62 protein-coding genes, 2 tRNA genes and 1 other RNA gene (1 of these 65 only partly in view) are annotated in these 57,098 nt (G+C 57.6%); 33 read left to right on the forward strand and 32 right to left on the reverse strand.

The annotated features are described in order from the left end of the window. The 3 genes from mraZ to rsmI form a co-directional block, all read right to left on the reverse strand. A protein-coding gene (gene mraZ, locus HCU74_RS15885) for a division/cell wall cluster transcriptional repressor MraZ (RefSeq protein ID WP_168451408.1) crosses the window boundary here: on the reverse strand, positions 1-274 show its 5' portion. The gene continues 170 nt to the left of window position 1, outside the view; the window shows 274 of its 444 coding nt (coding positions 1-274); the start codon lies at positions 272-274; its stop codon lies beyond the left edge, outside the window. A 271-nt stretch (positions 275-545) separates the two neighbouring features. Next, positions 546-916, reverse strand: an RNA gene (gene rnpB, locus HCU74_RS15890) — RNase P RNA component class A. A 44-nt stretch (positions 917-960) separates the two neighbouring features. Further along, the gene (gene rsmI, locus HCU74_RS15895) at positions 961-1,806 is read right to left on the reverse strand and encodes a 16S rRNA (cytidine(1402)-2'-O)-methyltransferase (protein ID WP_168451409.1); all 846 of its coding nucleotides are present in this window, start codon (positions 1,804-1,806) and stop codon (positions 961-963) included. A 48-nt stretch (positions 1,807-1,854) separates the two neighbouring features. On the opposite strand from rsmI, the gene HCU74_RS15900 reads away from it, so the two are divergent. Genes HCU74_RS15900 through HCU74_RS15915 form a run of 4 tightly spaced genes read left to right on the forward strand, consistent with a single transcriptional unit; the run spans position 1,855 to position 5,333 of the window. Next, entirely contained in the window at positions 1,855-3,798 is a 1,944-nt protein-coding gene (locus HCU74_RS15900; protein ID WP_168451410.1) for a penicillin-binding protein activator, read from the forward strand. Beyond that, positions 3,795-4,154, forward strand: a complete 360-nt coding sequence (locus HCU74_RS15905) for a YraN family protein (RefSeq protein WP_168451411.1) — start codon at positions 3,795-3,797, stop codon at positions 4,152-4,154. Before HCU74_RS15900 ends, HCU74_RS15905 begins: the two co-directional genes overlap by 4 nt. A gap of 13 nt (positions 4,155-4,167) precedes the next feature. Next, on the forward strand, positions 4,168-4,764 hold the full coding sequence (locus tag HCU74_RS15910) for a D-sedoheptulose-7-phosphate isomerase (RefSeq protein WP_345889700.1): 597 nt from the start codon (positions 4,168-4,170) through the stop codon (positions 4,762-4,764). Beyond that, complete coding sequence (locus tag HCU74_RS15915) at positions 4,761-5,333, forward strand: BON domain-containing protein (protein ID WP_168451412.1); 573 nt, start codon at positions 4,761-4,763, stop codon at positions 5,331-5,333. Before HCU74_RS15910 ends, HCU74_RS15915 begins: the two co-directional genes overlap by 4 nt. 50 nt (positions 5,334-5,383) lie before the next feature. Here HCU74_RS15915 and HCU74_RS15920 read toward each other — a convergent pair whose 3' ends face one another. From HCU74_RS15920 to zapE, 7 genes are all read right to left on the reverse strand, one after another. Continuing rightward, the gene (locus HCU74_RS15920; RefSeq protein ID WP_168451413.1) at positions 5,384-5,788 is read right to left on the reverse strand and encodes a ClpXP protease specificity-enhancing factor; all 405 of its coding nucleotides are present in this window, start codon (positions 5,786-5,788) and stop codon (positions 5,384-5,386) included. Between the two features lie 21 nt (positions 5,789-5,809). Continuing rightward, positions 5,810-6,457 (reverse strand): stringent starvation protein SspA, encoded by a 648-nt coding sequence (gene sspA, locus HCU74_RS15925; RefSeq protein WP_168451414.1) that lies wholly within the window; start codon positions 6,455-6,457, stop codon positions 5,810-5,812. A 96-nt stretch (positions 6,458-6,553) separates the two neighbouring features. Next, the gene (locus HCU74_RS15930) at positions 6,554-8,608 is read right to left on the reverse strand and encodes a ubiquinol-cytochrome c reductase (RefSeq protein ID WP_168451415.1); all 2,055 of its coding nucleotides are present in this window, start codon (positions 8,606-8,608) and stop codon (positions 6,554-6,556) included. Then, entirely contained in the window at positions 8,608-9,204 is a 597-nt protein-coding gene (gene petA / locus HCU74_RS15935; RefSeq protein WP_168451416.1) for a ubiquinol-cytochrome c reductase iron-sulfur subunit, read from the reverse strand. Before petA ends, HCU74_RS15930 begins: the two co-directional genes overlap by 1 nt. A 245-nt stretch (positions 9,205-9,449) precedes the next feature. Next, positions 9,450-9,842, reverse strand: coding sequence for a 30S ribosomal protein S9 (gene rpsI, locus HCU74_RS15940; RefSeq protein ID WP_168451417.1), 393 nt, complete (start codon positions 9,840-9,842; stop codon positions 9,450-9,452). Positions 9,843-9,855: 13 nt separating this feature from the next. Then, complete coding sequence (rplM, locus tag HCU74_RS15945; RefSeq protein ID WP_168451418.1) at positions 9,856-10,284, reverse strand: 50S ribosomal protein L13; 429 nt, start codon at positions 10,282-10,284, stop codon at positions 9,856-9,858. Between the two features lie 116 nt (positions 10,285-10,400). After that, entirely contained in the window at positions 10,401-11,507 is a 1,107-nt protein-coding gene (zapE, locus tag HCU74_RS15950) for a cell division protein ZapE (protein WP_168451419.1), read from the reverse strand. Positions 11,508-11,653: 146 nt separating this feature from the next. Between zapE and HCU74_RS15955 the strand changes: the two genes are divergently transcribed. Next, on the forward strand, positions 11,654-12,121 hold the full coding sequence (locus tag HCU74_RS15955; RefSeq protein ID WP_168451420.1) for a ZapG family protein: 468 nt from the start codon (positions 11,654-11,656) through the stop codon (positions 12,119-12,121). A gap of 24 nt (positions 12,122-12,145) precedes the next feature. On the opposite strand, the gene HCU74_RS15960 is transcribed toward HCU74_RS15955, so the two are convergent. Beyond that, positions 12,146-12,904, reverse strand: coding sequence for a Nif3-like dinuclear metal center hexameric protein (locus HCU74_RS15960; protein WP_168451421.1), 759 nt, complete (start codon positions 12,902-12,904; stop codon positions 12,146-12,148). A 137-nt stretch (positions 12,905-13,041) separates the two neighbouring features. Between HCU74_RS15960 and HCU74_RS15965 the strand changes: the two genes are divergently transcribed. Next, positions 13,042-14,100: a trypsin-like peptidase domain-containing protein gene (locus HCU74_RS15965; RefSeq protein WP_168451422.1), complete on the forward strand. Its 1,059-nt coding sequence runs from the start codon at positions 13,042-13,044 to the stop codon at positions 14,098-14,100. Between the two features lie 12 nt (positions 14,101-14,112). On the opposite strand, the gene hisC is transcribed toward HCU74_RS15965, so the two are convergent. The 6 genes from hisC to HCU74_RS15995 form a co-directional block, all read right to left on the reverse strand. Then, on the reverse strand, positions 14,113-15,174 hold the full coding sequence (hisC, locus tag HCU74_RS15970; protein ID WP_168451423.1) for a histidinol-phosphate transaminase: 1,062 nt from the start codon (positions 15,172-15,174) through the stop codon (positions 14,113-14,115). Next, a complete protein-coding gene (gene hisD / locus HCU74_RS15975; RefSeq protein WP_168451424.1) occupies positions 15,167-16,486 on the reverse strand; it encodes a histidinol dehydrogenase in 1,320 nt (439 codons plus the stop codon). Before hisD ends, hisC begins: the two co-directional genes overlap by 8 nt. Next, entirely contained in the window at positions 16,479-17,135 is a 657-nt protein-coding gene (hisG, locus tag HCU74_RS15980) for an ATP phosphoribosyltransferase (protein ID WP_168451425.1), read from the reverse strand. The genes hisD and hisG overlap by 8 nt, the downstream gene beginning before the upstream one ends. A gap of 31 nt (positions 17,136-17,166) precedes the next feature. After that, positions 17,167-18,432 (reverse strand): UDP-N-acetylglucosamine 1-carboxyvinyltransferase, encoded by a 1,266-nt coding sequence (gene murA / locus HCU74_RS15985; protein WP_168451426.1) that lies wholly within the window; start codon positions 18,430-18,432, stop codon positions 17,167-17,169. 69 nt (positions 18,433-18,501) lie between these two features. Next, positions 18,502-18,729 (reverse strand): BolA family protein, encoded by a 228-nt coding sequence (locus HCU74_RS15990; protein WP_168451427.1) that lies wholly within the window; start codon positions 18,727-18,729, stop codon positions 18,502-18,504. A 116-nt stretch (positions 18,730-18,845) separates the two neighbouring features. After that, entirely contained in the window at positions 18,846-19,535 is a 690-nt protein-coding gene (locus HCU74_RS15995) for an MlaC/ttg2D family ABC transporter substrate-binding protein (protein WP_168451428.1), read from the reverse strand. Between the two features lie 194 nt (positions 19,536-19,729). Here HCU74_RS15995 and HCU74_RS16000 point away from each other — a divergent pair, with 194 nt between their 5' ends. The 12 genes from HCU74_RS16000 (at position 19,730) to yjgA (ending at position 28,798) form a co-directional block, all read left to right on the forward strand. Then, positions 19,730-20,698, forward strand: a complete 969-nt coding sequence (locus tag HCU74_RS16000) for a KpsF/GutQ family sugar-phosphate isomerase (protein WP_168451429.1) — start codon at positions 19,730-19,732, stop codon at positions 20,696-20,698. A 3-nt stretch (positions 20,699-20,701) separates the two neighbouring features. Then, positions 20,702-21,223: a KdsC family phosphatase gene (locus HCU74_RS16005; RefSeq protein WP_168451430.1), complete on the forward strand. Its 522-nt coding sequence runs from the start codon at positions 20,702-20,704 to the stop codon at positions 21,221-21,223. Between the two features lie 2 nt (positions 21,224-21,225). Further along, positions 21,226-21,798, forward strand: coding sequence for an LPS export ABC transporter periplasmic protein LptC (gene lptC, locus HCU74_RS16010; protein ID WP_168451431.1), 573 nt, complete (start codon positions 21,226-21,228; stop codon positions 21,796-21,798). After that, positions 21,785-22,366 (forward strand): lipopolysaccharide transport periplasmic protein LptA, encoded by a 582-nt coding sequence (gene lptA, locus HCU74_RS16015; RefSeq protein WP_168451432.1) that lies wholly within the window; start codon positions 21,785-21,787, stop codon positions 22,364-22,366. The genes lptC and lptA overlap by 14 nt, the downstream gene beginning before the upstream one ends. Next, a complete protein-coding gene (lptB, locus tag HCU74_RS16020) occupies positions 22,366-23,091 on the forward strand; it encodes an LPS export ABC transporter ATP-binding protein (RefSeq protein WP_168451433.1) in 726 nt (241 codons plus the stop codon). Before lptA ends, lptB begins: the two co-directional genes overlap by 1 nt. 151 nt (positions 23,092-23,242) lie before the next feature. Next, a complete protein-coding gene (locus HCU74_RS16025) occupies positions 23,243-24,742 on the forward strand; it encodes an RNA polymerase factor sigma-54 (protein ID WP_168451434.1) in 1,500 nt (499 codons plus the stop codon). A 75-nt stretch (positions 24,743-24,817) separates the two neighbouring features. Next, the gene (gene hpf / locus HCU74_RS16030; RefSeq protein ID WP_168451435.1) at positions 24,818-25,105 is read left to right on the forward strand and encodes a ribosome hibernation-promoting factor, HPF/YfiA family; all 288 of its coding nucleotides are present in this window, start codon (positions 24,818-24,820) and stop codon (positions 25,103-25,105) included. A 48-nt stretch (positions 25,106-25,153) separates the two neighbouring features. Further along, a complete protein-coding gene (locus HCU74_RS16035) occupies positions 25,154-25,606 on the forward strand; it encodes a PTS sugar transporter subunit IIA (RefSeq protein ID WP_168451436.1) in 453 nt (150 codons plus the stop codon). Between the two features lie 13 nt (positions 25,607-25,619). After that, the gene (rapZ, locus tag HCU74_RS16040; protein ID WP_168451437.1) at positions 25,620-26,474 is read left to right on the forward strand and encodes an RNase adapter RapZ; all 855 of its coding nucleotides are present in this window, start codon (positions 25,620-25,622) and stop codon (positions 26,472-26,474) included. Between the two features lie 22 nt (positions 26,475-26,496). Continuing rightward, positions 26,497-26,766 (forward strand): HPr family phosphocarrier protein, encoded by a 270-nt coding sequence (locus HCU74_RS16045; RefSeq protein WP_168451438.1) that lies wholly within the window; start codon positions 26,497-26,499, stop codon positions 26,764-26,766. 125 nt (positions 26,767-26,891) lie between these two features. After that, the gene (mgtE, locus tag HCU74_RS16050) at positions 26,892-28,250 is read left to right on the forward strand and encodes a magnesium transporter (protein ID WP_168451439.1); all 1,359 of its coding nucleotides are present in this window, start codon (positions 26,892-26,894) and stop codon (positions 28,248-28,250) included. 23 nt (positions 28,251-28,273) lie between these two features. Then, on the forward strand, positions 28,274-28,798 hold the full coding sequence (gene yjgA, locus HCU74_RS16055; protein WP_168451440.1) for a ribosome biogenesis factor YjgA: 525 nt from the start codon (positions 28,274-28,276) through the stop codon (positions 28,796-28,798). A gap of 10 nt (positions 28,799-28,808) precedes the next feature. On the opposite strand, the gene HCU74_RS16060 is transcribed toward yjgA, so the two are convergent. From HCU74_RS16060 to HCU74_RS16085, 6 genes are all read right to left on the reverse strand, one after another. Further along, a complete protein-coding gene (locus HCU74_RS16060; RefSeq protein ID WP_168451441.1) occupies positions 28,809-32,591 on the reverse strand; it encodes a YhdP family protein in 3,783 nt (1,260 codons plus the stop codon). A 93-nt stretch (positions 32,592-32,684) separates the two neighbouring features. Further along, a complete protein-coding gene (rng, locus tag HCU74_RS16065) occupies positions 32,685-34,160 on the reverse strand; it encodes a ribonuclease G (protein ID WP_168451442.1) in 1,476 nt (491 codons plus the stop codon). After that, positions 34,157-34,723, reverse strand: a complete 567-nt coding sequence (locus HCU74_RS16070) for a Maf family protein (protein WP_168451443.1) — start codon at positions 34,721-34,723, stop codon at positions 34,157-34,159. The genes rng and HCU74_RS16070 overlap by 4 nt, the downstream gene beginning before the upstream one ends. Positions 34,724-34,739: 16 nt before the next feature. Further along, a complete protein-coding gene (gene mreD, locus HCU74_RS16075) occupies positions 34,740-35,222 on the reverse strand; it encodes a rod shape-determining protein MreD (protein WP_168451444.1) in 483 nt (160 codons plus the stop codon). Between the two features lie 3 nt (positions 35,223-35,225). Further along, positions 35,226-36,050, reverse strand: a complete 825-nt coding sequence (mreC, locus tag HCU74_RS16080; RefSeq protein ID WP_168451445.1) for a rod shape-determining protein MreC — start codon at positions 36,048-36,050, stop codon at positions 35,226-35,228. Between the two features lie 42 nt (positions 36,051-36,092). Then, positions 36,093-37,130 (reverse strand): rod shape-determining protein, encoded by a 1,038-nt coding sequence (locus HCU74_RS16085; protein WP_168451446.1) that lies wholly within the window; start codon positions 37,128-37,130, stop codon positions 36,093-36,095. A gap of 236 nt (positions 37,131-37,366) precedes the next feature. Between HCU74_RS16085 and gatC the strand changes: the two genes are divergently transcribed. The 4 genes from gatC to HCU74_RS16105 all read left to right on the forward strand — a co-directional run bounded on the left by gatC (position 37,367) and on the right by HCU74_RS16105 (position 40,981). Then, complete coding sequence (gene gatC / locus HCU74_RS16090) at positions 37,367-37,654, forward strand: Asp-tRNA(Asn)/Glu-tRNA(Gln) amidotransferase subunit GatC (RefSeq protein ID WP_168451447.1); 288 nt, start codon at positions 37,367-37,369, stop codon at positions 37,652-37,654. Positions 37,655-37,737: 83 nt separating this feature from the next. Then, a complete protein-coding gene (gene gatA, locus HCU74_RS16095) occupies positions 37,738-39,192 on the forward strand; it encodes an Asp-tRNA(Asn)/Glu-tRNA(Gln) amidotransferase subunit GatA (protein ID WP_168451448.1) in 1,455 nt (484 codons plus the stop codon). 11 nt (positions 39,193-39,203) lie between these two features. Further along, entirely contained in the window at positions 39,204-40,649 is a 1,446-nt protein-coding gene (gene gatB, locus HCU74_RS16100) for an Asp-tRNA(Asn)/Glu-tRNA(Gln) amidotransferase subunit GatB (protein WP_168451449.1), read from the forward strand. 41 nt (positions 40,650-40,690) lie between these two features. After that, on the forward strand, positions 40,691-40,981 hold the full coding sequence (locus tag HCU74_RS16105) for a PA4642 family protein (RefSeq protein ID WP_168451450.1): 291 nt from the start codon (positions 40,691-40,693) through the stop codon (positions 40,979-40,981). Positions 40,982-40,986: 5 nt separating this feature from the next. On the opposite strand, the gene smrA is transcribed toward HCU74_RS16105, so the two are convergent. Continuing rightward, positions 40,987-41,574: a DNA endonuclease SmrA gene (smrA, locus tag HCU74_RS16110; protein ID WP_168451451.1), complete on the reverse strand. Its 588-nt coding sequence runs from the start codon at positions 41,572-41,574 to the stop codon at positions 40,987-40,989. 55 nt (positions 41,575-41,629) lie between these two features. Here smrA and HCU74_RS20475 point away from each other — a divergent pair, with 55 nt between their 5' ends. After that, positions 41,630-41,836, forward strand: coding sequence for a cysteine-rich CWC family protein (locus HCU74_RS20475; protein ID WP_168451452.1), 207 nt, complete (start codon positions 41,630-41,632; stop codon positions 41,834-41,836). Here HCU74_RS20475 and HCU74_RS16120 read toward each other — a convergent pair. Continuing rightward, positions 41,833-42,207: a hypothetical protein gene (locus tag HCU74_RS16120; RefSeq protein ID WP_168451453.1), complete on the reverse strand. Its 375-nt coding sequence runs from the start codon at positions 42,205-42,207 to the stop codon at positions 41,833-41,835. The two genes, HCU74_RS20475 and HCU74_RS16120, sit on opposite strands and share 4 nt — an antisense overlap. A gap of 20 nt (positions 42,208-42,227) precedes the next feature. Beyond that, entirely contained in the window at positions 42,228-42,482 is a 255-nt protein-coding gene (locus HCU74_RS16125; RefSeq protein WP_168451454.1) for a hypothetical protein, read from the reverse strand. 153 nt (positions 42,483-42,635) lie between these two features. Here HCU74_RS16125 and cysZ point away from each other — a divergent pair, with 153 nt between their 5' ends. After that, positions 42,636-43,364, forward strand: a complete 729-nt coding sequence (cysZ, locus tag HCU74_RS16130; protein WP_168451455.1) for a sulfate transporter CysZ — start codon at positions 42,636-42,638, stop codon at positions 43,362-43,364. A 35-nt stretch (positions 43,365-43,399) separates the two neighbouring features. Here cysZ and rhlB read toward each other — a convergent pair whose 3' ends face one another. The 6 genes from rhlB to hemA all read right to left on the reverse strand — a co-directional run bounded on the left by rhlB (position 43,400) and on the right by hemA (position 49,621). Further along, positions 43,400-44,767 carry an ATP-dependent RNA helicase RhlB gene (gene rhlB / locus HCU74_RS16135; RefSeq protein WP_246864668.1) on the reverse strand — a complete coding sequence of 456 codons (1,368 nt, stop codon included), beginning with the start codon at positions 44,765-44,767 and terminating at the stop codon, positions 43,400-43,402. A gap of 86 nt (positions 44,768-44,853) precedes the next feature. Further along, positions 44,854-45,525, reverse strand: a complete 672-nt coding sequence (locus tag HCU74_RS16140; RefSeq protein ID WP_168451456.1) for an HvfX family Cu-binding RiPP maturation protein — start codon at positions 45,523-45,525, stop codon at positions 44,854-44,856. Between the two features lie 52 nt (positions 45,526-45,577). Next, positions 45,578-46,327 carry a HesA/MoeB/ThiF family protein gene (locus HCU74_RS16145; RefSeq protein ID WP_210425359.1) on the reverse strand — a complete coding sequence of 250 codons (750 nt, stop codon included), beginning with the start codon at positions 46,325-46,327 and terminating at the stop codon, positions 45,578-45,580. Between the two features lie 5 nt (positions 46,328-46,332). Continuing rightward, complete coding sequence (gene prmC, locus HCU74_RS16150) at positions 46,333-47,193, reverse strand: peptide chain release factor N(5)-glutamine methyltransferase (protein ID WP_168451458.1); 861 nt, start codon at positions 47,191-47,193, stop codon at positions 46,333-46,335. Next, on the reverse strand, positions 47,193-48,275 hold the full coding sequence (gene prfA / locus HCU74_RS16155; RefSeq protein ID WP_168451459.1) for a peptide chain release factor 1: 1,083 nt from the start codon (positions 48,273-48,275) through the stop codon (positions 47,193-47,195). Before prfA ends, prmC begins: the two co-directional genes overlap by 1 nt. Positions 48,276-48,349: 74 nt before the next feature. Further along, positions 48,350-49,621 (reverse strand): glutamyl-tRNA reductase, encoded by a 1,272-nt coding sequence (gene hemA / locus HCU74_RS16160; protein WP_168451460.1) that lies wholly within the window; start codon positions 49,619-49,621, stop codon positions 48,350-48,352. Positions 49,622-49,882: 261 nt separating this feature from the next. On the opposite strand from hemA, the gene HCU74_RS16165 reads away from it, so the two are divergent. The 9 genes from HCU74_RS16165 (at position 49,883) to HCU74_RS16205 (ending at position 57,098) form a co-directional block, all read left to right on the forward strand. Then, complete coding sequence (locus tag HCU74_RS16165) at positions 49,883-51,613, forward strand: tetratricopeptide repeat protein (protein ID WP_168451461.1); 1,731 nt, start codon at positions 49,883-49,885, stop codon at positions 51,611-51,613. A 1-nt stretch (position 51,614) separates the two neighbouring features. Then, positions 51,615-52,193: a lipoprotein insertase outer membrane protein LolB gene (gene lolB, locus HCU74_RS16170; RefSeq protein WP_168451462.1), complete on the forward strand. Its 579-nt coding sequence runs from the start codon at positions 51,615-51,617 to the stop codon at positions 52,191-52,193. Beyond that, positions 52,190-53,032, forward strand: a complete 843-nt coding sequence (gene ispE / locus HCU74_RS16175; RefSeq protein ID WP_168451463.1) for a 4-(cytidine 5'-diphospho)-2-C-methyl-D-erythritol kinase — start codon at positions 52,190-52,192, stop codon at positions 53,030-53,032. The genes lolB and ispE overlap by 4 nt, the downstream gene beginning before the upstream one ends. 7 nt (positions 53,033-53,039) lie before the next feature. Beyond that, positions 53,040-53,114: transfer RNA gene (locus tag HCU74_RS16180), tRNA-Gln, on the forward strand. Between the two features lie 485 nt (positions 53,115-53,599). Beyond that, on the forward strand, positions 53,600-54,535 hold the full coding sequence (locus HCU74_RS16185) for a ribose-phosphate pyrophosphokinase (RefSeq protein WP_246864691.1): 936 nt from the start codon (positions 53,600-53,602) through the stop codon (positions 54,533-54,535). An 88-nt stretch (positions 54,536-54,623) separates the two neighbouring features. Continuing rightward, positions 54,624-55,256, forward strand: coding sequence for a 50S ribosomal protein L25/general stress protein Ctc (locus tag HCU74_RS16190; RefSeq protein WP_168451464.1), 633 nt, complete (start codon positions 54,624-54,626; stop codon positions 55,254-55,256). 23 nt (positions 55,257-55,279) lie between these two features. Then, entirely contained in the window at positions 55,280-55,867 is a 588-nt protein-coding gene (gene pth / locus HCU74_RS16195) for an aminoacyl-tRNA hydrolase (RefSeq protein WP_168451465.1), read from the forward strand. Between the two features lie 4 nt (positions 55,868-55,871). Further along, complete coding sequence (gene ychF / locus HCU74_RS16200; RefSeq protein ID WP_168451466.1) at positions 55,872-56,963, forward strand: redox-regulated ATPase YchF; 1,092 nt, start codon at positions 55,872-55,874, stop codon at positions 56,961-56,963. Between the two features lie 58 nt (positions 56,964-57,021). Beyond that, positions 57,022-57,098: transfer RNA gene (locus tag HCU74_RS16205), tRNA-Met, on the forward strand.

The following is a 57,098-nucleotide window of genomic DNA, read 5'->3' on the forward strand; positions in this document are numbered from 1 at the left end:
CGCGCCCGTTACCGTCGAGTTCAAGTGGCGTGGCATAACCCAGCAACAATCGCTGCATACGGCGAGCCTTGCGATGGATATTCGGCAGTGCCTCTATTTTCGGCTGCAACTCCTGCCACTGCGGCTCGGGGTATATCAGCAGGCAACGCTCTTCAGTGTGCGCAGTAATCACAATTCGGCCCTCACAGGCAGACGCCAGGGCATCGCGAACTTTGGCCGGTATCGCCAATCGCCCCTTCGCATCCATAGTGATTGCAAAACTGCTTATAAACACACTAAGTCACCAAATTCCCACCAAACCCACTTGAACACCCATTCAAACCACAAAAAACCACTTTCCACCACTAAACGACACTATATGAACTGACAAGTCCCAGTGTCAAGGTGAACAAGCAGGTATCTGCAGGGATTTTTGGCGAAATATCGGCGAACATGCAGGGAAATGACAAAACACGCCACCATCAAAAGCATTCTATATGAGGAAAAACAAAGACATGAAAAGACCACTTAATGTAGTACATTAAGTGTCTATCATTGAGAGAGGAAAAATGAGTCGGCCTATAAGCCGGGTTCTGTCGTGGACGACCATTCATCTGGGACCTGCGTCACCGCAGACCTCAAGCAGCCTACCCGAATCCACCGCGGGTCGCGGCAAAGGATTCCTATTTGGCCTTGCTCCAGGTGGGGTTTACCCTGCCACGAACTGTTACCAGTCGCGCGGTGCGCTCTTACCGCACCATTTCAACCTTACCGGCAACCGAAGCTGCTTAGGCGGTATATTTTCTGCTGCACTAGCCGTAGGCTCTCGCCCCCCAGGCGTTACCTGGCACCTTACCCTATGGAGCCCGGACTTTCCTCCCGGCGCCGACAATAGCAAAGCTATTACCAACCACCGAGCGGCCGCCCAGCCGACTCAACTGTAAGAATAACCAGTAGTCCAGCAAGTAACAAGCCCCTTCGCTAGATTTTTATCGGATTATCCAAGCCATACTGATACAGCAGATTCTTTTTTCCACCATACAGCCGCGCCGCCAGCGCCGCCGCCTGTTTCATCGGCAGCTCCTCGCGCAAAATATCAAAGCCCTTGATGACTTCCGGGTCCAGCACATCGCGCTGGGCGTGATACCCTTCAATCAACACCACACATTCACCCCGCTGCTGATTGCGATCCGCAGCCACCCAGTCACGCAGCTGTCCTGCGGGCATACGCACAATGGTTTCGTAGAGCTTGCTGATCTCCCTCGCCAGCACGACCCGGCGATCATCCCCCATGCATGTCGCGATATCATCGAGGCACTCGAGCACCCTGTGAGGGGCCTCGTAGAAAATCAAGGTTCGCTCTTCTTTCACCAATGCATTTAACAATGTTTTTCGGGCCTGGGACTTGGCGGGAAGAAAACCTTCGAAGCTAAACCTGTCTGAAGGCAAGCCAGCAGCCGACAACGCCGCCACCAGGGCACATGGCCCCGGTATTGGGCACACACGAAAGCCCTCCGTCAGTGCCGCATCCACAAGCCGAAAACCGGGGTCGGAAATCAGCGGTGTACCGGCATCGGATATTAATGCGATACTTTCTCCGCTCCTCATAATATCCAGAAGACGGGAAGTCGCTTGCCTGTCACTATGGTCGTGATAGGCTGACATCGGCGTATCTATACCAAAATGCGCCAGTAGCGGCGCACTGCGCCGCGTATCTTCCGCGGCAATACGGGCCACAGTTTGAAGGACTTCTATTCCTCGGGGTACCATATCGGCCAGATTTCCCAAGGGCGTGGGCACAATATAGAGTGTCGGGGTTTGCTCCAAGGGATTCACCTCACTATGATTCGGCCAGCGAAGACTAACAACGGCGCAATGATGAAGACAAGACTTATTACCACCGCACTTTGTTGCGCTGTTTTGGCAGCCTGCTCCAGCCCACCGAGCCAGCCGACCCAGAATGACAATCAGCGACTGCAAACCTACCGGGATATCCGCCCTCAGCCTCAGCGCCCTCGCGTCCCGGCCAAGGACACATTCAACCCCGCTCTCGCCGACTCAACGCAAGTTGAAGAGTGGCTGGCCGCCGCCGAGTCAGCCGACCCTGAAGACGCCGCCGGTCTTCTGCTGCGGGCTTCCGAGGTATTGCTGCGCGATGGCGAGTTAGCCCGTGCAGATGATGTCGTCAGCCCTCTTTCCACCGAGGAACTGCCCCCGGAACAGGCGTTGCGGCTCGCCATGATACGAGCGCGCGTTCATCGCGGCCACGGAGAGTTTTCCGAGGCATTGGATCAGCTTTCCACACCGATTGTAGAGGGTGCCGTACTGGAGGCGCCGATCCGCACACAGCTGCAATTCAGTCAGCTCCGCGCCTCGCTGTTCGCGATCGAGGGCGATCATCTTTCTGCCGTTCAGGAGTGGATTTTTATCGACCCACTGCTGACCCCGGTACAGCAGAGCCACAATCGCGAAGCGATCTGGGCATCGCTGATGCAGATTCCAACCCAGACATTGATCGACCGCCTCGCCAGCATCAGTAATCGCGATTACATGGGCTGGCTGGAACTGGCGTCAATTGCCAAGGACAATCAGGGCGATATTGAAGCGCAGATACGCCAACGCAACGCCTGGCTGTCGCGATGGCCGACACACCCGGCTCGCAAAGACTTGCCGGGCGGCCTTGGCGAACTGGACGCATTGATCGTCGAGCGCCCGAACAAAATAGGCCTGTTACTGCCGGTCACCGGGCGCTATTCGGTATTCGGCAAGGCCATCAGAGACGGGTTCTTCGCCGCCTATCACGACGCCCGGAGTCAGGGTGCCCAGGTGCCGGTTATTCAACTGTATGACAGCGCCTCGCAAAACATTACCGAGTTGTATCAGCAGGCCCAGACGGACGGCAACGAGCTGATTATTGGCCCTCTGCGCAAGGGACTGGTCAGTGACCTCACAGCCGTCCATAACAAGGTGATGCCCCTGCCAACACTTGCCCTCAACCGTATCGACGGGACCGCCTTTCCCAGCGGCCTCTATCAGTTTGGCCTGAACCCTGAAGACGAAGCCATACAGATCGCCGATATCGCCCAGCAAAAGGGTTTTAAACGGGCATTGCTGATCACCCCCGAAGGCGACTGGGGAAACAAGGTTGCCGAGGCCTTCTCCCAGCGCTGGCAATCACTGGGCGGCACCGTTGTCACCAGCGCCAACTTCGACGCTCGGCAAAACAATTATTCAAAAAACATCAAGCAGGTCTTGCAGCTGGATCGCAGTGAACGCCGCCGCCAGCGTCTGCAACAGGTCATCGGTAAGCGGCCACATTTTGAACCCTACCGGCGCACAGACATCGACTTTATTTTCCTCGTCGCCAGACCAAATGAAGGCCGGGCAGTAATGCCCCTGCTCGCCTACCACTATGCCGGCGACATTCCGGTATTCGCCACCTCGCATATCTACCACGGCAATACCGACCCCTCCCGGGACCAGGATATTAATGGGGTGTACTTCGTCGATATACCCTGGGTGTTTAATCCCGATTCAGCCATTCGCCGCAATATTCGAGAAGGCTTGCGGGGTAGCGATGCCTACCAGCGCATGTACGCTCTCGGTGTTGATAGTTTTCGTCTGCACCTCCGGCTCAAGCAGCTGCGCCACGGCGGTGGTCAAGTCTTTGGTGAAACCGGCACCCTGAGCCTCAATGACCTCGGCCAAATTGAGCGCGAGCTGACGCTTGCACATATCGCCGAAGGCCGCGCCCAAACGGACATGGTGCCCCGCAAGGCAGAATCTGACCTGCCCGCTGGCGCCGCAGCAACCCGGTGACGTCGCGCCAGCAGCGCGGAGCGAGTGCGGAGCAAGCCGCCTGCGACTGGCTCCGCAAACACCGGCTACAGGTGATCGAGCAAAACTACCGCTGCCGGTTCGGTGAGATTGACATCATCGCCCGCGACCCCAGCCACCTGGTTTTCGTTGAAGTACGATTCCGCAGCTCTTCCCACTTCGGGGGCGGCGCGGCATCGATCAACTATCGCAAGCAGCAACGCATCATTCACACCGCCAGCGACTACCTGCGCCGACACAGCAGGCTAGAACTTCCCTGCCGCTTTGATGTCATTGAAGCATGGGAAGCGCGCGGGGAAATTCAGCTAAACTGGATACAAGACGCCTTTCAGCTATAGGAAATACACATACGTGGATCACGCCGAACAAGTTGTAGACCTGTTTCACCGACACATTGAAAGCTGCATGTACACCATGGAGGCGGTGAGCGAAGGGATTTCGGAAGCCAGCCAATGCATTGTGGAAAGCATGCTCCAGGAGCGTAAGGTGGTGTGCTGTGGTGAAGGTAGCAGCGGCCTGATCGCCCAGCACTTTGCTACAAACCTGCTGCACTACTTCCAGCACGAGCGCCCGGGCCTTCCCGCCCTCTGCCTCAATGCCGACAGCGCCACAGCCACCGCGATCGCCTCCCAGGCAGGCTACAACGACATCTACGCCAACCAGATACGCGCCCTCGGACAACAGGGAGACTGCTTGCTGCTTTGCTACCACGGCAGCAGCAACTCGAATACACTGCGCTGCGTTCAGGCCGCCCATGAACGGGATATGCGGGTCATTACCCTGTGCGGCCCCCAGGGCGGGGACGTCAGCGCTCTGCTACAGCCCGATGACATCGAACTGGCCTTTCCTGTTGACAACAAGGCGCGGCTCAATGAAATGCATCTGATTGCCGTGCACAGTATTTGCGAACTCATCGACACTCAACTATTCGGAACAAGCGCCCTATGATCGATAGAAAACTGCTGATTAGCGCCCTGCTCGTCGCCTTTCTCGGCACGGGCTGCACACAAATATTGACTGCCACCACTGAAGAACCCATCGAAGAGGACCCCGGCACTCGCAGTCTCGGGAGCTACATCGACGATGAAATCATCGAGACCAAAATCGGCGTCAATCTGCGTAAGGCCAACCCGGCCTTCAGTGACGCCCGGGTCGACGCCACCGCCCACAATGGCATCGTCCTGCTTACCGGGCAGGTGCCCAGTGAAGCCATGCGCCAACAGGCCTATGACATTGCCAACAAACTGAAAAAGGTCCGCAAGGTACACAACGAACTCACTGTCAGCGCCAATATTGCGCTGATGGCCCGCGGCAGCGATAGCTGGCTCAGCACCAAGGTAAAGAGTCGCCTCTCGCTGGACGAGCGGCTGGACGCCTCTCGCATCAAGGTTATCACGGAGAATGGTGTGGTCTATCTGATGGGGTTGGTATCCAAGGCAGAGTCTGACGTGGCAGCGACGATTGCGGCAGAAACCGGTGGCGTGCAAAAAGTCGTTCGTGTATTTGAGTACTACTAATCGACAATCGAACCCCAACAAAAAAGCCGCTGTGTTGGCAGCGGCTTTGCTTACTTGACGACCTTCAACGTCGGCTTGGTACTGGCAGGTTTCGGCTTGGTACCGCCACCGCCGCCCGCAGGCGGGCCATCGGGAGCGGGCTCCTCAGCATCAAACAACATTCCCTGGCCGTTTTCCCGGGCGTAAATACCCAATACCGCTGAAACCGGCACCCGAACTTCCTGGGCAACCCCACCAAAGCGGCCACGAAAGCCCAACTCGTCGTTACCGACATCCAGACCCACCACCGCCGACGGCGAGATATTCAGCACAATCTGCCCATCCTGGACGAACTGTTGAGGTACCTCCACCCCCTCCACCAGGGCATTGACCAGAATATACGGAGTGCAGTCGTTATCGACCACCCACTCGTATATTGCACGGATCATATAGGGCTTGCTGGAGGTCATTACCATTACACTGCGTCCTGTAAAACCTTAGCTACCCGCAGACTCACTGCGCAGTTCGCGTTCTTTTTCCGTGAGGCTTTCCTGGAATCCCGGGCGCTCAAACAGACGCTCCATATACTCAAGCAAAGGCTTGGACTGACGGCTCTGGGGGATCTCAACACCCAGTTGCGGCAAGCGCCACAGAATAGGCGCCAGGCAGCAGTCGACCAAAGTAAACTCTTCATTCATGAAGAAAGGCTTCTCGGAGAAGATCGGCGCAATCGTCAGCAGGCTGTCCCGCAGGTCCTTGCGCGCCTTGTCCAGCGCTTTCTGGGTTCCGCCAGCCAGAATCTCATCAACAAGGCGACACCAGTCACGCTCAATACGGTAGATATACTGACGACTTTCGCCCCGTGCGACCGGATAGACCGGCAGCAATGGTGGATGCGGAAAACGCTCGTCCAGATACTCCATCATCACCTTGGACTCGTACAGCGACAAATCACGATCCACCAGTGTTGGCAGACTGTTGTAAGGGTTGAGTTCAGAAACTTCTTCAGGCAGGTTTTCAGGGTCAACGTCGATAATATCGACGGTCACACCTTTTTCTGCCAATACAATCCTTACGCGATGACTGTAATGACTACTGGCATCAGAGAAAAATGTCATTGTAGAACGCTTGGCGACAACGCCCATGGAGCTTACCTCAAACAGTAAATCGATATGACAACAAACGGGCAGTCCCCTTAACGAAGCCGCCCGTTACATGCATAGACCTTTCAGGTCTATAAATTAGTGTACGTCTTTCCAGTATTCGCGGTTCAACAGGTACGCAAACACAAAGAATATGGCAATAAACGCCAGCACATAGATACCAATGCGCTTACGCTTCGCCTGAGCAGGCTCTCCGACATACTCCAAAAAGTTTACCAAGTCGTAAACGAGCTTGTCATATTCAGCCGGGCTCAAACGCCCCTCTGTGGAATAAGTGAAGCTGCCGCAGGGGTTGAGTGCATTGCCTTCATCGTCAAACAACACGTCTTCGCCGGTCAGCGGATCGCGCAGTATACCACCATTATCGGCATGAACCGGGCCGGGGGCACACTCGGGCATCCCCTGAAGTTCAGCCAGAACGTGAGGCATGCCCACATCCTTGAACACTTTATTGTTGACACCGTAGGGGCGCGAAGGATCCGCATGGAAGGTGCGCAGGTAGGTGTACAACCAGTCGGGGTTGCGCGCGCGCGCAACCAGTGTCAGGTCCGGTGGCGCCGCACCGAACCATTTCTTTGCATCGTCAGCGGCCATTGCATTGGTCATCAACGCACCGATTTTTGCCTCGCTGTCGAACTTCAGGTGCTGCTCGAACAGATCAGCGGGAATTCCCAGATCGTCAGCAGTGCGCTGGTAGCGCCCGTACTCCAGCGAGTGACAGCCCATACAGTAGTTCATATAGGTCTGTGCACCGCGCTGCAGCGACGGCAGGTCAGTCACATCGGTTTCAATTTCGTCACACTCAATGGTGCCGCAATTGAAGGCCGATTCTGCACCGGCCGCTTTCAATGGAATGATGGTCAGGGCCAACACCGCCGCCAACACCAGCATGCTCTTCCAGAAACCCATACCACCGTCGGTCACCCGAGTCGGCTCAGGCTTGGTCGCTTCCCACTTGGTCCAGAAAGGCATCAGCAGGAAGAAGCCGAAGTAGATCACCGAGCAGATGCGAGCCAGCAGAGTACGCGCTTCAGTCGGAGCCTTAACACCCAGCACACCCAGAATCAGGAAGGCAGCGGCAAAGACAACCAGGGCGATCTTGCTCACGCGGCCTTTGTAGCGAATTGACTTCACTGGGCTGCGGTCAAGCCACGGCAGCAGGAAGAGAATGGCGACAGATGCGGCAAAGGCAATGAAGCCAAGCAACTTATCCGGCACCGCCCGCAGTACTGAGTAGAACGGAGTGAAGTACCACACTGGCGCAATGTGCTCAGGGGTCTTGAGGCCGTTAGCGATCTCAAAGTTCGCGAACTCGATAAAGTAGCCGTTCATTTCCGGCGCGAAGAAAATAATCGCCGAGAATACGAACAGGAATACCGCAATCGCCGTCAGGTCATGAACCGTGTAGTAAGGGTGGAAAGCCACACCATCAAGGGGCACGCCATTGGCGTCCTTGTTCTTCTTAATTTCAACACCGTCCGGGTTGTTGGAACCCACTTCATGCAAGGCCAGCAGGTGGAGAACAACCAGTGCCAGCAGCACGATGGGCAGAGCAACCACATGGAGAGCGAAGAAGCGGTTCAGGGTGATACCGGAGATCAGGAAGTCACCACGCACCCACTGCACAATATCTTCACCCACGTAGGGGATTGCACCAAACAGGGAGATGATTACCTGCGCACCCCAGTAGGACATTTGTCCCCAGGGCAGTACGTAACCCACAAAGGCCTCAGCCATCAGCACCAGGAAGATAAACATCCCGAATACCCAGATCAGCTCGCGGGGCTTTTGATATGAACCGTAGAGCAATGCCCGGAACATATGCAGATACACGACCACAAAGAATGCCGAAGCACCGGTGGAGTGCATATAGCGGATGATCCAGCCGTATTCCACATCACGCATGATGTATTCAACTGAGCGGAAGGCTTCTTCCGCACTTGGCGTAAAGCTCATGGTGAGCCAGATACCCGTCAGCAGCTGGTTTACCAGCACCAACAGAGACAGCACACCAAAGAAGTACCAGAAGTTAAAGTTTTTGGGCGCGTAGTACTTGCCCATGTGGGTGTCCCATGCGCGCATAATCGGCAGGCGGGCATCAACCCAGTCGCGCAGGTCAACTAACATTTTCATTAGGCTGCTCCCTGGTCAACACCGATGACAATCACATTGTCACCTTCATAGGAATAGGGTGGAATCACGAGGTTTTGCGATGCTGGAGAACCGGCATAAACGCGGCCAGACAGGTCAAAACGAGAGCCGTGACAAGGACAGAAGAAGCCGCCTACCCACGCATCGCCACCCAGGTCAGGCACACCCACTTCCGGCCGGTGCTTCGGTGCACAACCCAGATGGGTACACAAACCCACCATCACCAGTACGTCGGGACGAATCGCGCGAGCGGCGCCTTCAATATACTCCGGCTGATCGGCACCGTCGGATTGAGGGTCTTTCAGGAAGGGTTTGACTTTTTCCAGCTCGTCAATCTGCTTTTGCGTGCGTTTCAGCACGTAAACAGGCTTTCCTCGCCACTCAACTACCACCATTTGGCCGGGCTCAAGCTTGCTTATATCAGCTTTAACCGGCGCACCAGCCGCCCGGGCTTTAGCGCTGGGGTTCCATGAACCCACAAATGGCGTTGCCACACCGACAACGCCGGCAGCACCAACAACCGAGGTAGCCGCGGTCAAAAAGCGCCGACGCCCCGTGTTTACGCCGTCATTACTCATGACGTTTCCCCCATAACATACGAATAATCAGACTGAACTCCCCTCAAGCCGGGAGGTCACAGCAAATTTTAAATGGGCCAAATAGTAATGGAATTCCGCCCCTACTGACAATCACTTAACGGCCGGCTCTCTCCGGAAAGCGGCTGGCGATATGTCAGGCAAAAAAAAACGCCCACAAATGCTGCTGGGCGTTTTCCGATAGCCGCCAAATAAGCGTCCTCCGGCCACGTAACGGGCCGCAGCGGTTAACGCTTGGAGAACTGTGGCTTTTTACGAGCTTTGCGCAGGCCGACTTTCTTACGCTCAACTTCACGCGCATCGCGTGTCACGTATCCTGCCTTACGCAGTTCGGCGCGAAGGCCTTCGTCGTACTGCATCAGCGCACGGGTAATACCGTGGCGAATCGCACCTGCCTGACCAAAGCTACCGCCACCGCTGACGTTAACCTTGATATCGAACTTCTCAACCATATCAACCAGCTCAAGGGGCTGACGAACGATCATACGGGCAACTTCACGACCAAAATACTGATCCAGTCCGCGGTCGTTAATTGAGATCGCACCGGTACCTGGCTTCAGGAATACACGGGCTGATGAAGTTTTACGGCGACCAGTGCCGTAGTATTGAGTGGCTGACATAGTACGCTTCCGATTAGATATTCAGTTCAACAGGCTGTTGCGCGGCATGTGGATGCTCTGCGCCAGCGTAAACTTTCAGTTTTTTAAACATTGCACGACCCAGTGGGTTTTTAGGCAGCATGCCCTTAACCGCGCCCTGGATCACTCGCTCTGGAGCCTTGTCAATCAGCTTCTCGAAGCTGATTGATTTGAGACCACCGGGATAGCCAGTGTGATGATGATACATCTTGTCTGTAGTTTTATTGCCAGTTACACGGATTTTCTCCGCATTGACAACCACAATGTAGTCACCGGTATCGACATGAGGCGTATACTCGGGCTTATGCTTACCGCGCAAACGGTGCGCAATCTCGCTGGCCAGACGACCCAATGTTTTATCGGCGGCGTCAACCACGTACCAGTCGTGAATGACATCGTTGGGTTTTGCACTTAAGGTTTTCATGAATCTCGCCTATGGGGACCGTACCGAACAAAGAGCGCGAATACTACATAAGCGCCAAGTGATTTTCAAGTGGAAAACGCAGCTTTTTCAGACCACTCGCCGACCACGCCACCCACTTATGGACGGTGCTCGCGGGACAGGTAGTCCTGTGACTGCATTTCCAGCAAACGACTTTGGGTACGTTCAAATTCAAAGTCCAGGCGCCCACCCTCATACAAGGATTCAAGTGGCGCCGCCGCAGACAATACCAGCTTTACATTGCGGTCGTAAAACTCATCGATCAAATTTATGAAGCGCCGGGCCTGATCATCTCGCCCCGCCCCCATCACCGGCACCCCGCTGAGCACCACCGCGTGGAACACTCGAGCCAACTCAATATAGTCATATTGGCTGCGCGGCCCGTCGCACAATTCGGCAAAATCAAACCACGCGACGTCGTCGGCAACCCGGCGGGCGCGAATTTTACGCCCCTCAATATCCAGCAGCTGGTCAACCACCGCAGGCTCCGGCGCCAGACTGTCGAAGCTGCGCAGTAAACTGGCCTCGGCGGCATCACCCAGCGGCTGATAGTAAAGCTCGGCCTGCTCCAGCGCCCGCAGCCGGTAATCCACACCGCCATCGACGTTCACCACCTGAACATTTTGTTTGATCAACGCGATGGCGGGCAGAAACCGCGCCCGCTGCAAGCCATCTTTATACAGCTGATCAGGCACAATATTTGACGTTGCCACCAGCACGACCCCGCGCTCAAACAGACGCTCGAACAACCCGGCCAGAATCATAGCGTCGGTAATATCCGAAACAAAGAATTCGTCGAAACAGATCACTCGGGCTTCGTCGGCGATGCGATCAGCAACCATCACCAACGGGTTCTTTTCCCCGGAGAGGGATTTCAACTCCTTGTGCACCCGCTGCATAAAGCGGTGGAAGTGGGCGCGAAGCTTATCCTCAAACGGCAGGGTATCGAAGAAGGTATCCATCAGATAGGTTTTGCCGCGACCAACACCCCCCCAGAAATACAAACCCTGTATCGGCGCCGGAGTCTCGCTGCGGGAAAAGCGGGAGAACAGCTTTTTCAACCCACCTCCCTGCCCTGACCTCGGCGCAGCAAGCAGCTCGTCATACAGTCGCTGCAGGCAATCTACCGCGTGAGCCTGAGCCGCATCATGGGAAAACTCCGGCAACGCAAGATCCCGCTGATAGCGCTCTTTCGGTGACAACATAGCCCTTCCCTCAAATTGAACGGCGGCAACTTTAGCGAGCCGACAGTAAATTGGCAATTTTTTCGCGGCTTTGGCTGAAGCTGAGCCATCCCCCGGTTATACTGTGAGCACTGCATGGAAAAGCCCATGCCTCTGGAGGAGAAAACGTGGACGAATTAATGACTTTGATTGCCGTGGGGCTGGTATGCCTGCTGGTAGGTGCAATTATTGGCTATTTTGTACTGGCGCGCATCAAGCCCGAAGAACAGAGCCGTGCCGCACTGGAAAAACAGTTCAATGAAATGCAAAAGCAACAACAGGACTATCAGCACCAGGTCAGCACGCACTTTGATCGCACCGCTGAATTACTGAATGACCTTGCCGAAAGCTACCGCAGCGTACACAACCATATCGCCGAAGGCGCCCGTCACATGCACGCCACCGGTATCAGCCCTCTGCAACCCTTACCCGAGGGCCGGCCTGTACTGGAAGCCAACCCCGCTACCAACAAACCCTCGCAACAGCCCCTCGACTACGCCCCCCGCCAACCGGGCAGCAAGGGTGCGCTGCACGAGGAGTTTGGTCTGGACAAATCAGAGGAAGACGTCAAACCCCCGATGGCCCCTCACCTCTAAACTCTCTCCCCAGCCAGCCCGCGCTCACGCCGGGTTGGCAATATCCACAAACTCATGCTCAATCCCAAGGCGCTCAGCCAGCACCTCACCCAGTGCCTGCACACCATAGCGCTCGGTGGCGTGATGACCCGCCGCGAAGTAATGCACACCAAGCTCCCGGGCGATATGAATGGTCGGCTCCGAGACCTCGCCACTCAGGTAGGCGTCCACTCCAAGCGCCGCCGCCTTATCGATATACGACTGAGCCGCTCCGGTGCACCAGGCAATTCGCTCAATCTTTTCGCTGCCGACGGCTTCCAATAGCGGCCTGCGACCCAACACCGACTCAATATGCTCAGCAAAAGCATTAGCGGTCATCGGCTTGGCCAACACCCCGACGTTACCCACGGGACGCGCAGACCCGTCCATACCCCCGGTGATACGAATCCCCAACAACTCCGCCAGACGAGCGTTATTGCCCAGAGCCGGATGCGCATCCAGGGGCAGGTGGTAGGCCAGCAAGCTGATCCCGTGCTTTAGCAAGGTTGTAATCCGTCGGCCTTTCATACCGGTAAGGCAGGGGTCCTCTCCCCGCCAGAAAAAACCGTGATGCACCAGCAGCACGTCGGCGCGACGCTCCACGGCGGCATCAATCAGCGCCTGGGAGGCGGTCACGCCACTGACAATTCGACTCACCTCCGGCCGCCCCTCCACCTGAAGACCGTTTGGGCAATAATCCTGAAATGCCTCCGGCTCCATGATTCGATTGGCCTGTTCTAACAGCGCGCTCAAGGTACTACTCACATTAACCTCTATGATTCAGCGTTGGATACATTCGTGGTAGGCTAGCACGACCCTTGGCTCGACCAAAATCGGCCGCCTTTTTCTGTATAGGTAACACTCATCAACAATCCGTCGCCCACCATCGCAGAGGCAAGCCGGTGAAGCAGCTTTCCCTACAATCCCTATTCTGGCCCAGCCTTTGTGGCCTTTTGCTAGGCCTGTGTATTCTCGCCTACCAACCCGCCAACACCACTGCACCCCAGGATTTCTCGGCCGCTGTTGAAGCTGCTGCCCCCGCCGTGGTGAACATCTACACCACCAAGGTGGTGCAACAGCGCCATCCATTGGCCAACGACCCGCTGTTCAAGCATTTTTTCAATCGCAACGGCAAGGTGCGCCAGCAATTGGAGCGCAGCCTGGGCTCCGGCGTGATCGTCGACGAACAGGGCTACCTATTAACCAACTACCACGTCATCAATGGGGCTGACGAAATTCTTGTCATGCTTCAGGACGGCCGCCAGGCGCTGGCAACGGTGATTGGCAGCGACGCGGACACTGACCTGGCAGTACTCAAGATCGACCTGGACAAGCTCACCAGCATCCGCGTCAGTGAGCCGGGCAAAGCCCGTGTCGGCAATATGGTACTGGCCATCGGCAACCCCTATGGTTTCGGCCAAACCGTCACCCAGGGCATTATCAGCGCGACGGGGCGCTACGGCCTCGGGCTCAGTCAGTTTGAAAACTTTATTCAGACCGACGCCGCCATTAACCCCGGCAACTCGGGCGGCGCTCTCATAGACACCCAGGGCCGCCTGCTCGGCATCAATACCGCCATTTACACCCAGAGCGGTGGTTCTACCGGTATTGGCCTGGCAATCCCCACCGACCTTGCTCTGCGCACGATGAACGACCTGATCCGCTTCGGCCGCCCGGTTCGCGGCTGGCTCGGCATAGAGGTAAGGCCAGTCGGCAACGGCACTAACGGCGTTGTGATTACCGGACTTGCAGACAAGGGGCCTGCACAACTGGCCGGCCTGCAGGTGGGTGATATTCTGACCGAGATCAACGGCGAACTGGTCGGCGACGGCCATGCCGGTATGCGGGTGATTACCGATACCCGCCCCGGCGAAACGGTCAAACTGGTGATACTGCGCAACGACGAGCGCATCAGGATCAGCACCGAAGTGGCCATGCGCCCCGGTCTACAGGGTAGCTAAACCGCCCTCGACTCAAGCGCCGAAAAAGCGGTCCAACGATTCCAGCAAAAGCTGATTCTGCTCCACGGTGCCCACGGTTATACGCAGAAAATTGTCGATACGACGCTGATTGAAATGCCGCACAATCACACCATCTGCGCGCAGCGCTGCGGCAATATCTGCCGCGGCCTCACTGCGATGTTCGCAAAACAGAAAGTTCGCCGCCGAGGGCAGCACATCGAAGCCCCGGGTATTCAGCTCACTCCGCAACTGCTCGCGATCGGCAATAACCCGGTCACAGCACTCGCGAAAATACGCCTCGTCACGAATGGCTGCTTCGGCACCGGCCAGCGCCACCCTGTCCAGAGGATAGGAGTTAAAACTGTTTTTGACCCGCTCAAGGGCCTCGATCAACTCCCGGTGCCCCACCGCCAGCCCTACACGCAGGCCCGCCAGAGAGCGCGATTTCGACAGGGTTTGAATTACCAGCAAATTGGGGTAGTCATTGACCAGTGTCACCGCCGACTCACCGCCGAAATCGACATAGGCCTCGTCGATAACCACAACGGTTTCATTGTTCACTTCAAGCAAGCGCCGTATATCCGCCAGCGCCAACAAACGCCCGGTGGGTGCATTTGGATTGGGGAAGATAATCCCCCCGTTAATCCCGGTATAGTCCGCCACCTGAATGGCGAAATCCTCATCCAGAGGAATCGCTTCACAGGGAATACCATACAGCTTGCAATAAACCGGATAAAAACTGTAGGTGATATCCGGGAACAACAGCGGCTTGCCGTGCTGAAACAGCGCGTGAAATACGTGAGCCAGTACCTCGTCAGAACCATTACCGACAAACACCTGATCCGCATCAAGCTGGTAGTACTCGGCAATACAGCCGCGCAAACTGTCTGCATTGGGATCGGGGTACAGGCGCAACCCGTCGCCGAGAACCTCCCGCATCGCCGCCAGTGCCTTTGGCGATGGTCCATAGGGGTTTTCATTGGTGTTGAGCTTGGTCAATTTATTCAGTTTGGGCTGCTCGCCGGGCACATAGGGCTGCAGATCCTTGACGATGGGACTCCAATATCTACTCATCGCTATCCCCCGCCATACGGTATTCAGCACTGCGCGCATGGGCCGTCAGCGACTCACCCCGGGCCAACACCGACGCCGTCGCCGCCAGAGTGGCGGCTCCCGCCGGTGAACAATTGATAATCGACGATCGTTTCTGGAAGTCGTAGACCCCCAGCGGCGACGAAAAACGCGCCGTGCCCGAGGTTGGCAGCACATGGTTTGGTCCCGCACAGTAATCACCCAGGGCCTCGGGAGTGTGCCGCCCCATAAATATCGCACCGGCATGGCGAATATCCGCCAGATATTGCTCGGGCTGATCAACAGACAACTCTAGATGCTCAGGTGCTATACGATTAACCAATGCGATAGCCTCATCCATGTCGGCAACGTGAATCATCGCGCCACGTCCCGCCAAAGACTGACGAATGATATCGACCCTCTCCATGTCGGGCAGCAAGCGCTCGATACTTACCGCTACCGCATCGAGAAAGTCCGCATCGGGGCTAATCAGCAACGATTGGGCGTCCTCATCGTGTTCCGCCTGGGAGAACAAATCCATCGCAATCCAATCGGGATCGGTCTTGCCGTCGCACACCACCAGGATCTCCGAAGGCCCGGCAATCATATCGAGCCCCACGCTGCCGAAAACCTGACGCTTGGCCGTGGCAACATAAATATTACCCGGACCGACGATTTTATCGACCCTGGGAATAGACTCGGTACCATAGGCCAAAGCCGCGATAGCCTGGGCACCACCTACGGCAAATACCCGGTCGACACCGGCGATCGCTGCCGCCGCCAGCACCATATCGTTGACAAAACCACGGGGGGTGGGCGACACCATAATCAGCTCTGCCACACCCGCGACCTTGGCGGGCACCGCATTCATCAGCACCGACGAAGGGTAGGTCGCCTTGCCCCCGGGCACATACAAGCCGACACGATCCATGCCGCGTACCTGCTGTCCGAGCACCGTGCCATCGGCCTCAGTGTAGCTCCAGGACTGCTGCACCTGTTTTTCGTGATAGTGGCGAATCCGCGCTGCCGCATTTTCCAGCGCCTCTCGTTGGGCGGCATCAATCCTCGTCAGCGCCGCCAGCAGCTGCTCCTGGGAGAACTCCAGCTCGGCCATTGCCGACACATCCAGCGCATCGAACTGACGGGTATATTCCAGCAGGGCCGCATCGCCACGCGCCTTTACATCCGCAAGTACATGTTGCACCGTCGATGCCACCGCGTCGTCCGAGACAGAATCCCAGGCGAGTAGCGCATCCAGAAGACTGTCGAAATCAGCCTGCCTGCTGCTAAGGCGGGCCATTAAAGGTTCAGGCATTCGCCACCTCCACCTGCCGCGCCTCAACGGCACGTGACAGATTACCAATGATTTGCTGAATGGTCTGGTGCTTGCGTTTCATCGCTGCGCGATTCACCACCAGTCGTGAACTGACATCGGCGATCAAATCCCGCGGCTCCATACCATTGGCGCGCAGGGTATTACCGGTATCCACGATATCCACGATCAAATCGGCCAGATCCATCAACGGCGCCAGCTCCATTGCGCCGTAGAGTTTGATCAGCTCCACCTGAATGCCACGCTCGGCAAAATGACGCCGGGCGACATTGACGAACTTGGTCGCCACCCGCACCCGCCCGGAAGGCAGGGCCTCTCCCACCCGGCCGGCGGTCATCAGCTTGCAGCGGGCGATATTCAAGTCGAGAGGCTCGTACATATCCTCAGCGCCGAGCTCCAACAGCATATCTTTACCCGCAATACCGATATCTGCCGACCCCAGTTTCACATAGGTCGGCACATCGGTACCGCGAATAACGATCAGCTGAATATGCGCATGATTGGTCGGAAAGATCAGCTTGCGACTGCTGGAAATATCCTCCAGCGGCTCGATCCCCGCCTCGGCCAGCAGTGGCAGGGTTTCCTTTAAGATACGTCCCTTGGTAAGGGCTATGGTAACGGGCTGATCCACGCGCAAAACTCCTGACTCTATACCGTTAACGCTAGCCTGCAATGCGACGAATGTCCGCACCCAGGGCTAGAAATTTTTCCTCAATACACTCGTAGCCGCGATCAATATGATAGATACGGTCCACAATGGTGTCGCCATCAGCAACCAAACCGGCAATTACCAGACTCGCTGAAGCGCGCAGATCGCTGGCCATGACCGGCGCCGCCTTCAAACGCTCGGTGCCGGTAATCATCGCGGTGTTGCCTTCCACGCTGATTTTCGCCCCCATGCGATTCATTTCATGAGCCTGAACCAGGCGGTTTTCAAATATCGTTTCCGTCACACGGGCCACGCCATCAGCAACGGCGTTCATTGCCGTAAACTGCGCCTGCATATCGGTGGGGAAACCGGGATAAGGCACTGTTTTGAAACTCACCGCTTTCGGGCGCTGCCCCTTCATGTCGAGATGAATCCAGTCGTCACCGGTTTCAATATGGGCGCCGGCCTCCTCGAGCTTGACCAATACCGCCTCCAGAGTGCGGGGGTCGATGTCCCGCAGACGGATGCTACCCCGAGTGGCAGCAGCGGCAACCAGATAGGTGCCCGCCTCAATTCGATCAGGCATCACTGAATAGGTACAGCCTTTGAGGGTATCTACGCCGTCTATCACGATCGTCGCACTGCCGTGACCACTGATCTTCGCCCCCATTGCAATGAGGCATTCCGCCAAATCGACAATTTCCGGCTCCCGGGCGGCGTTTTCCAGAATCGTCCGGCCGTCGGCCAGCGCCGCCGCCATCAACAGATTCTCGGTGCCACCAACGGTGACCATATCAAACAGAATATGTGCACCCTTCAGGCGGCCATTGGGACTGGTCGCTGTGATATAGCCCTCTTCGACATCGATATGAGCCCCCATCGCCTCCAGACCACGCAAATGCTGATCTACCGGACGGCTACCAATGGCACAGCCACCGGGAAAGGACACTCTGGCGTGTCCAAAGTGAGCCAGCAGCGGCCCCAGCACCAGTATCGATGCGCGCATTGTTTTTACCAGCGCGTAGGGTGCGGTGGTTTCCTTGGTTGTGGCGCCATTGATCTCTACACCGAGGCGCTCATCTACCAATAGCTCTGTGCCCATGCTCCGCAACAGGGCGATCATCGTTGTGATATCCTGCAGATGAGGCAGATTGCGAATCAGCACGGGTTCGCTGGACAGCAGGGTCGCCGCCAGAATTGGCAGTGCCGCGTTTTTTGACCCCGACACTCGAATTTCCCCGCACAGAGGTCCTCCGCCGCGAATAAGTAATTTATCCATGAAAGCTCCTGCGCTGTCGCACCGCGCCTGATTCAAAGCAAAATAGTAGTGGGGTCAGACCCCGTCGGGTTAACTGGCTTCGGCGGGCGTGAGAGCCTTGATATTGATGGCGTGGAGAGAGCCGTCTTTGATCCAGTCGTTGACCGCGGCATAGACCAGCTGCTGACGACGCACAGGACGCAAGCCCGCAAAGGCCTCGCTCACTACCTGCACATCAAAATGATTGCCTTCCCCGGAAACGTCGAACTCGCCGTCGGCGAAGTGCTCTTTGAGTCGTTCCAATATTTGTTCTTGCATACCCGCTAGGTTCCGTGAATCCGCTTAATCAGGCGGCGAATTGTACGCAATTGCAGCGGGATTGGCGAGGAGCGCGGCACGGGGCCGCGCAATCATCCCCGCCGGGAGGCGCGCAATCAGCCCGCCGCCTTTTCCATCACTTCCTGCGGTGCCACCGTCCAGTTGTCAATGACCTTGTCCAGATTGCCGTTATAGGCGATAAACGCCGCACGGAACTGGTTCTGGTAGATGCGGCCCAGGTTCAGGCCCTCAATCACGACATTGCGCAGCTTCCACTTGCCATCACTATCACGACGCAGGGTGTAAATCACCTCGTAGGGCTTTGCGCGCTCACCGTAGATATGTTGGCGCACACCGACACTGCCCGACAGATCAACATTGTCGCCCAGCGGCAGCACTTCAATGCGATTACCGTTAAAGCCCAGCAAGCCCTTGGCATAGGTATTAATCAGCCCGCTTTTGAAGTTTTCGGTAAAACGCTTCACGTTTTCCCGGAATTTCGCCCGCTCCTCCTCGGTTTTCAGGCTTTCGTAGTAGCCGCGGCTACCGTATTTACCCATTACCCCGCGGGCAAAACTTTGGAAATCAACGACATCATCCAGAATTTTCTCGATTTCACGGTTGTAGCGCGCCGGATCCTTGTCGATATAGCCCCGCGCCTCTTCAATTACCTTCATTACATGCTGGGTTGTGCCCACCACGACCTCGTAAGGCCCCTGGTTTGCCTTTGCATCGGCCGCGCTGGCCGCTCCTGCAACAACCAGCCACAACAATGCCGCAGTGGCTACTTTCACGAATTTAAGCATTATTCACTTCGCTCCGATTTATGTCCGATCAACGTCGTTGATCCGTATTCTATAGCTTCGACATCATACTACGTCATTCGCTCCGGAAGGGCCTGACTAGTAAACCTGTTAATTTGTCACATTGGAAATTATCATAGCGAACATTAGCGGCCGCTTAACGGGCCGCAAAACGATAAAAGGAACGCAGCTGCATCATGAAATCAACATACAGCGCCACCGCCCAGCGTGTTATCGCTATGGAACGGGACGCCGTTGGCACCCTCGCCACGCGTATCGACGACGCCTTCGACAAGGCTTGCGAGCTGCTGCTCAATTGTCGCGGACGGGTCGTGGTCACCGGCATGGGCAAATCTGGCCATATTGGCAACAAGATAGCCGCCACCCTCGCCAGTACCGGCACCCCCGCTTTTTTCGTGCACCCCGGTGAAGCCAGTCACGGCGACATGGGCATGATTACCGCCGGCGATGTAGTGATCGCACTGTCGAATTCCGGTTCTACGGCGGAGCTGGTCACCCTGATCCCACTACTCAAACTGCTGGCCGTGCCAGTGATTGCCCTGACCGGTAACCCAGCATCAGAGCTGGCCACCAGCGCCGACGTACACCTTGATGTGGGTGTCGAGGTCGAAGCCTGCCCACTCAATCTGGCCCCTACCTCAAGCACCACGGTTTCACTGGTCATGGGCGACGCCCTGGCCATTGCGCTGCTTGAAGCACGGGGCTTCACCGCCGATGACTTTGCCTTTTCCCACCCCGGCGGCGCACTGGGCCGCCGCCTGCTGTTAAAGATCGACGGCATTATGCACACCGGCGACGCCATTCCCCGGGTCGACGTCGGCTGTACACTGAGCACCGCACTGCTGGAAATGAGCAGCAAGGCACTGGGCATGACCACGGTACTCAATAGCGACGGCAGCCTGGCCGGCATCTTTACCGACGGCGATCTGCGCCGCGCGATAGATCGTGGCGTAGACATCCATCGCGCAGGTATTGACGAGGTGATGACCCGCAACTGCCGCACCGTTAAACCTGGCATGATGGCCGCCGAGGCCCTGCGCATAATGGAAGACAATAAAATCACCGTGCTCGTCGCGCTGGACAACGACGGCAAACCGGTGGGTGTTGTCCACACCCACGACCTGTTGAAAGCGGGAGTTGCCTGAGCCATGCAAACCGTTATTGAAAAAGCACGGCACATCACCCTGCTCGCGATGGACGTAGACGGCGTTCTCACCGACGGCAGCCTGTATTTCGGCAACAGTGGCGAAGAAATGAAGGCCTTCAGCATTCTCGACGGCTTGGGTATCAAGCTGTTGCGGGACGCTGGCATACGCCCAGCCCTCATTACCGGCCGCAGCTCCGACCTGCTGGCCCGCCGCGCCAAGGAGCTGAGCATCGACATTATTTACCAGGGACGGGAAGACAAGGCCACCGCACTGGAAGAATTGCGCAGCGACCTGAAGCTAGACTATAGCGAAATTGCCTATGTCGGCGACGACCTTCCCGACCTCGGTGCCATCCGCGCCGCGGGACTCGGAATTACCGTGGCGAATGGCCATCACTTTGTTGCCCGCCACGCCGACTGGCAAACCCGCGCCAGCGGCGGCAAGGGCGCAGTGCGGGAAATTGCCGAACTCATTCTAATGGCACAGGGCCAGCTCAACGCGGCACTCGAGAGCTATCTCTGATTATGGCAGCGCCCGGCTTTCGCATTACTGTGTCGTCGATTTTCTCGGTGCTGGCTGCCATCGCTGGCACGGTCATCTACCTGACCCAGTTCAGCGAAAGCGGCAAGCTCAGCCTCGCCGAGCGCTTTGACCCAAAACCCGATGTCGATTCTTACCTGGAAAATATCGAGGGACTGAAATACCGACCCGACGGCAGCGTTGCCTATCGCTGGCAAGCTCGCAGCGCCGAGCGCATGACGCTGAACGGCGAAGTCGTGCTGCACTCCCCCAACTACATCGGCAATATCGGTGCGCAGCGCCCGTGGACGGCCAAGGCAAACAACGGCAGACTGTCCCGCGATGGCCAGCAACTGGACCTGAGCGATAATGTCGTGGTCAAGGACCTGATCCGCGAAGCCGAAATTCGCACTGAAGCCCTGAGCATCGACCTCCAACGCAGCCTGGTCAGCACCGATCAGGCACTCAGCCTGAATTTACGTAACGGCACCACCCAGTCCGTCGGCATGACCGCCGACCTTGCCAATGAACGTATTGAACTGCTAGACCAAGTCAAAGGACACTATGAGCCATTATAAATACGCCAGCGGTCTGCTACTGGGCCTTTTGCTGAGTGCCAACAGCCTCGGCCTGCCAGAGGATCGGCGCCAGGCCATCAACCTCAGTTCAGACAAAGCGACCTATGAGAACAATCGCGGCATCTACACTGGCAATGTCAACATGTCCCAGGGCAGCCTGAAGATAAAGGCCGACAAGCTGATTATCGTCGAGTCTGACCGGCGAGTGGAAAAGGTCATTGCCGAAGGCAGCCCCGCGCACTTTGAACAGCAACCACGGAGCGACGAAGGCGTGGTAGTAGCCAGCGCGCAGCTGATTGAATACAGCCTCGGCGACGAGGAAATCCTGCTTCAGCGGGACGCAACCATACGCCATCAAGGCTCCAAAATCAGTGGCGACCGCATCGTGTACAGCGGCCGCAAGCAGATGGTTATCGCCGATGGCGGCAGTCGCGCTCTCAATGGTCGCGTGCAGATGACCCTGCAACCGCAAAGCAACCCCGAGGATACCCAGCAACCTGAAGCCCCCTCCGACCAAGCCAGCGAAGCCCCCGCCTCCAAGGCTGAAACGACGGAGCCAACGCCCTGATGCCAGTACTTCAAGCCAGTAATCTCGCCAAGGCTTACAAGGGCCGCGAGGTCATCAAAGATGTTTCACTGACCATCAGCAGCGGCGAAATCGTCGGCCTGCTCGGGCCCAACGGGGCCGGTAAAACCACCTGCTTTTATATGATTGTGGGCATCGTCAACGCTGACCGGGGTCGCATTATGCTCGACGACCGCGACTTGACCAGCCTGTCTATTCAGGGCCGAGCCAAGCACGGCGTCGGCTACCTGCCCCAAGAGGCATCGATCTTTCGCAAGCTTAGCGTGGCCGACAATATCATGGCCATTCTGGAAACCCGCCGCGACCTGAACCGCAAGCAGCGCCGGGAAAAGCTCGACGGGCTGCTACAGGAATTCCACATTACCCATATCCGCGATTCCCAGGGTATGGCCCTCTCCGGCGGGGAGCGCCGCCGGGTAGAAATCGCCCGGGCTCTGGCCACCGAGCCAAGCTTTATTCTACTGGACGAGCCCTTTGCGGGTGTTGACCCTATCTCCGTCAACGACATCCAGCAGATCATCCGCCACCTTCAGGCGCGAGGGATCGGCGTGTTAATCACTGACCACAACGTGCGCGAAACCCTGGACATCTGCGAAAAAGCCTACATCGTTGGTGAAGGGCGTATTGTTGCCGAGGGCAACGCCGAATCGGTGTTGAACAGCCAGATCGTGCGTGACATCTATCTGGGTGACAAATTCACACTCTAAACCTCAATTGATTAAAAAATCGGCACAGCAATTGCAGTGCGAAAGTATTGCAGCCAATTGCTGGCGGGACTACACTGAGACGGACGCCCCGCGCCAAACATCGGCGCAAGGGAACATCCTCCTAGCACGCTTGCTGTAGAAGTCACTGCCTATGAAACAATCGCTTCAGCTAAAAGTCGGTCAACAACTGACAATGACACCCCAGCTGCAACAGGCGATCCGTTTACTTCAACTTTCCACCCTGGATCTCCAGCAGGAAATCCAGTCTGCACTGGACTCAAACCCCCTGCTTGAAGTAGAGGAAGACGGCACCGCCGTCGATGCCGACAGCTCACTGCCCAGCAACAGCCAGAGCGCCGAAGCGCCGAACAAGACAGAGACCGAGACAGAGGTCGAGCCTAAAAGCGCCGACACCGACAGCGATTGGGCGGAACGCAACGACATTCCCGAAGACTTGCCCGTAGACAGCCAGTGGGACGACGTCTTCCAGAGCGCCCCCAGCACCTCCGGCAGTGGCAGTGGCGGCGAAGACAGTGACTACAACAACGACTATCGCCACGGCAGCTCCGACTCCCTGCAGGATCATCTGCGATGGCAGCTCAACCTGAGCCGCTTGTCAGATATAGACCGTCTGATCGCCGATGCCATCATAGACGCGATCAATGAAAAAGGCCGGCTCACCGTCAGCCCGGAAGACCTGGTCAGCGCCTTTGACGATGACAATGTCGAAATCGAAGAAGTGATGGCGGTTCTCCACCTGATCCAGCAGTTCGACCCACCGGGCGTCGGCGGTCAGGATTTACAGGAGTGCCTGTTGATCCAGCTTCGCCAATTGCCCCCGGACACCCCCTTCCTCAGCGAAAGCATACAAATTGTCAGCCAGCACATGGCTCAATTGGGCAACCGCGACTACAATCAAATTATGCGCCGCTGCCGACTTAAGGAAGAGCAGCTGCGCGATGTACTGCAACTGATACAAACCCTGAACCCAACCCCCGGGGACTCGATTGGCAGCGACGAAACAGAATACGTGGTCCCCGATGTTTTCGTTTCAAAGCGCGAAGGCCGCTGGCTGGTGGAGCTCAACCCCGACATCGCACCCAAAATTCAGATTAACGCCGGTTACGCCGCCCTCGCCCGACGTGGCAGCAATACCAGCGACAATGACTATATTCGCGACAATCTGCAGGAAGCCCGCTGGTTTATCAAAAGCCTGCAGAGCCGGAACGAAACATTAATGAAGGTGGCCACCAAAATTGTCGAGTATCAGCGCGGCTTCCTTGAGTACGGTGACGAGGCGATGAAGCCGCTCGTGCTGCACGACATCGCCGACGCGGTGGGCATGCACGAATCCACCATCTCGCGGGTAACCACCCAGAAATATATGCATACGCCACGGGGCATCTTTGAGCTGAAATACTTCTTTTCCAGCCACGTGTCCACCGACACCGGCGGCGAGTGCTCGTCTACGGCCATTCGCGCTCTGATTAAAAAACTGGTGGCCGCGGAAAATCCGCGCAAGCCATTGAGCGACAGCAAAATCACTGAATTACTCGCCGAGCAGGGTATCAAGGTTGCCCGGCGCACCATTGCAAAGTATCGGGAATCTCTGGTCATTCCGCCATCGAACGAGCGGAAGCGGCTGGTTTAGGGATCGCGCGGTCGCGCGGTCGTACACAACGCGCCGGGAGGCGCCGGATGTTTCTCAGCAATGAAGGAGCAAGATATGCAAATAACTGTCAGTGGTCACCATGTAGAGGTTACTCCGGCACTACGGGATTACGTGAACAATAAACTTGCCAAACTGCAGCGACATTTCGACAATATCACCAATACCGATGTTACCCTCACGGTAGAAAAGCTCAGACAAAAAGCGGAAGCTACCGTTCATGTGGCAGGGGCCGATCTTTTTGCCACCTGCGAGTCAGAAGACATGTATGCGGCAATTGACAGCCTGACTGACAAACTCGACCGACAGCTTATCAAACACAAGGAAAAAAACCTGGGGCGCTAGTCGCCCCGGCCAGTTTCCGGACACTCTCAACCCGGACCCAATCCGACAATGACATTAGACTCAATACTCAGCCCTGGACGTACCCATTGCGGTACGTCCGTTACCAGCAAAAAACGCCTGCTCGAACAGCTTGCCCAATTCCTCAGCGAGGACGACAGTCGGTTTAACCCCGACCAGCTGTTCAACGACCTGCTGGCCCGGGAAAGACTGGGCAGCACCGGTATCGGCCACGGCGTGGCAATTCCCCATTGCCGCAGCGAGCAGTGCACCGAAATCACCGGAATACTGCTGAAACTCACCGAAGCGATCGATTTCGAAGCGATTGACGACCAACCCGTGGACCTCGTTTTTGCATTGATTGTGCCGGCGGAAGCCCACGACGAACACATCAAGGTGCTCGCCGCCCTCGCCACGGCATTTAACAACGAGAGTTTCCGCCAGGCGCTGCGCAGCAGTCAGGACGACAGCACCCTGTATCAACGGGCCATCCAAAACCAGTAACAAAGGGGCGACAATGCAGCTCATCATTCTCAGTGGTCGATCCGGTTCGGGTAAAAGTACCGCCCTGCACCAACTGGAAGATGAGGGCTTTTACGCCATCGACAACCTGCCAGTGGCCATGCTGCCACAGCTGGTGCGCGAACTGTTGCAAAGCCCGCTGAAGCTGCATAAGAAAGTGGCGGTTTGTATCGACGCCCGCAATTCCCCTGATGAGCTATCCCGCTTTCAGGCCCTGTGCGAACAGGTACGGGAACACGCCACCCTGAGGATTATTTTTCTCGACGCCAACAACGACAAGCTCATCAAGCGCTTCAGTGAAACCCGGCGGCGTCACCCCCTGAGCAACGAATCACTGCCGTTGAGCGATGCCATTCGACTCGAACGGCTTCTGCTGGAACCCATCCTGCTTGAGGCCTCACTGACCATCGATAGCAGCGATATGACCGTGCACGATCTGCGCGCCTGTATCCGCGACCGAGTGCTCGGTGTCGATGCCAACCGACTGGCGGTACAACTGAAATCCTTTGGCTTTAAGCGTGGCCTGCCCATCGACGCCGACACGGTATTTGATCTGCGCATGCTACCCAACCCCCACTGGCACGAAGATCTGCGCAGCTTCACCGGGCGCGACGAGCCAGTGCGGGAATTTCTCGACCAACAACCTCCGGTACAAAAGATGTACGACGATATTCTTGGCTTTTTACGCCATTGGATACCGGAGATCGAAGCCAGTAATCGCAGCTACTTCACAGTTGCCATCGGTTGCACCGGCGGACAACATCGCTCAGTATATATGGTCGAAAAACTCGGCGAGGCCCTGCTTGATCTATCTCCGTCCCTGCAAGTCCGCCACCGCGAACTCCAGTAAAGGGCCGTCCTGAGAACTACCCATGCTAGAACAAAAAATAACCATTATTAATAAACTCGGACTGCACGCCCGTGCAGCGTCAAAGTTCGTTGCCACCACGGGTGCCTTCGCCGCGACCATTGAAGTGGGCGTGGGCGACAGGTTTGTTGATGGCAAAAGCATTATGGCGGTCATGATGCTCGCCGCCAGCAAGGGCACCGAACTGCACCTGCGCTGCGCTGGCGACGACGCTGAAGCCGCTATGAACGCGATTGTCACGCTGATTAACAATCGCTTTGACGAAGCGGAATAAATCGTTCTTTTATCACCATTTTTTCTCTGGGCAATTGTTGCGGGCCGCGGATTAAAGGATAATTCTCCCGGACAGAGCGTTCCTGCATTTCCGCCAGTGAGCGCGACCGCTACCCAGGGAATGTTATGGCCCAGTCGGCAGACAAGCATGAAACAGAGAGCCGCCTAGAGACCCTTAACGAAGCTCTCGGCTCCGGCGCGTTTCTGCAAATTCGCCGTATGCTCAACGGCCTTCCCCCCGTCGATGCCGCCCACCTGATTGAATCCACCCCGCAGAAAATCCGCGGCGTGCTCTGGCAGCTGGTCGATATTGAGAACGAGGGGGATATTCTCCAGCACCTGAACGACGAGGTGCAAAGCCAGTTCCTCAGTCAAATGGACGCCGAGGAAGTAGCGGCCATCACTGAAGGGCTGGAAGCGGACGATATCGCCGATATTCTCCAGCAGCTACCCGACCGGGTCATTCGCGAAGTACTCGACTCGATGGACCACCAGGACCGGGTGCGCATCGAGCATGTGCTTTCCTTTGACGAGGACACTGCCGGCGGTCTGATGAACACCGACACCATCACGGTGCGGCCCAACATCACCCTGGATGTCGCCATGCGCTACCTGCGCCGCCACGAAGAGCTGCCGGAAATGACCGACAGCCTGCTGGTGGTCAACCGCAACGACCAGTTCATCGGTGTCTTGTCGCTGCGCAAACTACTGGTGTCTGACCCCAGCGTTACCGTGCGGGAAATAATGGATACCGAGGTGGAGCCGATCCCCGCCAATATGTCCACCCGGGAAGTTGCCCAACTGTTCGAACGCCGCGACTGGGTATCGGCCCCGGTGGTCGATGAAAATCACTACCTGCTCGGCCGAATCACCATCGATGACGTCGTCGACGTTATCCGCGAAGAGTCCGACCATTCACTGATGAGCATGGCTGGTCTGGACGAGGACGAAGACACCTTCGCCTCGGTGTTTACCACGGCCCCCCGGCGCGCGATCTGGCTGGGCATCAATTTGCTCACCGCATTTATCGCCTCAGCGGTCATCAACCTGTTCGAAGGCACCATTGAAAAGGTCGTCGCCCTGGCCGTGTTGATGCCTATCGTTGCCAGCATGGGTGGTGTCGCCGGCACCCAGACCCTGACCGTGGTTATCCGTGGCATGGCCCTCGGCCATATCAGCCGCAATAACAGTCGCTGGCTGATTAATCGCGAGGTCCTGGTCGGATTGATGAACGGCGTCCTGTGGGCGGTCATCGTCGCAGCAGCGGCGAGCTACTGGTTTGACGATTACATTATCGGCGGGGTCATTGCCGCCGCGATGGTGATTAACCTGATTACCGCTTCGCTGGCCGGGGCGGTGCTGCCGCTGATCCTCAAAGCGCTGAAAATTGATCCGGCCCTAGCCGGTGGCGTGGTCTTGACCACCGTCACCGACGTTGTCGGGTTCATGTCCTTTCTCGGATTGGCGACCTATTTTTATCGCTGACCCCACCTTATAGAGCATCTGCTGTGACTGATTTCGACGACTCGCAACGCCCCAGTAAAACCGCCCTGAAAAAGGAAATGCAGGCCCTGCAGGACCTCGGTGCGCAACTGGTCAAGCTGAGTAATGCCGACCTGGCGAAAATGCCGATTACCGACCCCGACCTCGAAGAGGCGATCGCCACCGCCCGCCGAATCAAAAGTCACGAAGGTCTGCGACGGCAGATGCAATACATTGGCAAATTAATGCGCCTGATCGACAGCAGTGCCATTCAAGCGGCCCTGGAGGAACGCGAGCGCGGTCAGAAGGATCTCGCCCGCCGCTTTCATGAACTGGAAGGGCTGCGCGACCGCCTGCTCGAGGGCGGCGTGCCCGCCATTACCGAGGCCATGGAACGCTTTCCCGATGCCGACCGCCAGCGTCTGCGTCAGCTGTTACTGCAAGCAGAAAAGGAAAAAGCCGCGCAAAAGCCCCCCGCCGCAGCGCGCAAGCTGTTTCGGTATTTACGGGAATTGCAGGAAATTGCCAACGCCAACGAGGTCAACCGCTAGCCAACTCACTCTATTTAACCCGGTCGCTTTCCACGTCGAAGATTTTGCGAAAGGACAACTGAGGGTCCTGCACACTCCCTGAGAGGTCGTACACCGCGCTGGAAAAACTATCGACCTGCTCCTCGAACACCTTGGTGACCACATAGGCGCCGGCTGCAGCGGGCAAGCCACCCACCAACGCTGCCATCCACGGCAGATTACTGCCAACCGGCAGCGTCGCCACCAGGCGCATATCCAGTTGCTCGGAAATCAGGTCGATATTGCCCGTCATCTGGAAGCGACTCGACGGACCGACCACATTCAGCGGCGAGGTAAGGTGCATACTCCCGGTGGCGAAACCCAGCTCGCCACTGACATCATCAAAGTGAATGCCCTTGCCGAAAACATCGCGAAAATCAAATTTCAAACGGCGCACCAGGTTGGTCATATTGAACACGCTCAGCACCCGCAGCGTACCACTGGCGGCATCGGAGCTTTTCAAAAACCGGCCGTCCTTAAAGTGGAAACCGACCCGACCCTGGCTCTTGGCCATCGTCCAGGCGTCAGGCGAGCCCAGCCAGCCGATGTTCATATCAATGGTGCCGCTGCGGGTTTCCATCACCTTCTCATAGCCCAGCGAACGCAGGGTATCGCCGATGTCCTTGACGCCGAAACGCCCACGCAACTGGGAGCGCATCACACCGGTGGTGTCCCGCCACCAATGCAGACTGTTCTCCTGAGTGCCGCTGTCCAGCACGACCCCCATCACCTGCCCCCGCAAGGACAGGAAATGCGCTCCCTGTTCGTCGCTGCGCAGATTAAAGCCCAAACGCCCGTAATTGCGCGCACCTATCGTCAGCTTATCAACATCGAAGTCCACTGCGGGAAGGCTGCTCGGGTCCACCTGGCTCAGCGGTGCCGGGGCGCCGGGCTCTGACTTGGGCAAATCGGCAAGGTTGATCCGCGCAAAATACCCGGCGATGGGTTCACCCTCCGCCAGTGGGAAAAACACATCTCCGGCCAATTCGTCAGCCGCGAGATTTATGCTCCAGCCATTATCAGAACTCTGTGCCTGCAGCCGCAGATCGTTAAGAGGCAGCCCCATCACATCCGCCTCGGCAATGCGAATGCCCTCGACGACTATCGGCATCGACGATGTGCCACCGTGCTTTCCCGCTTGGCTGGTAAACCGCGTCAAGGTCGGCAGCCACTGGTCTGTGGTGGCAAAATCAAGCGCACCGACGATCGAGACAGCGTTATCCCGCAGCGTTGCCGAGGACGATTTACCCACACTCAGCGCAATGGCCGGGCGATCACCGCCAAGACGCGCACGCAGGCGAAACTCATCGCCCAACGACATGGTCAGCGGTGGATCAACATCGGCGAAGCGGTAATTCAATACCAAGGGCATTGGTTCCGAGGCGGCCTTGTAAATCGGTTGCGGTAGCTGGATACCCACACCGACCATATTGGAGGTCACCTTGACGCCCGGATTTTGCCCACCAGCGGCGAGCTCAAGACGCACCGCCGTGCGGCCGTCAAAGAATGTCAGCGCGGGTTGGTCCAGCCAACGCTGGACATCGCGCATATTGACAAAACCCTGAGCGTCCACCGATACCGCTGAACCGGATTGGTGGAGAATAGCGCGTATGGGCTCGCCAAAGAGCTTGGCGCTCAGCGACTCGCTGTTCAGTCCTGATTCGGTCTGGTAATGCACTCGACCATCAACCTCGGTCAAGGACAGGTTTAGCTCAGGGAACAGCAACAGGGGCAGGTTCACATCGGCAACAACATTGACCTGTGGCAGCGGCTCACCCTCCAGCGGCATTTCCAGATCAAAGCGAGTAGCAATGCGCCCCTCGCCACGCCAGCTATCAATGGCCTGCCCACTGAGATCACCGAGTGGAGATTGCCGGAATAATCGCTGCACTGCGGCAAAGGTGGGCGATGCCTTCGCCGAAACTTTCAGCGTTGACTGGCCGCTCTCCTCACTAATAAGTACGGCGACATCACTGGCGGCGATGCCACTGATGCTGACATCTTCGCCGCTGGCAAGCACCTCACCATTATCCAGCAGCAGTGTTGCTTTGCCCGCTTGAATTGCCGGCCAGTCGGGCTGAAAGCGCAAATTCAGGTCAGACACGGCCAGCTTCAACTGTACCGACCGGGAGTTCGCTCCCCCCCCCTCGAGGGCACCGTGGTAGATAAAATCAGCGCGATCGGCGCGGCCGGATTTCACGCTATCGGCAATCCAGGAGCGCAGCCCATCACTGAGGAAATAGGGAATAAATTTCTGCCCCTCGCCGAGATCGAGATCCTCCACCGCAACAGCCAAAGTCATTTGCGGCGGGACTTCGGCGTCTTTCTCCAGGGGCAGGCTCAGGCGAAGCAATGCCGAGTGCCGGGCATCACTGTTGCGCAGGGTAATCGGGCCGCTGTACAGACGCAGTCGCTGATCGGCAATCTCCCAGCGCAACTCCCCGCGGACATCGCTCAGCGCAAACGCCTCGTGGTAGACATTGGGAAAGTGCAGACTCATCTCGCTGCTGTCGATAAGCAGCTTACCGCCGTCGCGCTGCACGTCGATAAATCCCGACAAGCCGGATACCCCTGGTGCCCCATGCCACGGCTCCAGCGACAGGGCTTGCAGCTCACTCTGCAGCGAAAACGCTACTTCTTCCCGAGTATCCACCACCACCCGCGCATGGCGTAACTCGCCCTTGGCGCCGACGACTTTCAGGGTATTTTGCAATTCCGGGTGCAGCACACCGGCATTGGTCAGCAATTCGGCACTGGCGTGAAGATCGAGTTGCGGCAGGGCAAATCGCCAGCGATGGCGGTCAGGGTGATCCATCGACAAGCCACTGAGATCGATATGCTGATCTCGCCACAGAGCGGAAAACTCACTGAAGGCCAGTTGCCAGACACCCCGGTGGTGGCTGCCGCTAAAGCGCATTTCAACGTCGTTAAACACATCGTTGCTGCCCCAGGCAACACCGGCAGCCAACTCCGGGGCGCGCAGTATTCCCCGCAAACTTAAACGCCGCCCCTCTCGCCAGCGAAACCATATTTCACCACTGGCTTCGCTGTTGGCCAGCCCCTCGTGCTCAAACAGGGGAGCCAGTGAGGTCATACTGGCCTGATCCACCACGGCGTAGGTGTTGGCAGAGAATTCCTCGTCGCGGGGATCGCCTCTGGCTTCGCCGAGGAAGCGAATATCACCGCCACCGTCGGTACTGATCCGACCATAGCTACGGCGAAAAAAACCGTCACCCACCCAGGAGAAATCTTCGATCCGAGCAGAGGTTTTACGACCATCGGCAAAATGCAGGTTCAGGTGCAACTCATCCATGTCGGCGCGACGCACCGCTAACACGAGATCGATCAAGGGATCGATGCCGACCTCATCGGAACCGGCAGACAAGCCCGGCAACGACCAACGACCCTCGGCATTCTGCTCGAGGTAGAGTTCCAATTTGCCGAGCCTTAACTGGCTCAATCTGGGGCCAACCCCGAGCAGACTGCTGACCGGATCCAGCTCGACAGTGACGCGATCCAACACGATTGCCCCACCGGCAATGGTCAGATCCGCAGCGGAAATAATAGGGGATAATCCTGACCAGTTCCCCGTCAGTTGACTCACTGAAAGTGGAATTTCGGTCATGTTCTGCACGTAATCCATGATCTCGTGCTGGTAACGAGCCACCAGACCGATGTACTGCCGCCCGAGACTGGCGTACAGCGCCAACAGTACCAGCACCAGCAGCGCACAGGCCCAAAGCAATTTGTACACTCGGCGAAGGAACTCAGCCACCACAGTCACCCGATAGCAATAACGCAGACAGCGCGATGGCCGGCAGGCACTGTGTCAACACAGCGAACCAGCGCTCCCGCGGTCAACGCGCGATCACAGCAGAATGACATCAAACTGTTCCTGGGTATACAGAACTTCCACCTGAAACTGGATACTTGCCCCGATAAACTCGGCCAGGTCGGCGACGTTTGCCGATTCTTCGTCGACCAGCCGGTCAACCACTTCCTGCGAGGCCAACACCAGCAGGCTTTTGCTTTCGTAGGCCCGGGCCTCGCGCAGAATCTCACGAAACACTTCGTAACACACCGTTTCAGCGGATTTCAGCGAGCCGCGGCCGTGGCAGTAACGGCATGGCTCACACAGCACGTGCTCAAGGCTTTCCCGAGTGCGCTTGCGGGTCATTTCCACCAACCCCAGTTCAGACACCCCGGTAATGCTGGTCTTCGCGTAGTCTTTTTCCATCACCCGCTCAACCGCGCGCAGCACTTGCCGCCGGTGCTCGGGGTCTTTCATATCGATAAAGTCGATGATGATAATGCCGCCGAGATTGCGCAATCTCAGTTGCCGTGCAAGGGCAGCGGCCGCTTCGAGGTTGGTTTTGAAAATGGTTTCTTCGAGATTGCGATGACCGACAAAAGCCCCGGTATTCACGTCGATCGTTGTCATCGCCTCGGTTTGATCGATAATCAGATAACCGCCGGACTTCAGTTCGACCTTGCGCCCCAGCGCCCGCTGTATTTCATCTTCGACACTGTACAGGTCGAAGATCGGCCGTTCACCAGGGTAATACTCGAGCTGGCTGCGAATCTCCGGGAGGTAATCCTTGGCGAATTCGTCCACGCGCTGAAAACTTTCCCGGGAGTCTATACGAATTTTTTCCAGCCCGGGCCTGACCAGGTCGCGCATGGTGCGCATGAATAGCGGCAAATCCTCATAGATAATACAAGGTGCCTTGTCGCGATTCATCCTCCGCTCCACCGCCAGCCACAAGCGGCGCAGAAAGGCGACGTCCGCCGCCAGCTCTTCCTCCCCCGCTCCCTCCGCCGCCGTGCGCAGAATATAGCCGTCCTCAGCGGCAGGGTTTTTCTCCTCTTGACCCTCGCCGAGCACCCGCCCCATTAACTCCCGCAGGCGCTGGCGCTCTTCTTCATCGTCGATACGGTGGGACACCCCTACGTGGGCCGCTCCCGGCATATAAACCAGGTAGCGCGAAGACACCGACAGACGCGTGCTCAGACGTGCGCCTTTTGTTCCCATCGGGTCCTTGGTTACCTGCACCGTGAGCTGCTGGCCTTCGCGGATTTTGGTGCGAATATCGGCGTGCTCGCCACCCGGCTGGTCCAGCGCGGCAATATCAGAGGCGTGAATAAAACTGGTACGCTCCAGACCAATATCGACAAAAGCGGCTTGCATACCCGGTAGCACACGCACCACCTTGCCCTGATAGATGTTACCGACGATTCCCTTCGAGCGACTGCGCTCGATATACACTTCCTGTAAAACGCCGTTTTCCACCACAGCGACCCGGGTCTCTGCTGGCGTCACATTAATCAGTATTTCTTCGCTCATCTGGAAAACCCTACCTGTTTCAGCAGGTCTACCGTTTCATACAGGGGTAAACCGACAACACCGCTGTAGCTGCCGTGGATGCGCTGGACAAAACAAGCGGCATGGCCCTGAATACCATAACCACCCGCCTTGTCATCTGCCTCGCCGGTGTTGAGGTAATTATTGATTTCGGCGTCGCTCAACGAGGCGAAAAACACCTCCGTCTTGGATATCGCCACTCGCAGCGCCTCGCCGTAATGCACACTGACCGCGGTCATCACCTCGTGACTCCGCCCGCTCAGCCGCCGCAGCATCATCGCAGCATCACCCCGGGAGCTGGGCTTGCCCAGAATTCGCCCATCGACGATTACCGCCGTATCTGCCGCCAACACGCAATCATCCGCTGCGCAGAGGCGACTGACCTCGCGACCTTTGGCAATTGCCATCCTCGCCACATAGGCGTTGGGGGCCTCCCCAGGCAGCACCGACTCATCAATGTTTGCCGCACGTACAGTGAAGCGTAGACCAATCTGCTGCAAAAGGTCTGCACGGCGGGGTGAGGAAGAAGCAAGAATTAAACGCATTCAGGGCCTGTTAACACTATGACATCAGATGCCGCTGACACCATGACAGCAGCGGCCGTACCAGCAACCACATCAGCGCGGTGGTCAAGGTCGGAAGAAAAATCAACCAATGGGTGTGCGCTACGCCATTGATATTTTGCGCCCATTGATCGACCAGAATTCGAAACAGCTCCAGCAAACCGATCAGAGCCGCTTGCTTGCGCACACTGAACATTCGCAACTGCTGATAGGATACTTGCACGATGTAGGCAATCACCGCCAGGGAAAACGCATTCTGCCCAATAACGACCCCGAGCAGTATGTCCTGAATAAAACCGCATACCCAGCACAGTACAATACCCACGTGCTCGGGAACAGCCAACAACCAGAACATTAATATCAGCAACAGCCAGTCGGGACGGCTCCAGGCAAGACTGTCATGCAGGGGATAAATAGCCGCCAGCAAACCCAGGATAATACTGACGGCAATGACCCAAAGGCCGTGATGGGTGGACTCCATTGCTCACTCCACCTCCGGGCGCTCACTGAAAACCAGCAGCACATTGCGGCTGCGATCCAGCTCCGCCATGGGTCTAGCACGCACCTCAGCAAAGGGCTTACCGGGGTCTATGGCCACCTGGGTAACTTCGCCCACCGGATACCCCGACGGAAAACGTCCGCCCAGACCCGAGCTGACCAGCAAATCTCCCACCTGAATATCGGTGGTCGCCGCCACGTGGGCCAGATTCAGCTCATCAATACGCCCGGTGCCCTCGGCAATTGCCCGCAAACCATTGCGGCTCACCCGTACAGGAATCGCATGGGCGCTGTCGGCAATCATCAGCACACGGCTGTACATCAGGCCAACATCGATAATCTGGCCGAGCAAGCCCTTGGCGTCGATGACCGGCTGCCCCACAAAAGCGCCGTGACGGCTGCCCTTGTCCACCATCAGCATATGCCGATTGGGGTCCGAGGCAACGGCGATCACTTCAGCAACCACCACGGTATCGTTTACCCGCTCGGCGGAATTCATCAATTCCCGCAGTCGGACATTTTCCGCGCGCAGCTCGATATATTTTTGTAATTTGGCGTTGAGAATCAGGGACTCGGCACGCAGGGCCTGGTTTTCTTCAATCAGCTCCTTGCGGCTGCTGAACATGCCACGGCTCTGCTCGCTGATTCGGGCAGGCACGTCGACCAACCAGTAGAACGGCACCGACAGGGCCGACAGCTGGGTGCGCAAAGGCGCCAGGACTTCCAGCCGGGAACCGACCAGAATCAAGACCAGGGACAGGCCACCCAGTAATAAAAGACGGCCCCCTGAGGACGGGGGCTTGGAGAACACCGGTTTAATTGCCGCATCCTCCTGCTGCCACGCAGCTCATTGCTATTCCGCAGAAAGGATGTCGAGGTGATGCCGATCGATCATTTCCAGGGCTTTACCGCCACCCCGGGCAACACAGGACAAGGGGTCTTCGGCAATGATGACCGGCAGCGCACTCTCATCGGCAATCAACTGGTCGATGCCGCGCAGCAGGGCGCCACCACCGGTTAAGACGATGCCGGTTTCGGCGATATCCGCCGCCAATTCCGGTGGTGATTGCTCAAGCGCGCGCTTCACACCCTGAATAATCACCTGCAACGGCTCCTGCAGGGCTTCGAGAATCTCGTCGCTGTTCAGCGTAAAGCGGCGGGGAATTCCCTCAGCCAGATTGCGTCCGCGCACGTCGATTTCACGCAACTCGCTACCGGGGTAGGCACAGCCGATTTCCTGCTTGATCCGCTCAGCGGTCGCATCACCAATCAAACTGCCGTAGGTGCGACGCACATGGGTCACAATCGCCTCGTCAAAGCGGTCGCCGCCCACCCGCACCGAGTCGGAATACACCACACCATTCAGGGAAATAATGGCAATTTCGGTCGTTCCACCACCGATATCCACCACCATCGAACCCGAGGCTTCCTCGACTCGCAGTCCCGCACCAATCGCGGCCGCCATAGGCTCTTCGATCAAACGAACCTCACGGGCACCGGCGCTGAGCACCGACTCGCGAATGGCCCGACGCTCCACCTGGGTGCTCTTGCAGGGAACACTGACCAACACTCGGGGGCTTGGGCGAATGAAACTATTCTGATGCACCAGTTTGATAAAGTGCTGGAGCATTTTTTCGGTAACCTGGAAGTCGGCAATAACGCCGTCTTTCAGCGGACGAATCGCGGTGATATTACCCGGCGTTCGTCCCAGCATCCGCTTGGCTTCAATGCCGACGGCTTCAATGGTTTTCTGTCCGTTGTGGACACGGATAGCCACCACCGACGGTTCGTCCAGGACGATACCCTGCCCACGAACATAAATAAGAGTGTTAGCCGTTCCCAGATCTATCGACAGATCGTTGGAGAACATGCCACGAATTCGTTTCAACATGTGCGATTATCACCTTGTACGGTTTTGGTTAGGACAAAACCGGCTGGCAGGGCAGATTTCCTGTAGAAAACAGTAAGAATTACCCCAAGATTAAAAACTTTGCCACTCTATCAATGGCAGGGATTCAGGGCAAGGCGCAAATATGATAAGTTTAGCGGCTTTTCTTAGACAGGATCCGGGCAATGCCCCGATCTGCGTTGCGGCGACTTGACGCCGCACTCCAACCGGGACACGCAATGAGTTTAGCACACAGCGACATCGCCAAGCTGGCCAGATTGGCCCGCATTCAAATTGACGACAGCAGCAGTGAAGAATTGCTCGGTCGAATCACCGACATCCTGGGCATGATCGACACCATGCAGGCTGTTGACACCAGCGCGGTCGAGGCAATGGCCAATCCCCACGACGCCCACCAACGACTGCGCGCCGACGTCGTCACCGAGGAGAATCAGCGCGAACGCTTTCAAGCCATCGCTCCGGCTACGGAAAACGGCCTCTATCTGGTGCCCAAGGTCATCGACTAACCGGCTACCGCTGCTGCTGACCGCAGGCCTGAAAAACCGGCGCTGCATACTACGCCGCGTCACCCAAAAAGAGAACACACCCCATGCCAAGTTATACGGTTGCCGACATTATCCGCGGCCTCGATGCCGGTGATTACTCCAGCGAAGAAATCACCCGCCAGTATCTCGACGCCATCGCCGCCCGCGACGGCCAATACAACAGCTTTATTACCGTCACCCCCGAGTTGGCCATTGCCCAGGCCCAGGCTGCTGACAACGCCCGCGCCAGAGGCGAGTCCTCCCTGCTCGGCGGCGTGCCCATCGCCCATAAAGACATTTTCTGCACCGACGGCATTCGCACCAGCTGCGCATCGAAAATGCTCGACAACTTTATCGCCCCCTACAATGCCACTGTCGTAGAGAAAATGGCGGCGGCCGGTGCGGTTACCCTGGGCAAGACCAACCTCGACGAATTCGCCATGGGCTCCTCAAACGAGACCAGCTTTTACGGCCCGGTGCGCAATCCCTGGAATCGCGACTGCGTACCCGGTGGCTCATCCGGTGGCAGTGCCGCGGCAGTTGCCGCGGGCCTGGCCCCCGCTGCCACCGGCACCGACACCGGCGGTTCGATTCGTCAGCCCGCGGCACTCTGCGGACTGACCGGCCTCAAGCCCACCTATGGCCGGGTCTCCCGTTACGGCATGATTGCCTTCGCCTCCAGTCTCGACCAGGGCGGCCCGATGGCGCGCACCGCCGAGGACTGCGCCATTCTGCTGCAAACCATGGCGGGCTTTGACGAGCGCGACAGCACCAGCATGGATGTAGCTATTCCCGACTACCGGGCCGCGCTGGACACCGATATGCGCGGCCAGAAAATCGGTATTCCCAAGGAGTATTTCAGCGCCGGCCTCGACCCCGCCATTGGCGATGCCGTGCACGCGGCCCTCGCCGAGTACCAGAAAATGGGCGCGGAATTGGTGGATATCAGTCTGCCCCACACAGAGCTGGCTGTGCCTTGCTACTACGTCATCGCGCCCGCCGAGGCCTCTACCAACCTGTCGCGCTTCGACGGCGTGCGCTACGGCTACCGCTGTGAAAACCCCAGTGACCTCGACGACCTGTACACCCGCAGCCGCGCGGAAGGCTTTGGCGACGAAGTCAAGCGCCGTATTCTGGTTGGCACCTACGCCCTGTCTGCCGGCTTTTACGACGCCTACTACCGCAAGGCGCAGCAGATTCGCCGCCTGATAAAGCAGGACTTTACCGACGCCTTCCAGCAGGTAGATATCATCGCCGGGCCGACCACCCCCAACCCGGCCTTTGGCCTGGGCGAAAAGGTGAGCGACCCGGTCACCATGTACCTTGAGGACATCTACACCATCGCGATCAACCTCGCCGGGCTACCCGCTCTGTCTCTGCCCGTCGGTCTGTGCGATGGCAAACCCGCAGGCCTGCAACTGATCGGCCGCGATTTCGACGAAGCGCGCCTGCTCGCCGCCGCCCACCAATATCAGCAACGCAGCGACTGGCACAGCCGCCGCGCGCCGGACTGCGACTGAGGAGCAACAACATGCAATGGGAAACTGTCATCGGGCTGGAAGTACACGTTCAGCTGACTACGAAATCGAAAATTTTCTCGGGTGCCAGCACCGCCTTTGGCGCTGAGCCCAACACCCAGGCCTGCGCGGTTGACCTGGCCCTGCCCGGCACCCTGCCGGTACTCAATGAGCAGGCGGTCAAGGACGCCATTCTGTTCGGTCTGGCCATCGACGCTGACATTTGCCGCGACTCGGTCTTTGAGCGCAAGAACTACTTCTACCCCGACCTGCCCAAGGGTTACCAGACCAGCCAGATGGACAAGCCTATTGTCGGCCCCGGCGTGGTGGAAATTGGATTGGAAGATGGCAGCACACGCCGTATCCGGGTCCACCATGCCCACCTTGAAGAGGATGCGGGCAAGTCACTGCACGAGGACTTCTCGGGCATGAGCGGCATCGACCTGAACCGCGCCGGCACGCCGCTGATCGAAATCGTCTCTGAACCCGATATGCGCAGCGCCGAAGAAGCCGTGGCCTATCTGCGTAAAATCCACTCCATTATTACCTACCTCGGCGTGTCCGACGGCGATATGTCCCAGGGCTCAATGCGCTGCGACGCCAATGTCTCGGTTCGACTGAAGGGCGAGGAGGAGTATGGCACCCGGGCGGAAATCAAAAACATCAACTCCTTCCGCTTCGTCGAGCGCGCCATCAAGGTTGAAGCCCAACGACAAATCGACCTGATCGAAGACGGCGGCAGGGTGGTACAGGAAACCCGGCTGTACGACAGCGACAAGAACGAAACCCGCTCCATGCGCAGCAAGGAAGAAGCCAACGACTATCGCTACTTCCCCTGCCCCGACCTGCTGCCGGTGCATATCGAACAGTCATTGATCGATCAGCTGCGGGACACCTTGCCGGAGCTACCCGACGCCAAGCGCCTGCGCTTTGAACAGCAATACGGGCTGTCTACCTACGACGCCGCGCTGCTCACCGCCGAACGCTGCATCGCCGATTACTTTGAAACCGCCGCAAGCACTGCCGGCGATGCCAAACTGGCGGCGAACTGGGTCAATGGCGAATTATCCGCTGCACTGAATCGCGACAATCTGCACCTTAGCCAAAGCCCCGTCAGCGCCGAGCAGCTCGGCGGCCTGATCCAGCGAATCCGCGACAACACCATCTCCGGCAAGATTGCCAAACAGGTATTTGAGGCTCTGTGGAATGGCGAGGGGGACAGCGCCGACGCGGTGATTGAAAGCAAGGGCCTCAAGCAAGTCTCCGACAGCGGCGCACTGGAGGCCATGATCGACGAAGTGATTGCCGCCAACCCTGCCCAGGTTGAACAGTACCGCGCCGCAGACGACGGCAAGCGCAAGAAACTGATTGGCTTTTTCGTCGGCCAGATTATGAAAGCCTCCAAGGGCCAGGCCAACCCTGGCATGGTCAACCAACTTCTCGGCAAGAAACTGGGCTGAGCCCCCTTGCCCCATAGCATTTGAAAGCACAGGACAGAACGATGAAAAAAGACAAAGAAAAGGTATTGGACGAAGTCTGGACCGAAGATCGCGTACGGGAGTTTCTCAGCGTAGAACCCAAGGCCGGCACCAACGCCGACTTCCACAAGCTATTGAAAGCCTATCAAAGCATGCGCGCCGACGATTTTGAGTTATTCATTGGCATGTTCCTGGAAAGCGGCGGCGATATTAACGCCACCGACTCCGCTGGTCGCACGGTGCTCAGCTATGCTCGCGAACACCGCAACTCCACCGAGTTCGTGGCTGCGCTGGAGAAAAACGGCGCTGCCTGAGGCTGCTAACGCGACTCTGTGCGACCGCGACTCAGGCGGTCGCGATTCTCCTGCTTCTTGCGCTCACTCTTGCGCAACAACACATAGGCCGCCCCCGCGCCACCATGCTGGGGCTGCGCACTGCAAAATGCCTGCACTTCCTCCATCTCGGGTAACCAGAGGTTGATGTACGACTTCAGCACCGCCGCACCGGACTGGTTGTGGTGACCGCGTCCGTGGACAATGATCAGAGTGCGCAGATCCAGGCGCATCGCTTCACGAATAAACTCGAAAACCTGCACCCTGGCCATTTCCACTGTCACCTTGTGCAGATCCAGGCGCGCCTCTATGTCATAGCGACCCTGCTTCAATTTGCGAAACACACCGTGCTGCACCCCTTCTCGACGGTATTCCAGCACGTAGTATGGGTCTAAAAAGGGGATTTCAGCGGTGGACAAAAAATTTCGCGGCGCCCGGCTGGCCGTCGCAGCCTGACGGCGGGCCGCTATTGCCCAGGGCGAAGTACTGACCTTTTGCAGGGCGACGCGCTCCTCCTGGGGCAGACGTTGCACACCCTGCATCTCTGCGGCAAACAAGGCATCATCGTCACTCATTACATCCCCCTTGAAACTACTCTGCACCCCGTACGATATGCGCTATTATCCGCCAATGACGCAAACAACCGCAAACCCGCAACTCTGCCCACTGTGTGGTCAGGCTAATCAATGCGCCGTTGCCGCCAATCGGGACCCGGCAACCTGCTGGTGCATGTCTACACCGATCAACCGCACCGCCGTGGCCACGGCCCGCGAACAGCGACTGCCACAATACTGCCTGTGCCCTCAGTGCGGAACAGCCGCCCCGGCGCAAACCTAGTCGTAATCCGCTGCCAGCGCCTCGTAACGGGCGCAGGCCGGGGTGGAATTGTCGCTCGCTTCCAGCTCGGCGCAGCTCTGCTCGGCCAGCGAACGCATACACGCCGTCGCCGGCTGGTACAGAGGATGGCCGCTGGCGGACGCCACCCTGGAAAATTGCCCCTGCATGGTCATGCAGAGCTGGTCGATATGCTGCATGAGCATCGCTTCCATTTCCGGTGCCATCGCCTCTCCCGCGAGACTGGCTTTCGCGCACTGTTTACTTTTCTCGCACATTGCCGAGGCCGCTTCGAGAAAGGCATCGCTGTACACGCTCATGGGCGCCATCGCGATCAACAACACCGCCCACCATTTAATCCGCGCGCTGTTCATTTCAGCCGGCCTCCTGCCGCTTATTCCGCTTCCGGTACGATTTCCACTATGACCTTGCCACCATCGGCATAGCGCTTAACGATGGCCTGCAGTACCACCGGCCCGCCGTCCTGCTCGACAACCGTCACCCGCGTACCCGGGGCGTAACGCTGGCTGCCGGGGTCCGCCGCGACCTCATCACCAATGGCCAGGCTCGCAATATTTACCGCAGTCAATGGCGCCGCTTGCAGCGTCACTGCCAACATCAACAGGATTCCACCCAGAACGTATTTCATGGCTCACTCTCACTCATATTAACAGGCGCCATCCACCGCCACGCCTGCTGCCAGTCTAGCAAGCTGTGGCCGTGCTGGGCAGCAGGAAATACTATTGGATGTTTGCCGGCGGCAACGTACCATGTGACCAACACCACAGTCAGGATCCCGACAATGAGCCAAAAAGCCCTGAGCGGCCCACAGTATCTCGCGCGCGGCTTTCAATTACTGCGACTGCCCGGTATCCGCCTATTTGTCGCCCTGCCACTGGCCATCAACACCTTGATTTTCGGCCTGCTGAGTTACTTTGCCGTGGGACGCTTTTCCCACTGGATCAACCAACTCATCGACTGGCTACCGGACTGGCTGGGCTTTCTCGAATGGCTGCTGTGGCCACTGGCGGTGATTCTGCTACTGGCCATTGTCATGTATCTGTTCAGCACCATCGCCAACATCGTCGCGGCCCCCTTCAATGGCCTGCTGGCGGAAAAGCTGGAGGAAATCCTGAGTGGCGAGGAAGTCAGCGGCCGCGAAACCTTCGTCTCGGCACTGGCCAGCTTTCCCCGAAGTATGGGCCGCGAGTGCCAAAAGCTGTTGTATTACGCGCTGTTTGCCATTTTGACGCTGATCGCCAGTTTTATTATTTCACCACTGGCACCAATACTGTGGTTTTGCATGAATGCGTGGATGATGGCGATCGAATACGCCGACTACCCGATGGATAATCACAAGCTCAGCTTCAAGGAGGCTCGCCGCCGGCTGGAAAAGCAGCGTTTCACCAGCTTCGGTTTTGGCGCGGTGGTGATGGTGGGTACGATGATTCCCATCGTTAATCTGATTATTATGCCGGCCGCCGTATGTGGCGGCACGGTCATGTGGCTGGAACGTCTGAAGCAGCAATAGCGCTCACCTCCCCCGGAAACCCAGGGCGGCGCGCCTTATTTCAGCAGCACTTCCGGCGGCTGCTCACAGGGCAATTTCATACCCAGCTCGGCTTCAATGTCCGGCAGCAAAAAGGCATCGTCTTCACAGGCGAAGCTGATTGAGGTGCCCGTGGCCCCCGCACGACCGGTACGACCAATACGGTGAACGTAGTCATCGGGCTCTTCCGGCAAGGTGTAATTCACCACATGACTGATACCCTTGACGTGAATACCGCGACCCGCCACATCGGTTGCCACCAGACACTCGATTTCGCCATCCTTGAATTGCTGTAAAGTGCGCGAGCGCTTGTTCTGAGGAATTTCCCCTGACAACAAACCACAGCGCACTCCCGCCTTGCGCAGACGCTCCTGCAGACGCCGTGTTTCGTCCCGGCGGTTGGCAAACACGATGACACTGGTTACCTCAGGCTGGCGCACGATATTGAGTAACACGCGGAATTTGTCCTGGGACTCGACCAAATAGACCTTTTGGTCCACGGAGTCAGTCGCCACCGATTCCGGCTCGATTTCGATACTGACCGGCGCCTCTGTCCACTGCTCGGTCAGCCGAATAATATCGTCGGTAAACGTCGCACTGAACAACAGAGTCTGACGGTGGGTTTTACGCGGCGTCAGCCGAACGATACGTTTTACTTGCGGGATAAAGCCCATATCCAGCATTCGGTCGGCTTCGTCGATAACCAGCAGCTCGACCTGATCCAGGTAGAGATCACGGCGCCCGGCAAAGTCGAGCAAGCGCCCGGGGGTTGCCACCACCACATCGACCAGCTGATTGGTTAATTTTTCCTGCTGTTTTTGATAATCCATTCCGCCTATCAGGGTCACCACGTTCAACCCGGTATGCTTACCGAGCAAGCGGGCATCTTCGGCTATTTGCACCACCAATTCCCGGGTTGGCGCGATCACCAAAGCACGGGGCTCCCCGGCAAAGCGCTCCTCTTCCACAGGGTTGGCCAGCAGGTCGTTGAAGATCGTAATCAAAAAGGCTGCCGTTTTACCGGTGCCCGTCTGCGCCTTGCCGATAACATCGTTGCCGCGCAGGGTGTGGGGCAGCGACGCCGCCTGAATAGGAGAGCAATACTGAAAGCCCGCATCGGCAATCCCACGCATCAACCTCACATCCAGATCCAGGTCGTGGAAGCGGGTCTTACCATCTTCGGGGGGCACCACAAATTGATCCAGCGTCCACGGCGTCGCCGGGGCCTCCTGGCGCTTGCGCGCCGAGGCGCGGCCACCGCGCTTGCCCTCAGACTGTCGTTGGGTTCGGGCGGTATCGTCGCGCCCCGTTTCGGCGGAGGCCGCAGCCTCGGTTGAGCCCTTTTTCTGCTGGTTGCCAGCGGGTGAAAACAACTTACGTAGCAAAATGATCTCTTCTTCAATTATGTCGCGAATTGGTCATTCTAGCATCATTCCCCGTTAACGACGGGATTTATCCATGAACGGCAAGACTACGACGCGGCGTTTTTTGCCTCGACCAAGCCCCGTGCCTGAGTATCCAAATAGTAATCCAGACTCAGCCAACGCCCCGCTCCGGTGAAAAACAGGGTCAGCAACATAATAAAATAGGTGGCGGCAAATTCAATCCCATTATTAAGCACGGCAAAACCGCCTTTTTCAGTCAGCCAGTTGTAATTACCGTGTTCCATAAGCAGCTCTCTGGCCCGCTGCAGACGCTTGCCGACCTGAACGCTGTTTTCCAGACTCTGCTGGGCCAGCGGCACACCGACATCGGCGAGCGGTTTGGCCGTACTGGTGGCCGGATTCGACGGCGCAATGGCAAACCAACCATTGTCCCAGTGCACGGTATAAGCGGCGACAAGCATCGTCACCATCAGCGGAATACACGCCCACCGGGTCGCCAGACCAAATAACAGCAAAAAGCCCCCCACCAATTCGGTGTAGCTGGCCAGATACGCCATTATTTCCGGCTCGGGCAGCCCCAGGCCGTGATTGAACCAATTAATGGTGTCCTCGAGGTGGTAGAGCTTATACAGGCCAGCCGCAATCATTATCGGCGCAAGGTACAGCCGGATTAACAGGGGCGCGAGAAACTCCAACGGCCGGAACAAGGCAAAGAAATGATCCTGGACAAAGTAATAGGCTCGCAGCAGCACAACCATCACCACCTCCTTTTTTATCTTATGAATATAGGTGAAGAGTTGCACTATGCCACTAAGTGACGGCGGAGCAAACCGGGCAGGCGGGATCCTTGGCCAAACGCAGCTGCCGAATCTCCATCGTCGCGGCATCGATCAGCAGTAGACGACCCACCAGGGTGTCACCAAAACCGGCCAGGCATTTGAGAGCCTCAATCGCCTGCATACTGCCCACCATGCCCACCAACGGCGCCAACACACCGCTTTCGGCACAGTTGAGCGCAGCGTCGTCACTGTCATGGTAAAGACAGCGGTAACACGGACTGTCGGGGCGGCGAAAGTCAAACACGCTGAGCTGCCCCTCACTGCGAATCGCCGCGCCGGATACCAGCGGCACCTTTGCGGCACAGCAGGCGGCATTAAGGGCGAAGCGGGTGGTGAAGTTATCGCTGGCATCGACCACCACATCGGCGGCGGCGACCGCCTCGTGGAGGGCATCCCCGGACAGCCGGCATTCACTGGCCACCACTGACACCTCCGGATTCAGCTCGGCAACCGTCGCCGCCGCCGATGCGACCTTGCTGCGGCCGATATCGGCATTGCCGTGGGCGATCTGCCGCTGGAGATTACTCAGCTCCACCTCGTCGTCGTCCACCAGCTGCAACACCCCGACCCCGGAAGCGGCCAGATACATGGCCACCGGAGAGCCCAGCCCACCCATGCCGACAATCAGCGCCCGGCTCGCCAGCAGTTTCGCCTGGCCCTCGACATCCAGGGCGGGCAATAGAATATGGCGACTGTAGCGCAGCAACTGCTGGTTATTCAGCTCACTCATTGATTTCCCTCAACCCAACATCCGGCGGTAACCCGCTCGTGGTCACCGTAGTCCCGGTAGCTGGCGACATCAACATACCCGCGCCGAGAGAGCTGCTCGCGCACCTTTGGCGCCTGCTGATACCCATGTTCCAGATACAAGCGACCACCGTCGCACAGGTAGCCGGGGGCCGCGCTGGCAATGTAAGCGAGATCGGCCATGCCCTCGGCGGGGGCGACCAGCGCCGAGGCTGGCTCATAGCGCAGGTCACCCTGCTGCAAATGAGGGTCAGCCCCATCAATGTAGGGCGGATTACTGATAATGACATCGAACCGCAGTTCGGCTGGCAGACTTTCAAACCAGTCGGACTGCCGCACTGACACCTGCTGAAAACCCAGCTTGCGGCGGTTGTTTTCGGCAAGCGCCACCGCGCCGGGATGCTTGTCCACCGCCCAGATTTCCCAGGTGGGCAACTCGCTGGCCAGCGCCAGTGCAAGGGCACCGGTTCCCGTCCCCAGATCAAGCAACCGGCCGGCCGGCTGGCCGCGGTAGTGATCCAGCACTCTCTCGACCAGGCATTCACTGTCGGGACGGGGAATCAGGGTATCGGCAGACACTTCAAGGCGCAGTGACCAGAAGTCCCGGTAGCCCAGAATATGCGCAATCGGTTCGCCAGCTGCACGACGAGCAAACAGAGTTTCGAAACACCGCCACTGGGCATCATCAAGGCAGCGCTCCGGCCAGGTGTATAAATAGCTGCGCGGCTTGTCCAGCACATGGCATAACAGCAGCGACACATCCAGCTGCGGAGTATCGCTGACCTCCACCAAACGGTGCTGCAAGGCCAGTGCATCGGCAATGCTGCGGACGGAAGACATTACTCTGCCATCGCGGCCAGCATATCGGCCTGATGTTCATGGCGAAGAGGGCCTACCACCGTATCGATATCGCCCTGTATAAACTCGTCGAGCTTGTACAGCGTGAGGTTGATCCGGTGATCTGTCACCCGCCCCTGGGGAAAGTTATAAGTGCGAATACGCTCGGAACGATCGCCACTGCCCACCAGATTGCGGCGCTCGTCGGCCTGGGCTTGCTGGTGCTGGCTGTTGCGCACATCGTTGATCTTGGCCGCCAGCAGCGACATGGCCCGGGCGCGGTTTTTGTGCTGCGACCGCTCATCCTGACACTCCACCACAATGCCGGTGGGAATATGGGTGAGGCGAACCGCTGAATCGGTTTTGTTGACGTGCTGCCCACCGGCGCCGCTGGCGCGATAGGTATCAATACGCAAATCTGCCTTATTGATTTCAATATCGTCCATTTCCTCTGGCTCCGGCATTACCGCCACGGTGCAGGCAGAGGTATGGATGCGGCCCTGGGATTCGGTTTCCGGCACCCGCTGTACCCGGTGGGCACCAGACTCGAATTTCAAGTGGGCGTAGACGTCCTTGCCGGCCACGCGGCTGATAATTTCCTTGTAGCCACCGTGCTCGCCTTGACGCTCGCTGAGAATTTCAATGCGCCAACCCTTGCGCTCGGCAAAGCGGGAATACATACGAAACAGATCGCCGGCAAAAATCGCCGCCTCGTCGCCGCCAGTACCCGCGCGAATTTCCAGAAACACGTTGTGGGAGTCATTCGGGTCGCGGGGCAACAACAGCGCCTGCAATTCCTGCTCCAGGCGCTCTATCTCCTCCTCAGCCGCCGCAATTTCCTCCTGCGCCATCTCGCGCATGTCGGCGTCATCTTCCTCCAGCATGAGGGTCGCCGCGTCGCGGTCGTCACAGACCTGGCGATACTGCGCATAGCTGTTCACCACCGGCTCAATTTCAGCATATTCCTTGGAAAGAGCGCGAAAGCGATCCTGGTCGGCGATGATTTCACCATCGCTCAGCAGCGCACCGATCTCTTCGTAGCGATCAAGCAGGTTTTCCAGTTTGGTGTGAATTGAAGCCTTCATGGGATCTCATTTATTCAAGCAAGGGCGGGAGTATACACCGGCATCAACCGGGCTGTGCAGCAGTGGACGCAACGCTAATTGTCACTTTCCTTGATTTGCAGCAGCTCCCTGGCCCAGTCAACCAGGTCGTTGCGCCCCTTGGCTCCCGCTTCCTTGATTTGTGTCGTCGGGCTGTGAATCAGTTTGTTGGTCAGCCCCCGAGCCAGCTGCTCCAGCACCTGTTCGGCACTTTCACCACGGGCCAGTAACTTCAGCGCCCGGTCCAGCTCCGCGTCGCGCAGCTGTTCAGCCTTGGCGCGATAGTCCTTGATGGTATTGACCGCATCCTTGGAGCGCAGCCGCGCCTGCCACTCATTGAGGGCTTCGACGATAATCTGATCCGCCTTGCGCGCCTCGGACTCCCGCGCCCGCTTATTCACATCGACGATTTCGCGCAGATCGTCGACGGTATACAGATACACGTCATCCAGCTCCGCCACCTGGGCCTCAATGTCCCGAGGCACCGCGATGTCCACCATGACCACCGGGCGATGCTTGCGCTTTTTCAGCGCGGCCTCCACGGCACCCTTGCCCAGAATCGGCAACTGACTGGCGGTTGAAGCCACCAGAATATCGGCATCGACCAGATATTCGGGGATCTCCGACAGCATGATTGCCTCTGCCTGAAACTCATCGGCGAGTCGCCGCGCCCGCTCCAGGGTCCGGTTGGCGATTATAATTCGCTTGATGCCCTTGTCGCGCAGATGGCGGGCCACCAGCTCCACGGTTTCACCCGCGCCAATCAACAGGGCCGTGCACTTGCTCAAGCTGGAAAAAACATGCTGGGTGAGTGACACCGCTGCATAGGCCACTGATACCGGATTTTCGCCAATGGCAGTATCGGTGCGCACCTGCTTTGCCACTGAAAAGATTTGCGCGAACAGGCGATTCATCGCACCGCCGACGGTACCGGCCTCAATGGCAACCGCAAAGGCCGACTTCATCTGGCCGAGAATTTGCGGCTCGCCCAACACCATCGAGTCGAGCCCCGCGGCCACCTCCATCATATGCTGAAGGGCCTCCTGGTCGGCGCTCAGATAGCTGCACTCATCAAGATCCGTCCGGGGTACCCGGTGAAAACCCGCCAACCAATCAAGCAGGACATCGCCACTTAAATCCCGCCCTGATTCGCTGACAGCATAGACCTCAGTGCGATTACAGGTAGACAGGATCACCAGTTCGTCGCCCACTCCTTGCTCGACACCTGAACGTAACGCCAACTGCATATGCTCGGGCACAAACGCCACCCGCTCGCGCAGTGCAAGCGGGGCAGAATTGTGATTTATGCCTAACAGGAGCAGTTTCATTGAGAGGAAAGCCGGACCGGGACCGTGAAATCTGAGGCGAATTCTAACAAGATGACGGCAAAATGTGGATTTTATTCCTCTGGCCAAGCTCGGTAAATCACAACTACCGCCAATATCCGCGGTTTTGCGCCAGGGGTTTCACCGGATTACCGACAATTTGCCGGGACGCGCAATCAATCCTCATTGGCGCGGTCTCAGGGCCTGATTCCGGTGAATCAGACATGTTAGGATACCCGTTCACGACTATTGGCCGGCCAATTTATGCACCGACACCTATACGCACTCTCAACCGCCATTATCCTCGCGCTGTCGGGTTGCTCAATGCTGCCCCAGAGCGACACGGCCGCCGACGCCGCGACGTCCGAGCCCGCCGCAACCAAAGCAGCAAGACCTGCCACCCGCCCCTTCCCCGAGGACAGCTTCTTCGACCTGCTGGTGGCCGAGCTATCGCTGCGCAATCGCGACTTCGATACGGCTTTGACCAATTATCGCCAACAGGCGGAGAAAACCGGAGACCCCGGCCTGATCGAAACCACCGCGCGACTGGCCGACTTTCTCAACGAACACGAAACCGCGACCATTTTCGCCAAACGCTGGCTGGAACACGACCCACAAAGCAGCGAGGCCCATTTTATTCTCGCCTCAGCCCTGTCGCGCCTGAACCGCCCACTTGAAGCCCTGCCACATATGCAGCGCGTGCGGGAACTCGGTGGTGAAGCCAACTTCGCTGCGCTGGCCGCAACGGCGTTATCCGGCTCGGAGCACGTGCGGGAAACCGTCTTCGAGAAGCTGCAAGCCAGCAGTAAGGCCAACCCAAATGACACCAGCCTGCGCATTGCCGTCGCACTGATGCTGCAATACCGTCAGCAGGAAGAAGAGGCACTCGCCCAGGTCAGACGGGTGCTGATGGAAGACCCCGATAACGCCCACGCTCTGCTGATAGAAACCCGCACGCTCAAACAACTGAATCGCGAAGATGAAATGCTGGAACGGCTTAAATACGCCGTCGATGCCAACCCCCGCTACAAGCGTCTGCGCCACGACCTGGCCCGAGCTCTGGTCAAAGCCTCAGACCTGTACCAGGCGAAAGCCCAGTACGAAGTGCTACTGCAACAATCCCCCCAGGACAGCGATATATTGCTCGAACTGATGCTGGTAAATCGCGAGCTCAGCATCGACGACGAGGCCGCCGAGCAGCTCGAAACCCTGAACAAGGACCCCAGCCAGAGCAGTCGCGCCCACTATGTACTCGGACGCCTTGCCGAGGAAGATAGAGACTGGAAGAAGGCGCTAAGCCACTATCAGCACGCGACGAACAGCCCCGAATTTAACGAGGCCAGCAAGCGCATCGCCAGCATCAGCCTGCATACCGAGGGCGTCGAGCCCGCGCTGAAACGCCTGTCGGAATTGCGCAGTCAGCTCCCTGACCACGCAGACCTGCTCTACTTGCTGGAAGCCGAAATTCTGCGCAAGGAATCCGCCTATGAACGGGGCTTCGCCCTGCTGAGCGAAGCCCTGCAACAATTCCCCGACAACCAGCAATTGCTTTACGCCCGCTCACTCTTCGCCGAACGGGTTGGCGACCTCGACGCCGTGGAGCGGGACCTCAGAAAGATTCTCGATCAGGATCCCGACAATGCCGCCGCGTTAAACGCCCTCGGCTATACGCTGGCGAATCTTAGTTCCAGACTCGACGAAGCTGAGGAATTGATAAAACGCGCCCTCGCGCAGGAGCCCGATGACCCGGCAATCCTCGACAGCTACGGCTGGGTACTGCTGCGCAAGGGTCAGGTGAAAGAAGCCCTGCCCTATCTTGAGCGCGCGTTCAAGGAAACCAAAGACGATGAAATTGCCGCTCATCTGGGCGAAGCTTACTGGCTACTGGGTCGCGAGGACGACGCCCGCGAAACATGGCAGACCGGCCTGAAATCTACACCGGACAGCCAGATCATCTACCGAACCCTGCAACGACTCAACGTGGTCACCGACTGATATGCGCCGCTTACCGCTCTTTTTTCGCTCGGGCTGGCTGATAGCAGCCTGCCTCCTCAGCGCTTGTACCACCCTTCCCCCCGCGCAGCTGGGGGAAAGCTGGCAGCTAAAGGGTCGTATTGGCCTTTGGCTGGATAACCAGCAGGAAAGCAGCCAGGTAGACTGGCTGCAATGTGGCGACAATTACTCCCGCATTCGCCTTACCGGCCCGATGGGTGTCGGCGGGGCTGAAATCATCGCGACCGCGAAAACCGCCACCCTCAACTATAAGGGCGATATCCGTCACGCAGCCAACGCCGAAGCACTGGCCAGTGATATCGGCTGGCCCATCCCCGTCTCGGCCCTGCGCCACTGGTTGCGCGGCCGCCCGGCGCCAAACGGCGAAATCGCCGCGCGCATCTCTCCCAACGGTCAGATCACTGAATTACAGCAGCTGGGCTGGAGCCTTCAGTTCAGCTACCACAACGCCGCCGATGGTGACCCCCTGCCGCAAAAAATCGACGGTCGCAGCGACTTTGCACGACTGAAATTGATCGTTAAACAATGGCAAAACGCACCACAGGAATGTAGTCAACGGTGACACAACTGACCTTGCCCTGTCCGGCCAAAATCAATTTATTCCTGCATATCACTGGCCAGCGCGCCGACGGTTACCACGAACTGCAGACCCTGTTCCAACTACTCGACCACGGCGACACCCTGTATTTGCACAGCCGCGACGACAGCGCACTGCGCTTTACCAGCAAACTGCCGGGCGTGACCGACAGTACCAACCTGATAATGCGCGCCGCGCGACTGCTGCGCGAATACAGCGGCTGCCATCATGGTGCTGATATCGCTATCGACAAAGTATTGCCGATGGGTGGCGGAATCGGCGGCGGCAGTTCAGACGCTGCCACCGCCCTGCTAGGGCTAAACCATCTCTGGCAGCTGGGCCTGAGTACCGAAGAACTCGCGCGACTGGGCTTGCAACTTGGCGCCGACGTACCTGTGTTCATCCTCGGACGCACCGCCTGGGCCGAGGGCATTGGCGAACAGCTGACGCCAATAGACACCCCTGAGCGCTGGTATTTTGTACTCCGCCCACCCTGCGAAGTGGCCACGGCTGAAATTTTTTCACATGAACAATTGACACGCGATACCTCTCCCATCAAAATAGCGGCCTTTCTTGAGGGGGCCACCGGAAACAGCTGCCAGGAACTTGTTCGCAGACTGTACCCGGATGTTGATAAAGCCTTGATTTGGCTGGATCAATTTGCACCTGCGAGGCTGACTGGAACCGGTTCTTGCGTGTTCGCCAGCTTCGACAACAAGAGTGCAGCCACTGCTGTGTTAGAGGAAATGCCAAAGGGCATGACTGGCTTTGTCGCCAGGGGCGTAAACCGCTCTCCGCTACACACAACACTGGATATTGCATAACGACTATTGGGGTGTCGCCAAGCGGCAAGGCACTGGGTTTTGATCTCAGCATTCGTAGGTTCGAATCCTACCACCCCAGCCATTTTTACAGAGCGCCATGTATCATCGGCACTCTGATTGGGAAAGGCATTACAATGCCCAACCGGTAGGATCGAACCAAGGTTCGACAAGTGCTCAGCACTTAGGCATCGCGCAGCGATGGCTGAAAGCCAAGGGCCGTAGGCCCGCAGCCCATCCTACCACCCCAGCCATTTTTACAGGGCGCCATGTACGATCGGCACCCTGATTGGGAAAGGCATTACGATGCCCAACCGGTAGGATCGAACCAAGGTTCGACAAGTGCAAAGCACTTGGGCATCGCGCAGCGATGGCTGAAAGCCAAGGGCCGTAGGCCCGCAGCCCATCCTACCACCCCAGCCATTTACTAATTCCCGCCTTATGGCGGGAATTGTGTTTTTAGTCTACGGTTTAATGCCAATCGCGGCGAACCGCGTAATGCAGATAGATTTTCAGCACAGCCACCCGAATCAACCCTTTCAGCCTAACAGGACAACGACCGTGCACAATATGATGGTCTTCAGCGGTAACGCTAACCCCGAGCTCGCGCGCAAAATTGCAGAACAGCTTCGCCTGCCCCTCGGCGACGCCACCGTCAGCAAGTTCAGCGACGGTGAAGTGTTTGTCGAGATCAATGAAAACGTGCGGGGCGCAGATGTATTCATTCTGCAACCGACCTGTGCACCGACCAACGACAACCTGATGGAATTGGTTGTCATGGCCGATGCCATGCGTCGCGCGTCAGCCGGCCGTATCACCGCCGTTGTCCCCTACTTTGGCTACGCCCGCCAGGATCGTCGGGTGCGCTCCCAGCGTGTGCCAATCTCTGCCAAGGTTGTGGCCGACATTATGAGCGGCGTGGGCATTAACCGCGTACTGACCGTCGACCTGCACGCCGAGCAAATCCAGGGTTTCTTCGACGTACCGGTAGACAACGTCTACGGCTCACCCGTCCTCCTCGACGACATCGCCCGGCAGTCCTACAAAGACCCGATAGTGGTCTCACCGGATATCGGCGGCGTTGTCCGCGCCCGCGCCGTTGCCAAACAGCTGAACGACGCCGACCTGGCGATTATCGACAAGCGCCGCCCCAAGGCCGGGGTTGCCCAGGTCATGCACATCATTGGTGAAGTTCAGGGCAAAACCTGCATTCTGGTTGACGACATGGTCGACACTGCCGGCACCCTGTGCAAGGCCGCCGGCGCGCTGAAGGCCCAGGGCGCAGCAAAAGTTGTTGCTTACTGCTCACATCCTGTATTATCCGGGCCCGCCGTTGACAACATCAACGGCTCCGAACTCGATGAGCTGGTGGTTACCGACACGATTCCACTGTCAGCCGCCGCCAAAGAGTGTGCAAAAATTCGCCAGCTAACCCTGGCAAACCTGTTGGCCGAGTCAATTCGACGGGTCAGCAATGAGGAGTCGATCAGCGCCCTGTTCCGCTAATTCCAGCGAACACTACGGCGACGTTTGACTGTCACCGCCGAACTGGTCGCAAGTTCGGCGGTTTTTCGCATTAATGAGGAGACATATTATGTCCAGCGAATTTACTGTTACCGCCAAAGCGCGTGCTGACGTGGGGAAAGGTGCGAGCCGCCGCCTGCGTCGTCTGGCCAATGAAGTGCCAGCAATTGTTTACGGCGGCGACAAAGCCCCGCAAATGATCAGCATTCCACACAAAGATCTGGTCTGGTTCATGGAAGACGAGTCGTTTTTCAGCTCTGTACTGAACCTTGATATCGACGGCACCAAAGAGTCCGTTGTTATCAAAGACCTGCACCGTCACCCTGCAAAGCCTCAGCTTCTGCACGCCGATTTCCTGCGTGTCAGCGCTGACACCAAAATCACTCTGCACGTGCCGCTGCACTTCCTCAACGAAGAATCCTGCCACGGCGTGAAAATGCAGGGCGGCTCAATCACTCACACCATGAGTGATATCGAAGTGATCTGTCTGCCCAAGGATCTGCCAGAGTTTATTGAAGTCGATATGAAAGACGTCAATGCCGGTCAGACCCTGCACATTTCTGACCTGACCCTGCCAGCCGGTGTAGAAAGCACTGAACTGCTGCTGGGTGAAGCTCACGATGCGGCGGTAGTTAGCGTACTGGCTCCACGCGGCGGCGCAAGCTCTGACGACGAAGGAGAGGGCGAAAGCGAAGAAGCATAAGCTTTCGCTAAGCAGGCACCCCATTGGATAAGATCAAACTGATTGTCGGACTGGCCAACCCTGGCCAGCAGTATCAGGATACTCGACACAATGCGGGCGCCTGGTTTGTTGCCGAGCTCGCTCGGCAACAGGGCGTAACACTGACCCCGGAGTCACGTTTTTTTGGCGACACTGCCCGTATATTTATCGACGGCAGCGACATTCGCCTTCTTGTACCAAGCACGTTTATGAATCGCAGCGGGCAAGCCATTGCCGCCCTCGCCGGATTCTATAAAATTCTTCCCGAAGAAATTCTGATTGCCCACGACGAACTTGACCTACCCCCAGGCAGCGCCCGCTTCAAAACCGGCGGCGGCCACGGCGGTCACAACGGTTTGCGTGACAGTATCAGCCAACTGGGCAACAACAAGGGCTTTCACCGCCTGCGCATTGGCATCGGTCACCCCGGCAGCGCCGACAAGGTTACCGCCTACGTACTCGGCAAACCCAGCACAGAAGATCGAATAGCCATCGACCACACCATCGACGAAGCACTGCGCTGCCTGCCTTGGGCCATCGCCGGTGACTGGGCGAAAGCCATGAACCACCTCCACAGTTTCAAACAGGGATAATCACATGGGCTTCAATTGCGGTATCGTCGGCCTGCCAAACGTCGGCAAATCCACCTTGTTCAACGCGCTGACCAAAGCCGGTATCGACGCGGAAAACTTCCCCTTCTGCACCATTGAGCCCAATTCGGGCATCGTTGGCGTTCCCGATACCCGCCTGCAAGCCCTTGCCGACATCGTATCACCGGAAAAAATACTTCCCGCTACCATGGAATTCGTGGACATAGCCGGACTGGTTGCCGGCGCCTCCAAGGGCGAAGGGCTGGGCAACAAGTTTCTCGCCAACATCCGCGAGACTGACGCCATCGCCCACGTTGTGCGCTGCTTCGATAACGACAACGTCATTCACGTTGCCAACAAGGTTGACCCCGCGGCAGACATCGACATTATCAACACCGAGCTCGCCCTTGCAGACCTCGACGCAGTGGAAAAACAGCTTCAAAAAGTGGTGCGCCCCGCCCGCAGTGGCGACAAGGAAGCCATCGCAGCCAAAAACCTGCTGGAAAAACTGCAAGCCCATCTGGACGAAGGCAAGCCCCTGCGCTCACTGGAACTCGACAAAGACGAACGTACTCGCATGGGCAGCCTGCACCTGCTGACGACCAAGCCCACCATGTACATCGCCAACGTCAACGAAGATGGCTTTGAAGATAACCCCCACCTCGACACGGTCAAAAACATCGCTGCCGCCGAAGGCGCTATCGTCGTTCCTATCTGCAACAAGCTCGAATCGGAAATTGCCGAACTGGAAGACGACGAAAAAGACGAATTCCTCGCCGACCTGGGCATGGAAGAAGCCGGACTCAATCGCGTGATCCGCGCGGGCTATCAACTCCTTGGTCTGCAAACCTACTTCACCGCCGGGGTCAAGGAAGTCCGCGCGTGGACAATCCCCGTGGGCGCTACAGCGCCGCAATCAGCGGGCAAGATCCACACCGACTTCGAGAAAGGCTTTATCCGCGCCGAAGTCATCGCCTACGACGACTACATACAGTACAAGGGCGAACAGGGCGCCAAAGACGCCGGAAAATGGCGCCTGGAAGGTAAAGACTACATCGTGAAAGACGGCGACGTCGTCCACTTCCGATTTAACGTCTAAATACCCGCACACCCTTGACAAGGCCCGCTGAACTCTGGAAAATGCGCGCCTTCTCTATGGCAAGGTAGCTCAGTTGGTTAGAGCACAACACTCATAATGTTGGGGTCGGCGGTTCGAATCCGCCCCTTGCTACCA

The sequence above is a fragment of the Spongiibacter thalassae genome (genome assembly GCF_012272835.1).
Classification (GTDB): Bacteria; Pseudomonadota; Gammaproteobacteria; order Pseudomonadales; family Spongiibacteraceae; genus Spongiibacter; species Spongiibacter thalassae.

Coding starts and splice junctions, on each gene's coding strand:
- HCU74_RS15900 (WP_168451410.1), top strand. CDS start 1,855: ATGATGAAGACAAGACTTATTACCACCGCACTTTGTTGCGCTGTTTTG.
- HCU74_RS15915 (WP_168451412.1), top strand. CDS start 4,761: ATGATCGATAGAAAACTGCTGATTAGCGCCCTGCTCGTCGCCTTTCTC.
- HCU74_RS15920 (WP_168451413.1), bottom strand. CDS start 5,788: ATGGTAATGACCTCCAGCAAGCCCTATATGATCCGTGCAATATACGAG.
- sspA (WP_168451414.1), bottom strand. CDS start 6,457: ATGGGCGTTGTCGCCAAGCGTTCTACAATGACATTTTTCTCTGATGCC.
- HCU74_RS15930 (WP_168451415.1), bottom strand. CDS start 8,608: ATGAAAATGTTAGTTGACCTGCGCGACTGGGTTGATGCCCGCCTGCCG.
- petA (WP_168451416.1), bottom strand. CDS start 9,204: ATGAGTAATGACGGCGTAAACACGGGGCGTCGGCGCTTTTTGACCGCG.
- rpsI (WP_168451417.1), bottom strand. CDS start 9,842: ATGTCAGCCACTCAATACTACGGCACTGGTCGCCGTAAAACTTCATCA.
- rplM (WP_168451418.1), bottom strand. CDS start 10,284: ATGAAAACCTTAAGTGCAAAACCCAACGATGTCATTCACGACTGGTAC.
- zapE (WP_168451419.1), bottom strand. CDS start 11,507: ATGTTGTCACCGAAAGAGCGCTATCAGCGGGATCTTGCGTTGCCGGAG.
- hisC (WP_168451423.1), bottom strand. CDS start 15,174: ATGAGTAGATATTGGAGTCCCATCGTCAAGGATCTGCAGCCCTATGTG.
- hisD (WP_168451424.1), bottom strand. CDS start 16,486: ATGCCTGAACCTTTAATGGCCCGCCTTAGCAGCAGGCAGGCTGATTTC.
- murA (WP_168451426.1), bottom strand. CDS start 18,432: ATGGATAAATTACTTATTCGCGGCGGAGGACCTCTGTGCGGGGAAATT.
- HCU74_RS15990 (WP_168451427.1), bottom strand. CDS start 18,729: ATGCAAGAACAAATATTGGAACGACTCAAAGAGCACTTCGCCGACGGC.
- HCU74_RS15995 (WP_168451428.1), bottom strand. CDS start 19,535: ATGCTTAAATTCGTGAAAGTAGCCACTGCGGCATTGTTGTGGCTGGTT.
- HCU74_RS16000 (WP_168451429.1), top strand. CDS start 19,730: ATGAAATCAACATACAGCGCCACCGCCCAGCGTGTTATCGCTATGGAA.
- HCU74_RS16005 (WP_168451430.1), top strand. CDS start 20,702: ATGCAAACCGTTATTGAAAAAGCACGGCACATCACCCTGCTCGCGATG.
- lptC (WP_168451431.1), top strand. CDS start 21,226: ATGGCAGCGCCCGGCTTTCGCATTACTGTGTCGTCGATTTTCTCGGTG.
- lptA (WP_168451432.1), top strand. CDS start 21,785: ATGAGCCATTATAAATACGCCAGCGGTCTGCTACTGGGCCTTTTGCTG.
- lptB (WP_168451433.1), top strand. CDS start 22,366: ATGCCAGTACTTCAAGCCAGTAATCTCGCCAAGGCTTACAAGGGCCGC.
- HCU74_RS16025 (WP_168451434.1), top strand. CDS start 23,243: ATGAAACAATCGCTTCAGCTAAAAGTCGGTCAACAACTGACAATGACA.
- hpf (WP_168451435.1), top strand. CDS start 24,818: ATGCAAATAACTGTCAGTGGTCACCATGTAGAGGTTACTCCGGCACTA.
- HCU74_RS16035 (WP_168451436.1), top strand. CDS start 25,154: ATGACATTAGACTCAATACTCAGCCCTGGACGTACCCATTGCGGTACG.
- rapZ (WP_168451437.1), top strand. CDS start 25,620: ATGCAGCTCATCATTCTCAGTGGTCGATCCGGTTCGGGTAAAAGTACC.
- HCU74_RS16045 (WP_168451438.1), top strand. CDS start 26,497: ATGCTAGAACAAAAAATAACCATTATTAATAAACTCGGACTGCACGCC.
- mgtE (WP_168451439.1), top strand. CDS start 26,892: ATGGCCCAGTCGGCAGACAAGCATGAAACAGAGAGCCGCCTAGAGACC.
- rng (WP_168451442.1), bottom strand. CDS start 34,160: ATGAGCGAAGAAATACTGATTAATGTGACGCCAGCAGAGACCCGGGTC.
- HCU74_RS16070 (WP_168451443.1), bottom strand. CDS start 34,723: ATGCGTTTAATTCTTGCTTCTTCCTCACCCCGCCGTGCAGACCTTTTG.
- mreD (WP_168451444.1), bottom strand. CDS start 35,222: ATGGAGTCCACCCATCACGGCCTTTGGGTCATTGCCGTCAGTATTATC.
- HCU74_RS16085 (WP_168451446.1), bottom strand. CDS start 37,130: ATGTTGAAACGAATTCGTGGCATGTTCTCCAACGATCTGTCGATAGAT.
- gatC (WP_168451447.1), top strand. CDS start 37,367: ATGAGTTTAGCACACAGCGACATCGCCAAGCTGGCCAGATTGGCCCGC.
- gatA (WP_168451448.1), top strand. CDS start 37,738: ATGCCAAGTTATACGGTTGCCGACATTATCCGCGGCCTCGATGCCGGT.
- gatB (WP_168451449.1), top strand. CDS start 39,204: ATGCAATGGGAAACTGTCATCGGGCTGGAAGTACACGTTCAGCTGACT.
- HCU74_RS16105 (WP_168451450.1), top strand. CDS start 40,691: ATGAAAAAAGACAAAGAAAAGGTATTGGACGAAGTCTGGACCGAAGAT.
- smrA (WP_168451451.1), bottom strand. CDS start 41,574: ATGAGTGACGATGATGCCTTGTTTGCCGCAGAGATGCAGGGTGTGCAA.
- HCU74_RS20475 (WP_168451452.1), top strand. CDS start 41,630: ATGACGCAAACAACCGCAAACCCGCAACTCTGCCCACTGTGTGGTCAG.
- HCU74_RS16120 (WP_168451453.1), bottom strand. CDS start 42,207: ATGAACAGCGCGCGGATTAAATGGTGGGCGGTGTTGTTGATCGCGATG.
- HCU74_RS16125 (WP_168451454.1), bottom strand. CDS start 42,482: ATGAAATACGTTCTGGGTGGAATCCTGTTGATGTTGGCAGTGACGCTG.
- cysZ (WP_168451455.1), top strand. CDS start 42,636: ATGAGCCAAAAAGCCCTGAGCGGCCCACAGTATCTCGCGCGCGGCTTT.
- HCU74_RS16140 (WP_168451456.1), bottom strand. CDS start 45,525: ATGGTTGTGCTGCTGCGAGCCTATTACTTTGTCCAGGATCATTTCTTT.
- prmC (WP_168451458.1), bottom strand. CDS start 47,193: ATGTCTTCCGTCCGCAGCATTGCCGATGCACTGGCCTTGCAGCACCGT.
- prfA (WP_168451459.1), bottom strand. CDS start 48,275: ATGAAGGCTTCAATTCACACCAAACTGGAAAACCTGCTTGATCGCTAC.
- hemA (WP_168451460.1), bottom strand. CDS start 49,621: ATGAAACTGCTCCTGTTAGGCATAAATCACAATTCTGCCCCGCTTGCA.
- HCU74_RS16165 (WP_168451461.1), top strand. CDS start 49,883: ATGCACCGACACCTATACGCACTCTCAACCGCCATTATCCTCGCGCTG.
- lolB (WP_168451462.1), top strand. CDS start 51,615: ATGCGCCGCTTACCGCTCTTTTTTCGCTCGGGCTGGCTGATAGCAGCC.
- HCU74_RS16185 (WP_246864691.1), top strand. CDS start 53,600: ATGATGGTCTTCAGCGGTAACGCTAACCCCGAGCTCGCGCGCAAAATT.
- HCU74_RS16190 (WP_168451464.1), top strand. CDS start 54,624: ATGTCCAGCGAATTTACTGTTACCGCCAAAGCGCGTGCTGACGTGGGG.
- ychF (WP_168451466.1), top strand. CDS start 55,872: ATGGGCTTCAATTGCGGTATCGTCGGCCTGCCAAACGTCGGCAAATCC.